The organism is Gluconobacter sp. ESL1110 (assembly GCF_058107395.1).
This window is the reverse complement of the sequence record NZ_JBYLUK010000010.1, coordinates 52,501-108,377: the sequence shown is the minus strand read 5'-3', so window position 1 is coordinate 108,377 and position 55,877 is coordinate 52,501. Positions and strand designations below refer to the sequence as shown.

General features: G+C 57.8%; 51 protein-coding genes, 2 tRNA genes and 1 other RNA gene (2 of these 54 only partly in view). 30 read left to right on the top strand and 24 right to left on the bottom strand.

Translation table 11 applies throughout. The annotated features are described in order from the left end of the window. On the top strand, positions 1–710 hold the final stretch of the coding sequence (locus AC3B6F_RS12810; RefSeq protein ID WP_489824646.1) for a carbohydrate porin. The gene continues 838 nt to the left of window position 1, outside the view; only the last 710 of its 1,548 coding nucleotides appear in the window; the start codon falls outside the window, past its left edge; it ends in the stop codon at positions 708–710. 80 nt (positions 711–790) lie between these two features. Here AC3B6F_RS12810 and AC3B6F_RS12805 read toward each other — a convergent pair whose 3' ends face one another. Both AC3B6F_RS12805 and AC3B6F_RS12800 read right to left on the bottom strand, forming a co-directional pair. Further along, positions 791–3,025, bottom strand: coding sequence for a TonB-dependent receptor (locus AC3B6F_RS12805; protein WP_489824645.1), 2,235 nt, complete (start codon positions 3,023–3,025; stop codon positions 791–793). A 173-nt stretch (positions 3,026–3,198) separates the two neighbouring features. Next, positions 3,199–4,767 carry a carbohydrate porin gene (locus AC3B6F_RS12800; protein WP_489824644.1) on the bottom strand — a complete coding sequence of 523 codons (1,569 nt, stop codon included), beginning with the start codon at positions 4,765–4,767 and terminating at the stop codon, positions 3,199–3,201. A 300-nt stretch (positions 4,768–5,067) separates the two neighbouring features. On the opposite strand from AC3B6F_RS12800, the gene AC3B6F_RS12795 reads away from it, so the two are divergent. Then, on the top strand, positions 5,068–5,715 hold the full coding sequence (locus AC3B6F_RS12795; RefSeq protein WP_489824643.1) for a POTRA domain-containing protein: 648 nt from the start codon (positions 5,068–5,070) through the stop codon (positions 5,713–5,715). Between the two features lie 12 nt (positions 5,716–5,727). Here AC3B6F_RS12795 and AC3B6F_RS12790 read toward each other — a convergent pair whose 3' ends face one another. The 3 genes from AC3B6F_RS12790 to AC3B6F_RS12780 are packed head-to-tail and all read right to left on the bottom strand — an operon-like array spanning position 5,728 to position 8,319. Further along, a complete protein-coding gene (locus tag AC3B6F_RS12790; protein ID WP_489824642.1) occupies positions 5,728–6,336 on the bottom strand; it encodes a DUF1643 domain-containing protein in 609 nt (202 codons plus the stop codon). Between the two features lie 32 nt (positions 6,337–6,368). Then, entirely contained in the window at positions 6,369–6,914 is a 546-nt protein-coding gene (locus AC3B6F_RS12785) for a peroxiredoxin (protein ID WP_489824641.1), read from the bottom strand. Between the two features lie 28 nt (positions 6,915–6,942). Next, positions 6,943–8,319, bottom strand: coding sequence for a transglycosylase SLT domain-containing protein (locus AC3B6F_RS12780; protein ID WP_489824640.1), 1,377 nt, complete (start codon positions 8,317–8,319; stop codon positions 6,943–6,945). 211 nt (positions 8,320–8,530) lie between these two features. Here AC3B6F_RS12780 and AC3B6F_RS12775 point away from each other — a divergent pair, with 211 nt between their 5' ends. The 3 genes from AC3B6F_RS12775 to AC3B6F_RS12765 all read left to right on the top strand — a co-directional run bounded on the left by AC3B6F_RS12775 (position 8,531) and on the right by AC3B6F_RS12765 (position 10,488). Then, complete coding sequence (locus AC3B6F_RS12775) at positions 8,531–9,412, top strand: ABC transporter permease (RefSeq protein WP_010504605.1); 882 nt, start codon at positions 8,531–8,533, stop codon at positions 9,410–9,412. A gap of 2 nt (positions 9,413–9,414) precedes the next feature. After that, the gene (locus AC3B6F_RS12770) at positions 9,415–10,197 is read left to right on the top strand and encodes an ABC transporter ATP-binding protein (protein ID WP_489824639.1); all 783 of its coding nucleotides are present in this window, start codon (positions 9,415–9,417) and stop codon (positions 10,195–10,197) included. Positions 10,198–10,269: 72 nt separating this feature from the next. Next, positions 10,270–10,488, top strand: coding sequence for a hypothetical protein (locus AC3B6F_RS12765; RefSeq protein WP_062015769.1), 219 nt, complete (start codon positions 10,270–10,272; stop codon positions 10,486–10,488). 30 nt (positions 10,489–10,518) lie between these two features. On the opposite strand, the gene AC3B6F_RS12760 is transcribed toward AC3B6F_RS12765, so the two are convergent. The 3 genes from AC3B6F_RS12760 to ssrA form a co-directional block, all read right to left on the bottom strand. After that, a complete protein-coding gene (locus tag AC3B6F_RS12760; protein WP_010504611.1) occupies positions 10,519–10,911 on the bottom strand; it encodes a VOC family protein in 393 nt (130 codons plus the stop codon). A gap of 62 nt (positions 10,912–10,973) precedes the next feature. Continuing rightward, positions 10,974–11,546, bottom strand: coding sequence for an SspB family protein (locus AC3B6F_RS12755; protein ID WP_489824638.1), 573 nt, complete (start codon positions 11,544–11,546; stop codon positions 10,974–10,976). A 91-nt stretch (positions 11,547–11,637) separates the two neighbouring features. Continuing rightward, positions 11,638–11,962, bottom strand: a transfer-messenger RNA (tmRNA) gene (ssrA, locus tag AC3B6F_RS12750). 83 nt (positions 11,963–12,045) lie between these two features. On the opposite strand from ssrA, the gene thyX reads away from it, so the two are divergent. Then, positions 12,046–12,957: an FAD-dependent thymidylate synthase gene (gene thyX, locus AC3B6F_RS12745; protein ID WP_062015775.1), complete on the top strand. Its 912-nt coding sequence runs from the start codon at positions 12,046–12,048 to the stop codon at positions 12,955–12,957. 17 nt (positions 12,958–12,974) lie between these two features. Continuing rightward, positions 12,975–13,211 (top strand): hypothetical protein, encoded by a 237-nt coding sequence (locus AC3B6F_RS12740; protein WP_010504617.1) that lies wholly within the window; start codon positions 12,975–12,977, stop codon positions 13,209–13,211. 229 nt (positions 13,212–13,440) lie between these two features. Here AC3B6F_RS12740 and AC3B6F_RS12735 read toward each other — a convergent pair. Continuing rightward, positions 13,441–13,515: transfer RNA gene (locus tag AC3B6F_RS12735), tRNA-Thr, on the bottom strand. Positions 13,516–13,739: 224 nt separating this feature from the next. After that, entirely contained in the window at positions 13,740–14,924 is a 1,185-nt protein-coding gene (locus tag AC3B6F_RS12730) for an Mrp/NBP35 family ATP-binding protein (protein ID WP_489824637.1), read from the bottom strand. Between the two features lie 139 nt (positions 14,925–15,063). Between AC3B6F_RS12730 and AC3B6F_RS12725 the strand changes: the two genes are divergently transcribed. The 3 genes from AC3B6F_RS12725 to AC3B6F_RS12715 all read left to right on the top strand — a co-directional run bounded on the left by AC3B6F_RS12725 (position 15,064) and on the right by AC3B6F_RS12715 (position 19,276). Next, entirely contained in the window at positions 15,064–16,599 is a 1,536-nt protein-coding gene (locus AC3B6F_RS12725) for a Do family serine endopeptidase (protein WP_489824636.1), read from the top strand. 27 nt (positions 16,600–16,626) lie between these two features. Then, positions 16,627–17,694: an FUSC family protein gene (locus AC3B6F_RS12720; protein WP_062015785.1), complete on the top strand. Its 1,068-nt coding sequence runs from the start codon at positions 16,627–16,629 to the stop codon at positions 17,692–17,694. A 124-nt stretch (positions 17,695–17,818) separates the two neighbouring features. Next, a complete protein-coding gene (locus AC3B6F_RS12715; RefSeq protein WP_211568247.1) occupies positions 17,819–19,276 on the top strand; it encodes a mannitol dehydrogenase family protein in 1,458 nt (485 codons plus the stop codon). 74 nt (positions 19,277–19,350) lie between these two features. Here the strand turns inward: AC3B6F_RS12715 and AC3B6F_RS12710 are convergent, their stop codons facing one another. Beyond that, positions 19,351–20,247, bottom strand: coding sequence for a LysR family transcriptional regulator (locus AC3B6F_RS12710; RefSeq protein ID WP_426066904.1), 897 nt, complete (start codon positions 20,245–20,247; stop codon positions 19,351–19,353). A 109-nt stretch (positions 20,248–20,356) separates the two neighbouring features. Here AC3B6F_RS12710 and AC3B6F_RS12705 point away from each other — a divergent pair, with 109 nt between their 5' ends. Next, on the top strand, positions 20,357–21,415 hold the full coding sequence (locus tag AC3B6F_RS12705; RefSeq protein ID WP_489824634.1) for a YeiH family protein: 1,059 nt from the start codon (positions 20,357–20,359) through the stop codon (positions 21,413–21,415). A 9-nt stretch (positions 21,416–21,424) separates the two neighbouring features. Here AC3B6F_RS12705 and AC3B6F_RS12700 read toward each other — a convergent pair whose 3' ends face one another. Beyond that, positions 21,425–22,255, bottom strand: a complete 831-nt coding sequence (locus AC3B6F_RS12700) for a TerB family tellurite resistance protein (protein WP_211568249.1) — start codon at positions 22,253–22,255, stop codon at positions 21,425–21,427. 128 nt (positions 22,256–22,383) lie between these two features. On the opposite strand from AC3B6F_RS12700, the gene AC3B6F_RS12695 reads away from it, so the two are divergent. Further along, positions 22,384–22,731: a hypothetical protein gene (locus tag AC3B6F_RS12695; protein WP_489824632.1), complete on the top strand. Its 348-nt coding sequence runs from the start codon at positions 22,384–22,386 to the stop codon at positions 22,729–22,731. A 4-nt stretch (positions 22,732–22,735) separates the two neighbouring features. Here AC3B6F_RS12695 and AC3B6F_RS12690 read toward each other — a convergent pair whose 3' ends face one another. Both AC3B6F_RS12690 and queG read right to left on the bottom strand, forming a co-directional pair. Beyond that, positions 22,736–22,960, bottom strand: a complete 225-nt coding sequence (locus AC3B6F_RS12690; protein WP_211568251.1) for a ribbon-helix-helix domain-containing protein — start codon at positions 22,958–22,960, stop codon at positions 22,736–22,738. Continuing rightward, a complete protein-coding gene (queG, locus tag AC3B6F_RS12685; protein ID WP_489824631.1) occupies positions 22,957–24,021 on the bottom strand; it encodes a tRNA epoxyqueuosine(34) reductase QueG in 1,065 nt (354 codons plus the stop codon). The genes AC3B6F_RS12690 and queG overlap by 4 nt, the downstream gene beginning before the upstream one ends. Before the next feature lie 109 nt (positions 24,022–24,130). On the opposite strand from queG, the gene AC3B6F_RS12680 reads away from it, so the two are divergent. The 4 genes from AC3B6F_RS12680 to AC3B6F_RS12665 all read left to right on the top strand — a co-directional run bounded on the left by AC3B6F_RS12680 (position 24,131) and on the right by AC3B6F_RS12665 (position 28,483). Further along, positions 24,131–25,039, top strand: a complete 909-nt coding sequence (locus AC3B6F_RS12680; protein WP_489824630.1) for a PhzF family phenazine biosynthesis protein — start codon at positions 24,131–24,133, stop codon at positions 25,037–25,039. Between the two features lie 75 nt (positions 25,040–25,114). Continuing rightward, positions 25,115–26,659, top strand: a complete 1,545-nt coding sequence (locus tag AC3B6F_RS12675) for an adenosine deaminase family protein (protein WP_489824629.1) — start codon at positions 25,115–25,117, stop codon at positions 26,657–26,659. Beyond that, the gene (locus tag AC3B6F_RS12670; RefSeq protein WP_489824628.1) at positions 26,656–27,747 is read left to right on the top strand and encodes a purine nucleoside permease; all 1,092 of its coding nucleotides are present in this window, start codon (positions 26,656–26,658) and stop codon (positions 27,745–27,747) included. The genes AC3B6F_RS12675 and AC3B6F_RS12670 overlap by 4 nt, the downstream gene beginning before the upstream one ends. 127 nt (positions 27,748–27,874) lie before the next feature. Next, positions 27,875–28,483: a nitroreductase family protein gene (locus tag AC3B6F_RS12665; RefSeq protein ID WP_489824627.1), complete on the top strand. Its 609-nt coding sequence runs from the start codon at positions 27,875–27,877 to the stop codon at positions 28,481–28,483. A gap of 48 nt (positions 28,484–28,531) precedes the next feature. On the opposite strand, the gene AC3B6F_RS12660 is transcribed toward AC3B6F_RS12665, so the two are convergent. The 4 genes from AC3B6F_RS12660 to mazG form a co-directional block, all read right to left on the bottom strand. Further along, positions 28,532–29,590, bottom strand: coding sequence for a purine nucleoside permease (locus AC3B6F_RS12660; RefSeq protein ID WP_489824626.1), 1,059 nt, complete (start codon positions 29,588–29,590; stop codon positions 28,532–28,534). 67 nt (positions 29,591–29,657) lie between these two features. Continuing rightward, positions 29,658–30,824, bottom strand: a complete 1,167-nt coding sequence (tgt, locus tag AC3B6F_RS12655; RefSeq protein WP_010504643.1) for a tRNA guanosine(34) transglycosylase Tgt — start codon at positions 30,822–30,824, stop codon at positions 29,658–29,660. Beyond that, positions 30,821–31,864 (bottom strand): tRNA preQ1(34) S-adenosylmethionine ribosyltransferase-isomerase QueA, encoded by a 1,044-nt coding sequence (queA, locus tag AC3B6F_RS12650; protein WP_062021918.1) that lies wholly within the window; start codon positions 31,862–31,864, stop codon positions 30,821–30,823. Before queA ends, tgt begins: the two co-directional genes overlap by 4 nt. A 115-nt stretch (positions 31,865–31,979) precedes the next feature. Next, a complete protein-coding gene (gene mazG / locus AC3B6F_RS12645) occupies positions 31,980–32,759 on the bottom strand; it encodes a nucleoside triphosphate pyrophosphohydrolase (protein ID WP_489824625.1) in 780 nt (259 codons plus the stop codon). Positions 32,760–32,953: 194 nt separating this feature from the next. On the opposite strand from mazG, the gene argC reads away from it, so the two are divergent. From argC to AC3B6F_RS12610, 7 genes are all read left to right on the top strand, one after another. Further along, positions 32,954–33,859 carry an N-acetyl-gamma-glutamyl-phosphate reductase gene (gene argC / locus AC3B6F_RS12640; protein ID WP_062015999.1) on the top strand — a complete coding sequence of 302 codons (906 nt, stop codon included), beginning with the start codon at positions 32,954–32,956 and terminating at the stop codon, positions 33,857–33,859. Positions 33,860–33,917: 58 nt separating this feature from the next. Beyond that, positions 33,918–34,001, top strand: a tRNA-Leu gene (locus AC3B6F_RS12635). Between the two features lie 54 nt (positions 34,002–34,055). Beyond that, positions 34,056–35,216, top strand: a complete 1,161-nt coding sequence (locus AC3B6F_RS12630; RefSeq protein ID WP_489824624.1) for a phosphoserine transaminase — start codon at positions 34,056–34,058, stop codon at positions 35,214–35,216. Then, positions 35,213–36,352, top strand: a complete 1,140-nt coding sequence (locus AC3B6F_RS12625; protein WP_489824623.1) for an ATP phosphoribosyltransferase regulatory subunit — start codon at positions 35,213–35,215, stop codon at positions 36,350–36,352. The genes AC3B6F_RS12630 and AC3B6F_RS12625 overlap by 4 nt, the downstream gene beginning before the upstream one ends. A 54-nt stretch (positions 36,353–36,406) precedes the next feature. Continuing rightward, positions 36,407–37,696 (top strand): adenylosuccinate synthase, encoded by a 1,290-nt coding sequence (locus AC3B6F_RS12620; protein ID WP_061929601.1) that lies wholly within the window; start codon positions 36,407–36,409, stop codon positions 37,694–37,696. An 85-nt stretch (positions 37,697–37,781) separates the two neighbouring features. Next, positions 37,782–39,752, top strand: coding sequence for a serine/threonine-protein kinase (locus tag AC3B6F_RS12615; protein ID WP_489824622.1), 1,971 nt, complete (start codon positions 37,782–37,784; stop codon positions 39,750–39,752). Next, a complete protein-coding gene (locus tag AC3B6F_RS12610; protein ID WP_489824621.1) occupies positions 39,749–40,210 on the top strand; it encodes a hypothetical protein in 462 nt (153 codons plus the stop codon). The genes AC3B6F_RS12615 and AC3B6F_RS12610 overlap by 4 nt, the downstream gene beginning before the upstream one ends. A 16-nt stretch (positions 40,211–40,226) precedes the next feature. Here the strand turns inward: AC3B6F_RS12610 and ftsY are convergent, their stop codons facing one another. The 3 genes from ftsY to dapF all read right to left on the bottom strand — a co-directional run bounded on the left by ftsY (position 40,227) and on the right by dapF (position 43,326). Then, entirely contained in the window at positions 40,227–41,189 is a 963-nt protein-coding gene (gene ftsY / locus AC3B6F_RS12605) for a signal recognition particle-docking protein FtsY (RefSeq protein WP_426066917.1), read from the bottom strand. A 149-nt stretch (positions 41,190–41,338) separates the two neighbouring features. Beyond that, positions 41,339–42,556 carry a MiaB/RimO family radical SAM methylthiotransferase gene (locus AC3B6F_RS12600; protein ID WP_489824620.1) on the bottom strand — a complete coding sequence of 406 codons (1,218 nt, stop codon included), beginning with the start codon at positions 42,554–42,556 and terminating at the stop codon, positions 41,339–41,341. After that, positions 42,553–43,326, bottom strand: a complete 774-nt coding sequence (gene dapF / locus AC3B6F_RS12595; RefSeq protein ID WP_489824619.1) for a diaminopimelate epimerase — start codon at positions 43,324–43,326, stop codon at positions 42,553–42,555. The genes AC3B6F_RS12600 and dapF overlap by 4 nt, the downstream gene beginning before the upstream one ends. An 86-nt stretch (positions 43,327–43,412) precedes the next feature. On the opposite strand from dapF, the gene AC3B6F_RS12590 reads away from it, so the two are divergent. Continuing rightward, positions 43,413–44,063, top strand: coding sequence for a class I SAM-dependent methyltransferase (locus AC3B6F_RS12590; protein WP_415515533.1), 651 nt, complete (start codon positions 43,413–43,415; stop codon positions 44,061–44,063). A 124-nt stretch (positions 44,064–44,187) separates the two neighbouring features. Beyond that, positions 44,188–46,002 (top strand): DEAD/DEAH box helicase, encoded by a 1,815-nt coding sequence (locus AC3B6F_RS12585; protein WP_489824700.1) that lies wholly within the window; start codon positions 44,188–44,190, stop codon positions 46,000–46,002. 62 nt (positions 46,003–46,064) lie between these two features. Here AC3B6F_RS12585 and AC3B6F_RS12580 read toward each other — a convergent pair whose 3' ends face one another. Together AC3B6F_RS12580 and AC3B6F_RS12575 are read right to left on the bottom strand one after the other, a co-directional pair. Further along, a complete protein-coding gene (locus AC3B6F_RS12580; RefSeq protein ID WP_062021861.1) occupies positions 46,065–46,943 on the bottom strand; it encodes a PPK2 family polyphosphate kinase in 879 nt (292 codons plus the stop codon). Beyond that, positions 46,933–47,688: an SDR family NAD(P)-dependent oxidoreductase gene (locus tag AC3B6F_RS12575; protein ID WP_034880601.1), complete on the bottom strand. Its 756-nt coding sequence runs from the start codon at positions 47,686–47,688 to the stop codon at positions 46,933–46,935. The genes AC3B6F_RS12580 and AC3B6F_RS12575 overlap by 11 nt, the downstream gene beginning before the upstream one ends. A 70-nt stretch (positions 47,689–47,758) precedes the next feature. Between AC3B6F_RS12575 and AC3B6F_RS12570 the strand changes: the two genes are divergently transcribed. From AC3B6F_RS12570 to AC3B6F_RS12560, 3 genes are all read left to right on the top strand, one after another. Beyond that, a complete protein-coding gene (locus AC3B6F_RS12570) occupies positions 47,759–48,343 on the top strand; it encodes a YqgE/AlgH family protein (protein WP_010504671.1) in 585 nt (194 codons plus the stop codon). Between the two features lie 24 nt (positions 48,344–48,367). Then, complete coding sequence (gene grxB / locus AC3B6F_RS12565; protein WP_062015988.1) at positions 48,368–49,024, top strand: glutaredoxin 2; 657 nt, start codon at positions 48,368–48,370, stop codon at positions 49,022–49,024. A 132-nt stretch (positions 49,025–49,156) separates the two neighbouring features. Then, positions 49,157–50,548, top strand: coding sequence for a M20/M25/M40 family metallo-hydrolase (locus AC3B6F_RS12560; RefSeq protein ID WP_489824618.1), 1,392 nt, complete (start codon positions 49,157–49,159; stop codon positions 50,546–50,548). A 52-nt stretch (positions 50,549–50,600) separates the two neighbouring features. Here AC3B6F_RS12560 and AC3B6F_RS12555 read toward each other — a convergent pair whose 3' ends face one another. Next, positions 50,601–52,838, bottom strand: coding sequence for a S9 family peptidase (locus AC3B6F_RS12555; protein ID WP_489824617.1), 2,238 nt, complete (start codon positions 52,836–52,838; stop codon positions 50,601–50,603). A 148-nt stretch (positions 52,839–52,986) separates the two neighbouring features. Here AC3B6F_RS12555 and AC3B6F_RS12550 point away from each other — a divergent pair, with 148 nt between their 5' ends. Both AC3B6F_RS12550 and clpB read left to right on the top strand, forming a co-directional pair. Beyond that, positions 52,987–54,066, top strand: a complete 1,080-nt coding sequence (locus tag AC3B6F_RS12550; protein WP_426066933.1) for an aldo/keto reductase — start codon at positions 52,987–52,989, stop codon at positions 54,064–54,066. 89 nt (positions 54,067–54,155) lie between these two features. Continuing rightward, positions 54,156–55,877, top strand: partial view of an ATP-dependent chaperone ClpB gene (clpB, locus tag AC3B6F_RS12545; protein ID WP_489824616.1) — the 5' portion only. Its footprint extends 879 nt past the window's final position; 1,722 of the gene's 2,601 nt are visible here — the first part of the coding sequence; it begins with the start codon at positions 54,156–54,158; its stop codon lies beyond the right edge, outside the window.

The window sequence follows — 55,877 nt, the reverse complement described above, 5'->3', positions numbered from 1 at the left end:
ATTATCTGATCCAGTTTGGTGCGTATTCGGTCGATCCGACGATTGCCAATACGCATAACGGCTGGAAGATGAACCTTCATGGCGCAACGGGCACATACGTTCCGTTCCAGCTTGGCTGGCATCAGGGCGGCAAGGATGATTACAGCGGCCCGCTTCAGACCAATATCAAGATTGGCGGCTACTGGGATTCTTCACAGGTCAAGAATGTCTATGGCCAGCTTGGAACATTCGGCGTTCCGACGGAATATCTGATTTCGGCACCGGTTCAGCAGGTTCGCGGTCGCTTCGGTGGCTGGTTCCAGTTTGACCGTATGCTGGAGCGTGACAAGGCGGATCCGAACCGTGGAACATCGTTCTTCGGCTCTTTTACCTGGGGTGATCCGCGTACGGCGATTGCGCCTTACTTCATCACATGGGGCATCACGCGCAAGGGCACCTTTAAGGATCGCCCGAACGACACGATCAGCCTTGGCATGAAAATGCTGTGGGTGAACCCGAAGCTGACCATCTGGGCGCGCCAGATGCAGGCGGCGGGGGCAACAGGGCTGTACAAGCCTTCTGAAGAACATGCCATCGAACTGAATTACGGCTGGCGCCCGACGCCGTGGCTCGTGATCCGGCCTGGTGCGCAGTACATCATGCATCCGGGTGGTACCAACCGGTACAAGAATGCGCTGCTGATGGATTTCGAGACAGGTATTACCTTCTAAGTTCCGGCTCGGAGCAGAGATGAAAAACGCGCCCCTCCTCATGGGGGCGCGTTTTTTTGTGCCTGATGTCTGATGGGAAATCAGAGATCGGTTGTGAAAGAGAACTTGAACGTCCGGGGCAGGCCCTGAAGCAGATAGCCGTTGAACGCTGAAGACCAGTAACGGGTATTGGCGATGTTATCGATGCCGAAGCGTAGTGTGACGGGCTTGTGATAGGTTGTGAACGTGTAGCGTGCGCCCAGATCAAAGCGTGTCCAGACCGGGATATGAAGAGTGTTGGCCTGATTGACCCATTGCTTGCCCGTGTTGACGACGCGTCCGACCACCGTTGCACCTTTCAGGAAGGGCAGGTCATATTCCAGATTGCCGTTGATCGTGTAGTTGGGCACGCCGATCGCCGTGTTGCCATTATAAGTCCCGCCGGCTGTGCGGCGCAGGGCGGCCTGAATGAGAGTTCCGCCACCATTGAAGCGTAGTCCGGGCAGGATCTGGCCGTTGACGGTCAGTTCCATACCGCGGTTTCGCTGGAGCCCGTTGACACGATAGATGTAGTTTCCGGTTGTTCCCAGTGCTTCAGAATACGCATTGGGCTGTGCGATTTGATAGAAGGCCAGACCTGCACTGAACCGTCCGATGTCGTATTTCGCACCGATTTCGTACTGAGTGGATTTGTAGGGCGGGAAGACTTCCCCAAGATTGATGACATTTCCTGAGGCCACCGCGCCTTTAGCCAAACCTTCGATCCGGTTGAAATATATGGATGTCTGGCGCGTTGGGTGAATGACCAGCCCCACAACCGGTGTGATGGCGTCCTGGTCGTAATGACTGGACTGCGCGCCGCGACCGGTCTTGCTGTAGGCGTATCCGTTGATCAGCATGTTCTGGTAGCGGAAGCCACCAGTCAGCGCGATGCGACCGTTCAGAAACGTCATCGTGTCTGAAAAGAACAGGCTGTAAAGCCGTGTCCAGCTTGTTGTCTGTGGGTTATCCAGTACGCCGCCAACAAATGTCTCAGCCGGGGCGGCTTTCTGCGTCGTGTTGTAAAGATTGGTGGTGAGAGGGGTCAGGGACATCGCATAAGCTGCACCGGTATCTTCCCAAAGGGCCGATCCACCGGCGTTGACTTCATGTTTGATGAAGCCTGTGCGGAAATGTGCGCGGACGCCTGCGCGCGTGCTTTCGTTTGTCTGCGAATACGGCACATACATGGCTCCGGCTGTTCCGTCGCCTGTCGTGGGATTTGTGATGGTCGGGGTGGAGTAGTTGCCTTTTTCATCGCCGTGCAGCGCGCCAAAGGCACCATACAGGGTCACGTTCTTCGAAAGATCATGCTCGATATTGAGCATCCCAAAAATGTAATTCAGATCGTTATAAGCCCATTTTTGCCCATAATTATGAGATGGCGAAACGGCACGCGGTACGGATGTGACTGCGCTACCCAGGAAGATTGCGGGTCTGCCGCCATCGACGCCCTGGTTCTGATAATTCATGTCCATTGAGATACGGGTGCTGTTATCCCGGCTGTGCCAGTCAAAATCTGCACCCAGAGCCGTCGAATGGCGATATTCGTTATTAATAGAATCTTCGCCCGATTGTCCTGCGACATTCAGCCGGACACCGAACTGTTTTTCCGTTCCGAAGCGCCGCCCGACGTCGATGCTGCCGTCTCCCATGGCGCTGCTGGTATACCCTGCGCTCAGGCGTGTAATCGGTGCATCCGTGGCGTGTTTGAACATGAGGTTGATGTTGCCGCCGATGGCTGACCCGCCCGGTGCAGCCCCGTTCAGAAATGCGCTGGCTCCATTGAGAACCTGCACGCTGTCATAAAGCTGTGGAGAGACGAGCTGGCGGGGGGTGATGCCGTACAGGCCGTTGATGGCGACGTCGTCTCCGTTCACGGCGAAGCCACGAATGACGAACATCTCTGAGAAATTGCCGTATCCATACGTGGTGCGGACAGAGGGATCATTTTCCAAAACCTGTCCGAGCGTCTGGGACTGTTGGTTCAGGATCATGCTGGAAGAATAGCTGCGGATGTTGAAAGGCACGTCCAGGCCTTTCTTGTTTCCTAGAACACCAAGCTGACCACCGCTTGTGACTTCCATCTGGTTCCGGCGCTTCGCCTTGACGACGATTTCTTCGTCATTCGGAGTCGACGTTTTTGAAACGGGGGCTGTGTTCTGGGTAGCCTGCTGCGATGCAACGGAAGAGCTGGTCGCGGCTGTCGCAAGGATAGGGAAGGTTGTGCCGGCGAGGAGGATGCAGGCCAGGCGGCTACGGGATCGTCTGGTGTGGAAGATCGGATGTACGCGCACGATGGAAGCCTCGATTGGAGGAGAAGGTGAGCGCTACATACGGGAATGAGAATTAATCTCAAATAGATTGATGTAACGTAATATGATTTCGGGCTCAGCGTGGCTTTTGCGCCATAAAACAAGCGGAGCCCAAAAGAGGCTCCACTATATCGTCAGATGCAAAGTGGACTGCGTCAGAGCACGACTGTGAACTGGACTCCCAGTACCGCCGCATCATGGAATGTCGTCGTGGCACTTGGGCGCTGGATGTACTGAAAGTCTGGCTGGATCGCCATCGCACGGGCGACATGGGCGCTGTAGAACAGTTCGTACACGTTCTCATGGCTCTGCGGACCATAGACCGCGCCCCATTGTGTATCCTGATAGGGAAGATTGAGGTTTTTGGAAGATTCCTGCTGGAGGGCGGCAGTCGTACTCATGTCGAAGTGCTGCCACATGGCGCCGACGGTATCGAGCGGCCGCCCCCACGCTTTGCCTGTATCCAGCATTCCAACCCATGTGTGATCGCGCATGGAAACCGTCTGGCCGTCACTATACATGGCGCCTGCCATGAGGATCAGACCATTGGTATCGCCTGGGCCATTGCGCATGAGCATCTGGTCCATGATGAGCCATGCACTGTTTCGACCTGCTTCATAGCGGCGAGGCAGGCCCGTCTGCTGCCAGGAATTGCCGTGAATGTCTTCATACAGGTTGGGGTAGCGTGAGTTGTCGTAGGAATAACCAAGTTCGTAGTGGCCAACGAGGCGGTTCTTCCCGAAATGTGGCACCCATCCAATCTCAATTGGTGTTGAGAACTTGCCCAATCCGGACTGGGCCCACGACCAACCGGAGATGCCGCCGTTATAGGCATGAGGGCTGACTGCAAACAGACCGCCCATGATGTAGGTATCGACGGTTGGCATGACACGAACGATGGCTGCCAGGTTACCGGATGGCCAGTCACGGTTGCCTTCTGTATATTTGTTTGGTGCCGGGTTGCCGCATACCGCCACGTTCATGAAGTCGCAGAACAGGGGAGACGCTGCAAAGAAGGAGCCTACAGGAATCCAGCCGGCGCTGATGTCGATGCGGTTATGGTAAAAGGACGTCTCGCCATACATCGAGACCAGATGGGCAACCACGTTCCCGCGGGCGCCATAAATCTCCTGAACAGGTGCGATGGAATCTCCGAACATGCGCGACACGTTCTGACCGTGACCGTTGACGATCAGGGTGTGGGTCCAGAAATTCGGAATACCGGCCAGCTTGTCCCAGTCGACGTCCAGTTCAACGCCGACCTGACCTGTATCTGAATAAGCGCGCTGCTTTCCGCCAGTGATGTTTCCGGCGAATTCTTCGTTGATGGAAGCGAGAAGGTGAATGCCGTGGTCCACCAGCCAAGGCTGGATGCCACCCCAGTCTCCAAAGAAATGCTGTGATCCCATGGGTGCTGCAAAGAAGGACCCAGGGTCTGCGATGTCGTCGGAGGCTCCTGCGCTGCGAACGCCACGCATGTTTTTCTGCAAAAGAGGAACGCGGCGGCCTGTGTCCATGGGGTGAGGTGTGAGTTCGGATTTGCTGTTGCCGGCAGACGGTTCCGCAGAAGGACCTGCTGTGGGCGTAGATCCGGAAGGAGAGGCCGCCTGTCCGAGGGCGTGTCCGGGCAGGAAGGCCAGTGTCGTGGCGGACAGGACGCCGAGCAGGGCCGAACGAAAAAATCCGGAACGAGGAACGCGAGCGGAAATAGGCAGCACGACCATGAGGCAGCAGGTCTCTCTTCTGTCTGATGATGGTGGGGTGGAAAACATGTTTTCTTCGTTGTTGTTCCCGTGATGGGACGAAGAAAATGAATTCCAATTTAGGGAGGGAGACATGGTGTGTCGCAGAACGGTCCCCCCAGTGTCAATGCGTCGAAGGGATTAAGCTGGGTTGGGAGGGTAGGATCTGTTGGATTGTGACGTTGTGTGGATGGAGACTTGTCGGGTCTGAATAATTGGCAACCTCGGGGTTTCTATAGCGTAAAGGAGGGTCTCTTATTTTTTCAAGACACAGGAGGCAGCATGATGTTTTCTCGTTCCATGCTGAAACAGGCAGCTTCAGGGCTTGGCCTGGGAGCGATATTATTGGTGGGATCGGCTGCGGCCGATACGGCTACACCACCGGCTCCGCCTCCTGTTCCCGCAATGGACGCTCCTTTGCAGCTTGGAACGGTTTCTGTGCAGGGCAATAAGAGTGTTCCATCAGAGGATATTCTGAAGACGTTCGGTTACCAGTCTGGTCAGAGTGTGACCCGTGCTCAGCTTTCTGCGGCGCAAAAGCGTGTGGCAGATCTGTATCAGTCCCGGGGCATAGGGACGGATCTTGGCGAACAGATGCACATTTCCGCTGACAAGGTGGACGTAAAGCTTGTTCTTCGGGAGGAAGTTCCACGTAATCACGAGGCGCGGAAACTCATTCTCGACAAGGTCGCCTTTGACGGAAACAGCAGCGTTCCAACACCGGCTTTGGCGGCCGCAACGCATCTGCAGGAAGGTGCGACTATTTCAGACGAGACGCTGGCTGCTGACGAAGCGGCGATCCAGAAGGTTTATCAGGAGAAGAAGCTGGGTGCTGAAATCCAGCCTCAGGTTGTCTACCCCAATCATGACAACCATTTGGTTCTGGTCTGGCAGATCAAGGAACGTGAGGGAGAGAGGACCCCGTACTGACCAGGCTTCGTGTCAGGACAGGGTTTCTGGGTCGAGTGGCTGTGGGGTTAGAACAGAAGGCAGGTAGAGCGGATGCTCCGGTCTGCCGCTCTTGCTAAGCCGTAGCGCAGTGACTTTGATGCCATGATGGCCCAGCATTCGGGCCACTTCGGTTCCACGGGGCCTGAGGGCTTTGGCCTGTGGGGCCCCGTAGGCTAGAACGACCAGATCTGCTTTTTTCGCCATGGTCAGAAGATGGGCGTCATTGTCTGGCCCGATCGGATCGTCAACTTCCAGAAGGCGTTTCTGATCCGTACAGCGATAGGCAAAGCTGTTTCCAACAAAAATGCCGCCATATCCCCATGCACGAGCATAGCGCTGGCATTTGGCGACTGTTCGGTCATCCCCGATTTCCGTGGCGACAGACGGGTTCATCATCAGCCACATCATCATCGGTTTGCTGTCGTCCCACACGCGCTCAAGTGTGTAACGGTAGCAGTCGCCCGGACCTGCATAGAGGGCTGTGCTGCGCACGTCTTCTGACAGGCGAAGGGGGCGTGCATGCCCAACATGATGTTGACCAAACAGGTCGGCAGAACCAGCCAGCTCCTTTTCAGAAGCGGGGTGGGAAGAACGGGACATGGCAGGAAAATCCGGAGGATGGTGTGACGGCGTTAGTGACCGGCTTTAAGGGCTTTCACGGCAGCCAGTGCCCGCTCGACATGTTCATCCGGTGACATGGAGGCATAGGACAGAACGATATGCCCGTCCGGAGCAATCACATAGGACGTACGGCTGGCCAGATGTTTTGCGGGCATCTTGGCCTTATAAGAGTTCGTTACGATACCGTTTGGGTCTGCTGCAACAGGAAAGGCGCTGCGGCATTCGCTGACAGAAAACTTTGTCAACTTGTCGATCGGATCCATGGAGATGCCAATAACGGTTGCGCCCATTTCCTTGAACTGCGGAATGGCCTCTGCAAAATCATGAGCTTCGATCGTGCATCCCTTGGTGAAGGCTGCAGGATAGAAATACAGGACAACCGGGCCTGTCTTCAGGGCATCGGCAAGATGATAGCTGAACTGGTGTCCGCCCATGCTGGCCTGAGCCGTGAAATCAGGAGCGTGGGCTCCGGTTTCCAGTGCGGCATGGGCCGGGGAGGCAAGAGTGCCAATCGAAGCGAGGGCGCAGAAAGCGGAGATTGGCAGCAGAAGGCGCATAGGGTCAGTTCTGTTTCCTGAATGAGTGTCAGAATGTGCCGGGGGGGACCACGACACAGGGTGAACCGTGCGGCAGATGCTGGCAGGCTGCAAGAGCACTTTCATGCGTCAGACCGGTCAAACGTGCGCGATACAGATGGCCCTTGCCCGTTTTGACGCTGGCAACTTGTGTTCGTGCAGAAGCAACGGCGACACCGGCGCGGCTGTGTGCCTGAGAGGCGGCTGTATTGGCCTGACTGGCATTGGCGAATGCGCCGACCTGGATCGCCCATGTGCGCGGCCCCGATGTATCCTGCTGAACGGGTGCCGCACGACGGGCAATGGGCGCGGGACCTGGCGACAGGCGATATTGCTGCTGGTTGGCGGCAGGCATGATGGCCATGATCGGCTGTGGCTTCAGGCGATGCCCGATGGGGATTTCCTGCGCGGTTACCTGACTGTCAGCCAGTTCGGTATCCATGCTGTTTGCAACGGCTGGTCGATAGGCTGCTGCCTGAACCGTTGGTGTGGGGGAGGTGATGCCGCGTGCTGCCCATGCGGCGCTGACGCTGCTCGGTCCTGCGGCAGGTGTCGCTGCGGAAGCCACGGCAACAGGCGTCTCTGGAACTTCGGCAACTTCTACTGGAGCGGCAGAAGACGCGCTCGTATCAGCAGTATCTTTGTGCGACCAGGCGGCACTGACAGCCTGACTGGTCGGAGAGGCTGGAGCACTGTTTTCTGCAATCTGGATTTGGGCGTTCGGATCATGCTGGGCGACCAGAAGATCTGCTGCCGAACGGTTATGAGGCGTTATGCCCGCAATCCGTGGTCCGATGGAGGCAACATACCGGCGTGTTTCACGCGGCAACGGACGTCCCCGGCGGAGGTAGCTGTCCAGACTTCCCGGGCCATCGTTATAGGCGGCCAGAAATCCGGGAGAGCCATAAATATCGTACATCTGCCGGAGATAGGCTGTCCCGGCGAGGATATTGTCGTGTGGATCGAAAGGGTCGTCCCCGAGGCCGTATTGCTGACGCATGTCGTCATAAGTTGGTGGCATCAACTGGAGGAGACCCATGGCGCCGGGCGTCGAGGTTATGAAGTTGCCGTTGTGATCAAAAAGATGACCACCAGATTCCTGCTGCATGACGGCCCGAATCCACTGTCCCGGCACGTCGAAACGTGCGGATGCCTCTTCAATATAGGGACCCCACGGATCATCCGGCGGCCCTGGAGGCGCGTAATATGACTTGGCGTGAGCCCGGTATTTTGCAGCTTCCTGCGTTACGGGCAGGCGCGAGGTCGAGCTCATGTCGGCTGTGTCAGCGCACGCCGCGAGCAGGCCAATCAGACCAAGTGCCAGACCGGAACGGAGGACGGTCTTGAAACGTGGAGTAGTCTGGGGCGGCACGGCGGAGCTGGGCATCGGGGCAGGGTACCTGACAAGGGAAGAACTGTCGCAACCTACAAAGCATACACAGGGATTACGGCAAAACTAGGAAAAATGACGAAAACCGGACGTTTTCCGGGAACCCTCTCTACCTTGAGGGCATACGCACCGTTACATGGGGAAAACACAGGGAGCCATCAAGGGCTGCCTGCTTGCGGGATAAGGGTCTATGGGTTAGGCGGACCATATGAGCGCATTGTCTCCGGCCCCGACCGAACCTCACGTTGACAGTCTGTCGACGCCTGCTTCCGGCCTGATGAAGTTCGATCAGCGCCGTGGCAGCCCTGCCGCGCGTGCGTGGAATGATTTCTGCGAAACGCGGCAGCTCTGGCGGCTGGGTGTCATGCTGGGCTGGCTGGATATCAAACTGCGCTATCGCGGGTCAGCGCTCGGTCCCTTCTGGCTGACCATTACGTCCGTCCTCATGGTGGCGTCCATGGGTGTTCTGTACGGGCGGCTGTTTCATCAGGATCTCAAGGTTTATCTGCCGTTCCTGGCACTGTCCCTGACGCTCTGGCAAACCGGTCTGGCCAGTCTTGTACAGGAATCCTGTACGAGCTTTCTTGATGCGGACAGCATGATCCGATCCAGCCGTTTGCCTCTCCTGCTTCAGGCTGTTCGGGTTGTGGTCCGCAATGCCATCGTGTTCGGGCATAACATCATCGTGCCGATTGGTGTTTTTGCCCTCTACCATGTCTGGCCGGGTGCTTCGGCCTTGCTCGCTATTCCCTCGCTGCTGTTGTGGGGAATCGACGGTTTCGCGGCCTCAATGCTGCTTGGTGCGCTCTGTGCACGTTTCAGGGATATTCCGCCGATCGTCGGTGCCCTGATGCAGATCGTATTTTACGTCACCCCGGTCATCTGGCAGCCGGAACAACTCGCGGGCAAGGCCAGGTTCCTGCTTTACAATCCGTTCTATGCCTTGCTGGAAATCGTTCGTGCACCCTTGTTGGGGCACGTTCCGTCAGCGGGTGTATGGGGTGTGGCCGTTGGAACGAGTGCGGTGTTCTGCGCTCTGGCAGTTTGGGTTTTTGTGCGTGTCCGGGCGCGTCTGGTGTTCTGGATCTGAGCATGACCCATATCCGTCTTGAAAATCTGTCCCTGTCATTTCCCGTTCTGCATGGCGCCTCGCGGTCGCTGAAAAAGACGCTATTGGCGCGTGCAAAAGCGACCGTTACGAAGCCTGCCAGTGTGGGCGGCCGGATGCGCCTTGGTGCTGCTGCTTCTGATGCTGTTCTGGTTCAGGCACTTTCGGGTCTGACATTTCAGATTGAGGGTGGTGAGCGTGTTGGCCTGATCGGTCATAACGGGGCCGGGAAGTCCACGCTGCTTCGCGTTCTGGCCGGGATTTATGAAACGACAGACGGTGTGCTGGACATTGAAGGGGACAGTCATGCTCTGATTGATCCGCAGTCCGGCATGAACCCTGAACTGACAGGCCGTGAAAACCTTCATCTGTTTGCATGTCGGATGGGAGTAGCCAAGGAGCATATTGCCCGGCTTGAAGCGGATGTTGAAGCTTTTGCCGAACTGGGACCGTTTTTCGATCTGCCTGTTCGGCTTTACTCGTCTGGCATGGGAATCCGATTAGGTTTTGCACTGGCGACGGTGCCACGTCCAAGCATTCTTCTGATGGACGAATGGTTTATGGCTGGTGATCAGCGCTTTCAGGACAAGGCAAAGAACCGGATGGAAGGCATGGTGGATGCTGCCGAAATCCTTATCGTCACGTCGCATTCCCTTCCGGTTCTGCGGAAATGGTGCACACGTATTCTGTGGATGGAGGGGGGGCAGGTTCGTATGGATGGGCCGACCCAGACGGTTCTGGATGCGTATGAAGCGTCTCTGGCCTGAGTTCTGCGATTTGGTCTGACCCGAAGGGTGCGGTAGTCTTGGGCGAGTTTATCACCCTCATGGAGACAGACCATGTCTTATGCCGCAATTGATGCAGCCCGCGTTGCCAAGGCCGCCAAGTCTGCCCTGCAGACGCTCTCCACGGTCAAGGAGCAGTCCGAAGCGCATCAGCGCAAGACGATCATGATCGAGCGCATTGAAGCCCTCGCTACGGCCGCTGCTGACACGAAAGACTGCAACCAGATCACGCTGACGTCTGAAGAGTTCTGGCTGATTTCCAAGAACTGGTAACAGCCTTTCGGGCAGGGGAGACCCTGCCTGTTACCGCTGGTAGGACGCGATTTCTACCAGATTGCCGTCAGGGTCCCGACAATAAACGGACGTGATGGGGCCGAGAGCTCCCAAGCGCGCCACAGGACCTTCCGTCACCACAACACCGCATTTTTCCAGATGGCGGATAACGTCTTCGCTGGCGATGGCTGAGGTGAAGCAAAGATCGGACGTGCCCGGCTGCGCGCCTTCTGCCGTTTCCCAGCCCTCGGAATTTTCCGGCCGAAGATTAATCTTCTGCCCCCCGAAGCACAGGGCAACACGGTTGTTCCGCCCGTACTCCTCGATATCCATACCGAGAACCCGCTGATACCAGGACGCCGAGATGGTCCTGTCACGGACGGTCAGAACGATGTGATCGAGGCGATCGACGGTAAAGCGCATGATGATCCCTTACGAGAACGGCGTCAGAGGCCCCGGAGCAAACCTTCCGGGGCGGAAGGTTTTCAGGTCGGCGGGCGCTTGCGGAAGGCTGCCAGACTGACGACTTCAGCCTCTTTCTTTTCTTCATCGGCAGGAGGCTCTTCGATCCGGACTTCCGGATGATGAGCCGGATCAATGTCGTCAGGCTCGACGGCGTCTTCCGGGATCTCGATGTCCTCATCATCCTGCATGGAACTGACAAAGCGCAGAGCCATACGGATATGCGGATCGGCAAAGGCCGTGATGGCGGAGACGGGAATCACCAGAATGCTGCCAACGCCCCCGAAGGACAGACCAACGGAAATGGTGTTCTTGTCGCGATCCAGTGCCAGATCCCAGAACTGGTGCTGAAGAACGATGGTCATTTCTTCCGGGTACTGCGCGCGCAGGCGAGCCGGAATGATCACGTCCGGGCGGTTGGTGCGGAATGTCAGATAGAAATGGTGGGCACCGGGCAGGCCTTCTGCGGCGACGTGCTCAATGGCACGCAGCATGACTTCACGGTAGGCGTCTTCCACCCAGTCGTCATAGGGGAGAAGGCTTTCCGGCAGTTCGTGTTCGAAGCCGTCCTGGCCGTTGTGATCGTCGTCGCTCATGGTCGTAAGCCTGATGTTTCAGTCAATCCTCTCAGGGATGCGACAGACAGGCCTGAATGGCAAGACGTTTTGCAGAAAAGGAAATTTGAGGTGGGAGGGCTTCTGTTGCCCGGTGCCCTCCCGAACCGCGCTTATCGCTTATGCAGCGACAGCGAGCACCTCAGAGTTATCGTTGGCACTTGTAAGTTTAGCCCGATGACGGTGGTACAATGCCGGGCAAAAGATAAGTCTTTACCATGCGCGTCGAGCCTGTTTCGTCCCCACAGATCCCTTTTGCGAGGAATTTTTTCTGGTGGAGACGCCGGGCACTGCCCCCGGGTCCACAACACTTATTTCACTTACCGTTTATCGCCATAGCCGGGGACGAACCCCTTGCACCGCTGAACATAGGAGTGCTGTTGCCGTCCTGCAAGGGGAAAAGACGAAGCGTGTGATGACAGTGGCCGGACTCGTCTCGAACGGTGGCGGGAGATGTTTCGTCATGCTAGAGCCGCGCCCTATGGCACTGACATCCGAACAGCGCGCTGAGATCGAAGCTCAGCGCAACGAGCCCCAGCTGACCTCCCGCCCGACCGTTCCGGCGATGGAGAAACTCCTTTTCGCGCCTATCGAAGTGCTGGACCATGGGTTCCTGCGCGTTGTCGATTACATGGGCGATGATGGGGCCGTCGTTCAGGCTGCCCGCGTGTCCTATGGTCGCGGAACGAAGAAGGTTTCCGAGGATGCGGGCCTGATCCGTTATCTGATGCGGCATCGTCATTCCACGCCGTTTGAAATGTGCGAGATCAAGTTTCATGTGAAGCTGCCGGTGTTTGTGGCGCGGCAATGGATTCGCCACCGCATGGCGAGCGTGAACGAGTATTCTGCGCGCTATTCCATTCTGGATCGTGAGTTTTACCTGCCCGCGCTGGACCAGGTTGCCTCCCAGAGCGCCTCTAATCGACAGGGACGGAGCGAGGCTCTTGATCCGGAGACGGCGGAGCGTGTTCTGGAGATTCTGCGTCGCGATGCGAGTCAGTGCTACGATGATTATGAGAGCCTGCTGAATCCGGATGAGACCGGTCTGGCCCGCGAATTGGCGCGGATGAACCTGACGCTCAACACCTATACGCAGTGGTACTGGAAGATTGATCTGCACAATCTGATGCACTTCCTGGCCCTGCGCGCCGATCCGCATGCGCAGTACGAAATCCGCGTTTATGCAGAAAAAATGATCGAACTGCTCCATGCCTGGGTTCCAGCAACGGCTGCTGCCTTTGAAGAATACCGTCGTGGCGCATTCACGTTCTCGGCAGGAATGCTCAAGGTGTTGCGTCGTCGTCTGGCAGGCGAGGCTGTCACGCAGGAGACGTCGGGTCTGACGAAACGCGAATGGATCGAGATGAACGCCATCATCGATTCTGAAGCATAAGGACGGTTGCGTCCTGCATGAGCGATCTTGATAAAATTCTGAATAATCCTGCGTCTGTGCAGGAAGATTCTGCTCCCGGATTCGACCCCCGGCCACCGCGGATGTGGCCATGGGCGATTCTGGCAGGATTGCTCATGCTCGCTTCGGTTTTTATTCATGTTTTCTGGCCTGTTCCGCCACATAAACACATGGCTCTGTGCAAACATGGTCTGACGGAACACTGCTATAAAGTAGATCCGACAGCGGAAGACTGAAGGCCCGTTTTTGTACGTCTTGCAGTCGGTGGACGATCTGTTTTTCCAGAATCGCTGTTTCTGAACGGATTCCCCTGAGAACGAATGTAGAAACCTGCCGGACTCACATTCCAGGACTCTTAATCAACAAACTTATCCACAGGGTTCTACCCCGGAAAAGTGGATAACAAATTGCGCGTAGTTCTCTGAAGAGAATCGCGTCAAAGTCTTGATTTTCTGGGAAAAATCGTGGTGCCGGGTGAGGGATTTGAACCCCCGGCCTTCGGTTTACAAAACCGCTGCACTACCACTGTGCTAACCCGGCATCCACAGCCCGGCTTTTTCCATGCCGAGGCCCCTTTGGTCAAGCGTCAGAGAGACGATTTCTGTAATTTTCTCACTTTGATGGTGCCATGAGGCTTGGTGGAGGGGGGAGATGGGACGAGTTGTTTGTGAATCCATAGCCGTCAGATGAGAGCCCGTGATGGACTACAGGGGGGCGGGCGCAGGCTGAGAGGAGCAGCGCTGTTCCCAGAAGCAGAATACGGGTCATGAGGAAGCCTTTTCTTCGGATGCGGCAAGTGCGGCGGCAATGGTGGAAGCGAGAGCCGTATAGGCGCGTGCCGCTTCGCTGGCAGGGGCGGAGAGGATAATCGGAGTGCCATCGTCTCCGCTTGCCCGGATATCGGCCAGAAGGGGAATTTCCCCAAGGAAAGGAACACCAAGGCGTTTTGCTTCTTCCTGCGCGCCACCGTGACCGAACAATTCAGTCCGATGATTGCAGTTCGGGCAGCAGAAATAGGACATGTTCTCAACGACACCGAGAATGGGTGTTTCCATCCGTTCGAACATGGAGACACCGCGGCGGGCATCCAGCAGGGCAATATCCTGCGGTGTGGAGACAATAACGGCTCCACCCTTGGCCATCTTGGCCCCAAGCTTCTGGGCCAGCGTCAGTTGAGCGTCTCCGGTTCCCGGCGGCATGTCGATGACGAGGACATCCAGTTCGCCCCAGTCTACTTCTCCCAGAAACTGTGTCAGAGCCCCCATGACCATTGGTCCACGCCAGATCATGGCCTGATGCTCATCCACCAGATACCCGATGGACATGCTTTTCAGGCCCCAGGCCTCGATAGGGAGGATACGCCCGTCCACAACTTCCGGACGTGCATTCTTGCCCAGCATCCGGGGAAGGGAAGGGCCATAAATGTCGGCATCCAGAAGGCCGGTGCGGACGCCCTGCTTTGCCAGACCGGCTGCGAGATTGACGGCTGTGGTGGATTTTCCGACGCCCCCCTTTCCGGAAGCCACGGCAACAACGGCTTTTACACCTGGCAGAAGCGTTTCGGGGGCATGACGGCTTGATGCGTTGCGGCTTTGTCCGCCCAGATTGAAAGGACGGTGCCCACCACCTGCCGGAGCATTGGCTGGTGGCGGCGTCGTGGCGCGATGGGCCGTCAGGGAGATTGTCGCTCCTGTCAGACCGGGAATGCGGGCGATTTCCGCTTCCACATGATGGCGGATTGGTTCCATGCGGGAGACATTGTCACGCGACGTTGCAAGAGACACATGCGCGTGCCCGTCCCGCACTGAAACTCCTTCTAGAGAGGCAAAGGCCAGAACATTGGAACCCAGACCGGCCTGCTCGCTTCCAAGAATTTCGGAAATGCGTTTCTCGGCACTGACAGACGGCGTGTCGGAAGGGGTAGTCGGGGGGGGGGTACGATCGGTCATGCCAAGACTCTTTTCTGGAAAACGGCCTGTCTGGGAAAGCAGACGAGCCTAGCACACGCATCTCCTGACCGCATCCTGAACTGCTACTCTGAACTTCGGCATAGTGACGAGGAAGGGTCTTCTGCGTTAGCGTATCACCATGAGCAGATTGACCGCCCGCCTTGCCCTTTCCTGCGCCATTTCTCTGGTGCTGTCCGCCCCGTTAGCGCAGGCGCAGACGACATCACAGCCCTCTCCGGTTCCCGTTCCGGCACCACGTTCGGTTCCATCGAGCTTTGCGGATCTGGCGAACCGGCTCCTTCCGTCGGTTGTGAATGTTTCCACATCCGCCGTGCTCAAGCCGGGGAAGGATGAGGACAAGGGACCAGACTCCAGCAGCCCGGATGGGCCACAGGTACCGCAGTTTCCGCCGGGCTCTCCGCTGGAAAAGTTCTTCCACGACTACATGACGCACAAGCCGGCCCCGAACCGTCCTCCGCGCCGGATGCAGGCGCTGGGATCGGGCTTCATTCTCGACCCGGCTGGTATCATCGTGACGAACAACCACGTCATTGAAGGCGCGGATCAGGTATCCGTGACGCTTCAGGATGGGACGGAGCTTCCGGCGCGGATTGTCGGGCGTGACAGTCAGGTCGATCTGGCTGTGTTGGAAGTGAAGCCAAAACACCCGTTGCCTGCGGTTCCGCTGGGGCATAGCGATGCGGCACGGATTGGTGACTGGGTCGTGGCCATCGGCAATCCGTTTGGCCTGAACGGCACCGTGACGGCCGGTATCATTTCTTCCCGTGGACGAAATGTCGAACATGGTTTGTATGATGACTACATCCAGACTGATGCCGCCATTAACCGCGGAAATTCAGGTGGTCCGCTCTTTAACCTTTCCGGCGAAGTCATTGGCATCAATACGCTGATTTATGGTGGCGCTGGTGGCGATTCCATCGGCATCGGTTTCGCCATTCCTGCTGACGATGCACGTGGCATCATCGACCAGTTGCGGAAGACCGGGCATGTGTCCCGCGGCTGGATGGGGCTGAAATTCCAGAACGTATCCTACGAGATTGCCGAGGATCTGGATTTTCATAAGCCGGACGGGACTGTGGGCAAGGGGGCGCTTGTCTCTGAAGTTGGGCCGAAAAGCCCGGCGGCGCAGGCAGGACTTCAGGTTGGTGACATCATCACCCGCGTAGGAGATCAGGATGTAACGGGTCAGACCATGCCCCGCATCATTGCGTCCATTCTGCCGGGCACGAAGACGGAACTGACGGTTTGGCGCAAGGGCAGCACCAAGACGCTGCCGATCACGCTGGCTCAGTCTCCCAATGCGCCGGATATGCCACCGTCTGATACGCATCAGCCAACGCACACCAAGGCAGCCTTCGGCGAGCTGGGCCTGACGGTTCGGTCCATTGATGCCGAAATGCGCACGCAATACGCCCTGACCGACGATCAGCGTGGTGTTCTGGTGGATCGGGTAGAACCCTCCAGCCCGGCAACTTCGCGCGGCATTGCGGTTGGGAATGTGATTACGCAGGTTGGTCAGGATCAGATCGACACGCCCGATGCCTTCGCCAAGGCCATTCATCAGGCGCAGGAACAGAAGAAAACAGAAGTGCTGCTTCTGGTTCAGGATGATGATGGTCTGCGCTGGGTGCCTGTGCCTTTTCTCGGGAACTGATCGCGGGAACGGGCGCTGGAACGTCCCATGACAATTTTGAATGGCCTGATGCGGAAGTGGCTGCTTGTTCCGCCGCGGGGAACAAGCTGGCGCGAAGTCATGCGGCCTGCGACACGGCAGACGATCCGGGTTCTGGTCTCCATCGCTGCGGCATGGCTGGTCGGGTTTGTTCTGCATTTGCAGGAAACAATCTGGGCTTTGGTGACGGCGTTGATCGTCACTCAGTCGAGCATTACCCAGACGATGGCCACCGCGCGTGACCAGATTACCGGGACGTTACTGGGCGCTGTGGCAGGAACGATCGCTGTTTTGCTGGAACTCTGGACGGGTCAGCAATGGCTGTCCTTCTGGATTGTACTGACGCCTCTCGCTTTTCTGGCTGCGGTGCAGACGAATCTTCGGTTTGCCTGCATCACGCTCATGATCGTGTACCTGTTTCCCAGTCAGGGCAGTCCGTTCCTGCCTATGGTGACGCGTCTGACGGCCATTCTGATTGGTGTCATGGTTTCGCTGGTGGTGTCTTTTGTCGTCCTGCACAGCAGTGCCAGAAAGCAGGCTTTCCACACGTCGGGTCGCCTGCTGAGGCGGCTTGATGGATTGCTGGATGGCGCGCTGGATCAGGAAACAAGCTGGCGGGAAATTGAGAAGCGCAATGAAGCCTGCGTGACCCTGCTGATTGAACTGGAAGGCGCGGTTGAAGAGGCGCGGCGCGAGCGTTTCAGCGATCTGGAAAAGCGTGACCCGGTACTGGCTGCCCTCCCAAGGTTGATGCGAAGGCTCCTGAACGATACAATGCTGGTGGCTCGTGCAATCGCAACGGGCCGCGCAGCAGGCAATACGGGTCTTGTTCCGCTCTATAAAAGTCTCAGCCATGCACTTCGTGCTCTGGCTCACAGCTGTGAACAACGTCTCGTTCGGCAGCAGAACCGTCATCCGCATCAGCCGGAAGACAAAGACATCCTTGATCTTCTTCCCCGTCTGGAAGAGCAGACGCGCCCTGAAATGCGCTTTGTCATGTCCCTGTTCAAGGAAGATCTGCAACGCGCCGTTGGTGTCATCATGCGTGATGATGCTGGTGCAGCCAAAGGTCTCTGAGCGGCTCCTGTCCGCATTGTGACGAAACCCTGGCACGATTACCCGCGTTTTTCGTGGGTCTCGTGGCACTATGCTCGGAAAGCCGATCCCCGTCAGTGGTCGGCCATCAGGAACGGAGAAATCCATGATTACGCACGAAATCCTCAAGTCTCTTCCCGCCGGTGTGCAGGCTCCGCCCTATGACATCAACGGGATCAAACCGGGGATCGTGCATTTTGGCGTTGGGAACTTTTTTCGAGCCCATGAAGCGTTTTATGTTGAGCAGATCCTCAAGGATGATCCGAACTGGGGTATCATCGGTGTTGGTCTGACCGGCAGTGATCGCTCCAAAAAAAAGGCTGAGGAATTCAAGAAGCAGGATTGCCTCTTTTCCCTGACCGAAACCGCTCCATCTGGCAAAAGTACGGTCCGCGTCATGGGGGCATTGCGGGACTATCTTCTGGCACCAGCAGACCCGGAAGCTGTTCTGAAGCATCTTGCCGACCCGGCGATCCGTATTGTGTCCATGACCATCACGGAAGGCGGCTACAATATCAATGAGACGACTGGTGAGTTCGATCTTCAGAACAAAGCCGTTCAGCAGGATCTGAAGACGCCGGAAACTCCGTCTACGATTTTCGGATATGTCGTGGAGGGGCTGCGTCGCCGTCGTGATGCAGGGGGCAAAGCCTTCACGATCATGTCCTGCGATAACCTGCGCCATAACGGCAATGTCGCTCGCAAGGCATTTCTGGGATATGCGAAGGCCCGCGATCCGGAGCTGGCCAAGTGGATTGAAGAGAACGCGACGTTCCCGAATGGCATGGTTGATCGCATCACGCCGACCGTCTCGGCTGCTATTGCAAAGAAGCTGAACGACGCCAGTGGTCTGAACGATGATCTACCGCTCGTGGCGGAAGACTTTCATCAGTGGGTGCTGGAAGACAACTTCGCTGATGGCCGCCCTGCGCTGGAAAAGGCTGGTGTGCAGTTCGTTGAGGATGTGACGGATTATGAGCATGTAAAAATCCGGATGCTCAATGCCGGGCATATTATGCTCTGCTTCCCGGGCGTTCTGGCAGGCTACGAGAATGTCGATCAGGCTTTGGCAGATACGGATCTGCGCCGTAACCTTGAGAACTTCCTGAACAAGGACGTCATCCCGACCCTAGAGGCTCCGCCGGGCATGACACTGGAAGGCTACCGTGACAGTGTCATTAGCCGTTTCTCCAACCCGGCCATGGCAGATCAGACGTTGCGTATTTCCGGGGATGGCAGTTCGAAGATTCAGGTCTTCTGGACGGAAACGGTGCGTCAGGCTCTTGAAGGCAAACGCGATCTGTCCCGGATTGCTTTCGGTATGGCGTCCTATCTGGAAATGCTGCGCGGCAAGGACGAAAAGGGTGACACCTACGAGCCGTTCGAGCCGACTTTTGATGAGAGCCAGAAGATTCTGGCCAAGGCCGACGATTTTGAGAGCGCGCTTAAACTCCCCGCTTTCGATGCTTGGAGCGATCTGGACACATCCGAGCTGAATAGCAAGGTCGTGGCGTTGCGGAAAATTATTCGTGAGAAGGGCGTCAAGGCTGCTCTTCCAGCCTGAATAAATCTGCTCTGTCATGGAAAAGGCCGCCGTCTCATCAGAAAGGCGGCTTTTTTGTCGGCGATGATGCGCAGTTACGTCTTCGGGGCTGGGTTTTTCTTGTGCGTCTCAAGGATGTGCAGGAAGGCGTCTGCGGCCTTGCTGCGGTATCGTTCCTTATGCCGTAATCCGAAGAATATGCGCGGACCTAAATCGACTGGTGCTGCATATAGCGTTTGAGAGGCCAGAGAAGGTGCGACCACCAGGGAAGACAGGGCTGCCACGCCGGCACCAGCTTCCACTGCCGTTCGGACGCTTTCATTCGATGGAAGCGCAAGAACCTCTTTCAGCGTGTCCGGGTTAATGCTTCGCGCCTGGAGAGCCTGATTCAGTGAGGATCGCGTGCCTGACCCTTTTTCGCGCATGATCCACGGCGCATTCTGAAGCCATACAGCATCGACCGTCGTGTTCTGGAAGGGCGTGGAGCGCACAATTTGCAGGCGGTCTTCCCCGACTGGCCAGTGAGCAAGCGCGGGATCATCCACGATACCCTCGACGATGCCCAGATCTGAACGCCCTTCCCGGACGTGCTCTGCTGCCTGCCGGGTGTTCCCGACTTCCAGAACAATACTGATATCGGGAAAAGTCTGCCGAAAAGCGACAAGTGCGGACGGCAACCAGTAAGCCGCAATCGTCTGGCTCGCAACAACGCGCAGACTGCCGCGGCTGAGCCCGCTCAGATCATCCAGCGTGGCTTCTGCCACGGCTGCGCTGGCCAAAACATTACGAGCCTCAACGAGGAAAACTCTCCCTGCTTCGGTTAGAGAAATCCCACGTCCGACACGATGGAACAGCTTGATGCCGTGACGGTCTTCGAGAGCTGCAATAGCGGCGGAGGCCGTGGATTGTGTGATGTTCAGGGCTTTGGCAGCAGCGGTGACATGCTCCCGCATCGCTACTTCGATGAAGATCCGCAGTTGTTCGAGGGTCACAACGTCTTCCAGTTTCAATTAATCGAAATTTACGAACGGAATAACATAATCAATTTGTTTTATTGATTATTTTTGAGCGGGTATTTCGAAGGACATGAGACATTCGAATATGCCCCGGGGTGCCGGTCACATCCTCACTGTGCGTGCACGACGCATCTGGAAAGGTCTGTCGCTGTGTCTGTTCGTCACGATGTTGGCTTACTTTTTGGAAGCTGCGGAATGGCTGATTTTCAGGAAAATTTGGCTTGAAGCGCTTGTGCTCGCTATCCTCAGCGGGATAGTGATCCGGACTTTTCGTGTTCCGAGCAACGCGTTTCAACCCGGCATTGTTTTCAGCGCCCGATATCTTCTGGAAATGTCTGTTGTTTTGCTGGGTGCTACGGTGAGTGCTGCAAGTCTGCTGTCGGTTGGGCCAGCACTGGTGGCGGGAATTGTGGTTCTGGTTGGGGTGAGCCTCATCTCAAGTTTCGGGATCGGGCGGTTGCTTGGGCTTCCCTGTCGCATGGCGCTTCTGGTGGCTTGCGGAAACTCAATCTGTGGCAACTCCGCTATCGCGGCCGTCGCGCCCATTATACGGGCGGATGGGGAAGAGGTGGCGTCTTCCATTGCCTTTACTGCTGTTCTCGGCGTGTTCGTTGTGCTGGGGTTACCATTCTTTGGTGTCGCCACAGGCATGAGTGGCGGCACGTTCGGTGCTTTTGCAGGGCTTACGGTCTATGCCGTGCCTCAGGTCGTGGCGGCAACGGCCCCTCTGGGTTTGCTGGCTGTGCAGACTGGAACTGTTGTGAAGCTGGTGCGCGTTCTGATGTTGGGACCCGTCTGTTTCGGATTGTCTCTGCTTGCGCCCCTACTTCCTCAGCAGGAGACGACTGTTCCAGAAACCGGAAATGGAGCCTCAGGTGTTTTTCGGTTCGTGCCGTGGTTTATTGTTGGGTTTCTAGGAATGGTCTGTTGCCGCTCTATCGGCTTGTTTCCGGCTAGCCTTATTGTCCCAGCCAGTCAGGTCGCGACATTTCTGACAGTGGTTTCGATGGGCGCATTGGGGCTGGGAGTAGATATGCGGAGTGTGGTCAACGCTGGTCCGCGCGTAACGTGTACGGTGGTGCTTTCCCTGCTGATGCTGGGAAGTGCGAGCTATGGTTTACTGGTATTTCTAAGTTTTGGTTGATGAACCGGATCAGAGCTGCCTGTCGCGCTTGATCCGGTCCCAGGCTGCATTAATCCGGGCCATGCGTTCCTGAGCGCGTTTGCGTTCCAAATCCGTCATGGGCTTCTGAGCGATGACATCTGGATGATATTCACGGATCAGCATGCGCCAGCGGACACGGACTTCCTTGTCCGATGCTGTGCGGGCGATGCCGAGAACGCGATAGGCATCCGGCTCGCCGGTGCTTGCTGCACGTGAGCCGCCACTTTCTGCACGGTCCCACGCACCGGGAGGGAGGCCGAAAGCGCGATGGACGCGTTGAAGAAAATCCACTTCCTTTGGATGCAACTCACGTGATGCACCTGCATCCGCACGGGCAATGCGGAACAGGGCTGTCATCAGGTTCTCAAGAGGAGCTTTGTCGTCTCCGTAGGCGTTGCCCATTTCGCGGGCATACATCTCGAAATCGTCCGTCCGCTCGCGGGCGCGATCGAACAGCATCCCGACTTCTTTGACGTTATCAGGCGGAAACTGAAAGCAGGTCTTGAAAGCGTTGATCTCGGAGCGATTGACCGGCCCGTCGATCTTGGCGAGCTTCGCACAGAGCGCCACAAGGCCGATCGCGTAAAGCTGGTCTTTCTTGCCGAGAGCCGCTGCAACTTTCGCGGCTCCAAAGAAGGCCGCATTATTGGGATCAGGTCGTCCCCGCGCTGGAAAGCGCTCGCTCCAGCCGCCGGTGGACGGGTTGAGCAGGGAGCCACTGTCAGCGGCGTGCCCGAGAGCTGCCCCCATCAGTGCTCCAAACGGGCCGCCGACCGCGAAGCCAGCAACACCACCGAACATTTTGCCCCAGATAGCCATATCCGTAATCTAGCATGGTCCCGGAAAGCGGCAAATGACAGATCGGACAGATATGGATCAGAGAAAAAACTGGATCTCCGCTGCCTGCCGGGTGTTGTAGAGGCATGACAAAAGAAGCCGATTCTCTCATGACCAGCAACACGAGTCCGCATTTGCCTGTGACCCGGTCACAGAGCTCTAATGATTACGAAGAGCAGATGCAGGCGCTAATTAGAAAACTGCCGGAATGGATGCAGAAGACTCTGACATGGCTTCGAAAGCCAGAGCGGAAATGGGTGCGTATCCCGGCGGGTATTCTGTTCATGCTGGGGGGATGCATGGCGTTTTTACCGGTTCTGGGTGTCTGGATGATTCCGGTCGGTGTTCTGTTGCTGTCTGAGGACATCCCGTTCTTCCGGCGGCTTATGGAAAAGGCGCTGAACTGGATTCAGCGTAAGCATCCTGAATGGATGGATGCGTCTTCCAGCGCAAAATAGTTTCTCACGGCGTGTCCAGGCGTCTGCTCTCCGTCAGAGCTGCAACACGCAACGCAGACGCTAATGGGCGTTCTGGCGTCCGCTTTGCATCGATGGACGCCACAAGGGCCGCAAAACTGAGAGACCGCTGTTCAGCCATCTGATCCAGTACGGCCCAGAACTCAGGTTCAAGGGCCACGGATGTCCGGTGTCCGGAAAGTGACAGGCTGCGTTTGACGAGGTCACTCATGTCAGGCGCTCCAGAGCCCAACGGGCCGTTTCGGCAATGTCGGGGTCAGGGTCGGATTGCAGGGCTTGGGCGGAAGGTACGAGTTCCGGGTCGTTTGAATTGCCGATCGCGATCAGAACATTGCGGACAAAGCGATTGCGGCCGATGCGCTTGACGGGAGAGCCCGAAAAAAGCGCGCGGAAAGCTGCATCATCCAGAGCTGCCAACTCTGCCAGTTTCGGCTCGATCAGTTCAGGTCGGGCCTGAAGCTTGATGTGGCGGGAGGCTTCGGCGAAGCGGTTCCAAGGGCAGGCGGCGATGCAGTCGTCACAGCCATAGATGTGGTTGCCCATCTTCTCCCGCAGGTCATGCGGGATCGGTCCCTTGTGCTCGATGGTCAGGTACGAAATGCACCGCCGCGCATCCATGCGATAGGGGCCAAGGAAGGCATCTGTGGGGCAGGCTGTCAGGCAACTCGTGCAGGTGCCGCAGCTTCCCCCCCTGGGCTCGGATGGGCGCAAATCCAGCGTCGTGTAGATTTCCCCCAGAAGAAGCCATGAACCATGGGTGCGGGACACCAGACAGGTATGTTTGCCCTGCCAGCCCAGATGCGCTTTTTCAGCCAGAGCGCGTTCTGAAACGGGAGCTGTATCGACGAAAACCTTCACCTGTGTGGTTTCGTCGCCCAGTTTGACGACGAACTGCGCCAGATGCTTCAGCATCCCCTTGATGACGTCATGATAGTCGCGATTGCGGGCATAGACGGAGATATTGCCCCGATCCGGCTGACGCAGCGTTGCATCCGGGTCTTCGGCGGGGGCGTAACAGACAGCGAGGGAAATGACACTGCGGGCTTCGGGCCAGAGGGCCTGCGGGTGACTCCGTTGCTCGATGCGCGTCTCCATCCATTCCATCGTTCCGTGATGGCCCTGTGCAACAAAAGCGCGCAGTCCGGCCTCCACATCCGGGCCAAGCTCCGCCGCGCAGAAGCCCACGGCATCGAATCCCAGATGTCGGGCATGGTCCTCGATCCGTTCCTCAAGGGAGCGTCCGGGGCGGGAGGGGGACGGGCGTAATGTCATGCGCTCAGCAGATGGAGGAAAAGCAGAATCAGCAGTTTACGCCATCTTTCCCCCAACGGGCCAATCAGACATGATGGGATGTCTTCATTCTCCGATGAGAGAACCGGTTATGCGTCGTTCCTATGTCACCCTGGATGTTTTCACGGACCAGCTTTTCGGGGGCAATCCTCTGGCTGTCGTGCTGGATGCGGCGGGGCTGTCCACCGAACAGATGCAGAAACTTGCCATTGAGTTTGGTTATTCCGAGACAACTTTCGTGCTCCCTGCTGTAGAGGCGGATCATACGGCGCATGTCCGTATCTTTACGCCAGCCGGAGAACTGCCCTTCGCCGGTCATCCGAATATCGGCACGGCTTTCGCCTTGGCTCGACAGGCCGAAGCGCAGGGGGGCGATCTGCCGGAAACGCTTTTGTTTGAAGAAAAAGCCGGTCTTGTTCCTGTGCGGCTGGAGCGTGAGAACGGACGTGTCGTTCGGGCGGAGCTCATGGCACCGGAAGCCATGACACGCCGGAGCCGGATGATCCCTGAAAATGCGGCGGCGTGTCTGGGACTTGAACCGGAAGATATTCGTACGGATCACCATGCGCCCCAGGTTGTGTCGGTCGGGCTGCCGTTCCTGATTGTCGAGCTTGCGTCCCGTGATGCGTTGCGTCGCGCTTATGGAGAGCTTGCTGCGCATCGCAGGCTCCTCGCCTCCAACGGAATTAGCTCCGTGTATGCTTATACGCGCAATGCGGGGGAAAGCGCGTTTGAAAAAGGCAGCGACATTCAGGGGCGCATGTTCTCACCACTGGATGGGATTGCCGAAGATCCCGCGACGGGGAGTGCCACAGTTGCGGCCGTCGCGTTCTTGTCTGCACTGGAGAATGGCGCCGATCTGTCCCTGACCTTCACGCAGGGGGTGGATATGGGACGGCCGAGCCTTCTGGAAGCCAGAACAGAAGCGGGTCGGGCTTATGTGGCCGGGTCCTGCGTCCCGGTCATGGAAGGGGCTTTCTCTTTGGAAAGCGCAGTTTAAGAACGGGTTGTTGCAGAGTTTATAACGTTCTGAAAATGTCTTGTCAGAGACGTGGGCAGGCGGCATCGTACTGTGATGCGATGCACCCTTCCGTCCGTTCTTGTAGCGGCTGCCCTGTCCCTGACGGCTCTGTCTCCTTTGGCTAGGGCTGAAACTCCGTCTTCCATTGAACAGACTTATAACGCCGTCCGGGCTGATCCGGTCCGGCTCGGCCTGTTCCTGCGGGCTTTTCCGAAAGGAGCGGATCTGCATATCCACCTCTCGGGTGCGATCTATGCAGAAAATATGCTGGACTGGGCGGCAAAGGATGGTCTGTGCGTTTCTTTGAAGACGCTCGATATTCTGGATCACGCCTGCCCGCACGGGAAGGGTGATGAAATGCCCGCTTCGGCGCTGGTGGGGAATGAAAAAGCCACGAACCAGATGATCGATGCGATGTCGATGCGGGATTTCGTTCCAGTAGCCTCCGATCGTTCAGGGCATGACCATTTCTTTACGTCTTTCCGGCATTTCGATGCGATTGAGAAAGACCATCAGGGCGATATGCTCGCTGAAGCGATGGACCGTGCGGCTGCCGATCACATCACCTATATCGAGCCCATGATTTCCCCCGCCCTTGGCAGCATGATCGGCGCAGGTTTCCGTCATCCTTTCAAGGACGAGGATTTCGCGGCTGCCCATCAGGCTCTCAAGGGGGAAATTCCAGCACTCGTTGCGCAGGCCCGTCGCGAAACCGACGCAATGGAACATAAGGCGCAGACCATTCTTCAATGCGGCACGGCCAAGGCGCATCCCGGCTGTGGCGTACGCGTCCATTATCTGTTCCAGACGCTTCGTATCCTGCCGCCTCAGGCCGTTTATGCGCAGCTTGATGCCGGGTATGCCGTTGTGAAGGCCGACCCACGGTTCGTCGGTGTCAATATTGTTGCCCCTGAGGATGATACAGTCGCGATGCGGGATTACAGCCTGCATATGCGGATGTTTCAGTTCCTCTCGCAGGTCTATCCGGGTGTGAATCTCAGCCTTCATGCTGGTGAATTGACAGGCAAGCTGGTTCCGCCGGAAGGCCTGAAGCATCACATTCGGGAAGCCATCGAAATTGCTGGCGCCAAGCGCATTGGCCATGGTGTCGATATTGCCTCGGAAGACGACGTCGCCGGGCTGCTTGCCGAGATGGCCAAAAAGCACGTCATGGTGGAAATCAACCTGACGAGCAATGACGAGATCCTGAACGTGAAGGGGGCTGAGCATCCGCTACCGCTGTATCGTCGGGCCGGGGTTCCCGTTGCGCTCTCAACGGATGATGAAGGTGTCTCCCGCGGTGATCTGACGCAGGAATATCTTCGCGCTGCTCAAACCTACAACCTGAGCTATGCTGACCTGAAACAGATGTCCCGGACCGGTCTGGAATATGCGTTTATTCCGGGTGAGAGCCTTTGGGACGCTCATCAGGTGGGTAAACCTGTTGCAGCCTGTCAGACCATTTCCTCCGCACAGCCTGAAAGCGGCCCTTGTGCCGAGCTGCTGAAAGCCAGCGAAAAAGCCCGCCTCCAGTGGCAGCTTGAAACGCGGTTTGCTGCTTTTGAAAATTCCGCTCCTCACGAAAGCCTCTATCAATGACCCGCCTGAAAACCCTTCTTGGGGCAACTGCCCTGTCCGTCCTCGCTATTTCAAGCAGCGTCTCCAACGCCTCTGCCAAGAGCCATTCCATTCCCGTGCGTGTGGTGGTGGTTACGACATTTGAGCTTGGCAAGGACACGGGCGACACGCCGGGCGAGTATCAGAACTGGGTTGAAAAGCTCCCGCTCGCACAGGAAATTCCTGCCCCGGGCACAGACCATGACGTCATGCACTACAATCCGGAACTGCATGTTCTGGGTATCGCGTCCGGGGAAGGCCCGGAGCATATGGCATCGGCCATCACGGCCCTTGTTCTTGATCCGCGCTTTGATCTGAAGCACGCTTATTTCGTGCTGGCCGGAATTGGTGGTGTTGATCCGAAGTTCGGCACGGTCGGGTCTGCCATCTGGGCACCGCGTGTGATCAATGGTGGCCTGTCGCATCTGATTGATCCGCGGGAAATTCCGAAATCCTGGCCTGATGGATTTACGCCGGTTCAGGGCAGTGTGCCGGACGAAAAACCCCGCCCTCCTTTGCACTCTGTCAGTGGGGACATGGTTTACACCTTCAATCCGCAGCTTGTGCAGTGGGCCTATGGCCTGACGAAAAACATGACCCTGCCGGACACGCCCGGTCTTCAGGCGTCCCGCGCCCGTTACAAGGGATATCCTGAAGCCCTGAAGGCTCCATCTGTCATGATGGGCGATACCATTTCCGGTGAGACCTTCTGGGTTGGCGAGAAAATGAATGCCTGGGCCGAGCGCTGGGTGCGCTACTGGACGGACAATCAGGGCACGCTGGCCACGACGGCGGAAGAGGATGTTGCGTTCTGTCAGGCGTTGGCGGCTCAGGCGAAGGCAGGACGTGTTGATCCGCAGCGCGCGCTGATCCTGCGGACGACCAGCAATTTTGACATGCAGTATCCCGGCCAGACAGCGGCGGAACTTCTGGCGGAAGAGGCGCATGAGGGCAGTTACTCTGCGTTTATTCCGTCCGTTGAAGCGGCTTATACAGTTGGCAGTGTCGTTGTTCGGGAACTCGCCACGCATTGGGACAAGTACGAGAAAAGCATTCCTGGCGCGGAATAACAGCTCTGCTGTGACGTTGTAATGAAAATGCCCGCCGGGTTGAACCGGCGGGCATTTTTTGCGTGTATCGTCACAAGACATAGTTCGTCTCGAACAGAACACCCTCGTCTCATTTGATTGGATTCCCATGACCCTCGATGTTTCTTCCGCCATTCTTCAGCGCCGTGCGACCAAACATTTCGATGCTGCGCACGTCATGCCAGAGAAGGATCTCGAAACCATCCTCGGTCTGGCGCGCCGGATGCCAACGGCGTTCAACATCCAGAACTGGCGCTTCGTGGCTCTCAAGGACCCGGAGTTGCGCAAGCAGGTGCGTGCTGTTTCGTGGGACCAGTCGCAGGTAACGGATGCCTCTGCGCTGATCGTTCTGTGTGCGGACATCAAGGCTTGGGAAAAGTCGCCTGAGCGCTACTGGGAAAATGCCCCTGACGCCGTGCGGGAGTACATGGTTGGCGCCATTGACCAATATTACCGGGGCCGCGAGCAGGTGCAGCGAGATGAGGGGATGCGGTCCTGTGGCATGGCGGCGGCTGCCATCATGCTGGTGGCCGAGAGCATGGGATATGGAACCTGCCCGATGGATGGTTTTGACTTCGATGCCGTCGGCAAGCTTATCAATCTGCCGGAAGACCATGAGATCATCATGTTTGTGGCGATCGGAAAGGCGGCCTCAGCTCCGAAGCCCTCGGGCGGTGCGCTGCCGGTTTCCGAAATCATGATCGAAAACCGGTTCTGATAAACTGGCTCTGGAGGCCGCTCTCGCACCTTCCAGAGCCAGACGGTCTTAGTTCTGGCCGGGAATATGTGTCCGGTATGTTGTCCAATGTGCGATAAGTTCATGGACAACCGGCTCACCTGCACGCTCGTTGTTGTCGAACGCGAGTTTCTGGCCAGGAGCTTCGTCGCCGATGCTTTCGGTGATCGGCACGCCTGGGGGCGGCATATCAAAATTGCTCGCTGAGCGCAGAACCATGACGCGGTTCAGATCAACATACCCAAGACGGGCCAATGTCCGCATATCAAGCTGATAGGTCTGGCTTTCCTCATTGGTCATGACGAATTGGCCCTGATCCTTCGTCCAGAGCTTGACCCATTTTTCCGCCCACTCGTTGCGGGAAGGGCCATGCCAGTAACGAAGCGCCCCAAGCGTCTCACCCATGATGAGCATGGGCGGCTTCTGGGCATTGGGGAAGCCTTTCCAGGCCTTCCGGCGCTCGGCGATGGCGGGATCGTCTGCCATCGGGGTGTTCTTGCTCAGGTTGAAGGCCCAGTTCGCCAGACCCTGATTGAGAGGATAGGCCTTGCTGAGTTCCGCAACATCCGTGACAGAACCATAATGGTTTGCGTTGGCTGGCAGCGTGTCCGGCTTGTCCGCCCCGATGGCGTACAACCCATATGGCCAGCCTTTCGGAACCGTGCGGTCATCGATTTCACGCAACGCATCGCCGTCCACAACCCAGCGCGCCCAGGCCACACTACCTACGGACGCAACATTCGGGTTCACGCCAGAAATGCCGGTGAAAATCCAGTAAGTGTGCGTCAGATCATAATGCGGATCGAGCGCAAGCGCGTGCAGGTCAATGCTGCCGCTTTTCAGGGCGATGCCGTACACGCCATCCGCATTGCGGCGGAGCTTTTCCCGTACGCCGCGAATGGGGCGTTCTTCATCAAGATGGAGACGCTCCACCCAGTCCTGATATTCGCCAGGCTCATCGCCCTTGTCCGCGCCGACTTCCCAGTTGGCAACAACAAGAACCTTGATTTCTTCCTTGTGTGGGGCAGCCAGAGCGCTGCCCGCACAGAGAAGCCCGGCAAGAGCCAAGCCTGCATTGAAGCGTTTCAAATCCGTATTCCCCAAAACTGAACGTCGTTGGGGAAACACATTATTGGAACAGGATCAGAATGAAAACTTACAAAGCGAGAGAGGGCATGGGCCATTCATCTTCGGTCCAGTCTCCCTTGGACCAGTCCTCACGCAGCTTGATCGCCAGTTCGTTCAGCGTGCCATCCACGATAGCGGCCCGGATCTGCCGCATCAGGCGTTGGTAATACGCCAGATTGTGCCATGTCAGCAGCATTGGGCCGAGCATCTCTCCAGCCCGGAACAGGTGATGCAGATAGGCGCGGGTGTAACGGCCAGCCATCGGGCTGTCGTCATGTGGCGTGATGGGGCGCGTGTCTTCGGCAAAGCGTGCGTTGCGCAGGTTGATGTAGCCGCGCTCCGTATAGGCGCGCGCCGTGCGACCGGCACGGGACGGCATTACGCAGTCGAACATGTCCACACCACGCATGACTGACCCTAGCAGGTCGTCCGGCGTGCCGACGCCCATGAGATAGCGAGCCTTGTCCTGCGGAAGCAGGGGCGTTGTGAAATCAAGGGTCGAGAACATGAGTTCCTGACCTTCGCCCACCGCCAGACCGCCGATCGCATAGCCTTCGAAGCCGATCTCCGTCAGCGCTTTGACCGAATATTCGCGCAGGTCCCGTTCTGTGCCGCCCTGTACGATACCGAACTGCCCGTAGCCTTCACGCGCGGTGAAAGCCTCACGGGAGCGGGCCGCCCAGCGCATGGAGAGTTCCATGGACTTGCGAAGTGTCTCCGGCGTAGCGGGCAGCGCAGGGCACTCATCGAACGCCATGGTGATCGTGGCATCCAGCTTGTACTGGATGTCCGTCGAGATCTCTGGAGACAGGCGATGCTTGCTGCCATCAATATGGGACTGGAACGTCACACCGTCCTGATCGAGCTTGCGGAGCGCACCGAGGGACATGACCTGAAACCCCCCGGAATCCGTCAGGATCGGGCCGGACCAGTCCATCATTTTGTGCAGGCCGCCCAGCTTCTGCACGCGGTCCGCCGTCGGGCGCAGCATCAGATGATAGGTGTTGCCCAGAACAATGCCTGCGCCCGTGGACCGGACGGCATCCATGGTCATGCCCTTCACGGTGCCGACCGTGCCAACGGGCATGAAGGTCGGGGTCGGGACAGTGCCGTGACGGGTGTGCAGATGGCCAGCGCGGGCCTGTCCGCAGGTTGCTTCCGGAACCCACGTCATTTTTGTGGCCTGTTCGGTCATGGTGCTCGCTCCAGAAGGCAGGCATCGCCGTAGGAATAGAACCTCAGCCCGTTGGCGATGGCGTAGGCATAGGCCTCACGCATGGTGTCGGTGCCGCTGAACGCGCAGACCAGCATGAAGAGCGTCGAGCGCGGCAGGTGGAAATTGGTCATGAGCAGGTCTACGGCCTTGAAGCGATAGCCCGGCTTGATGAAAATGGACGTCTCGCCCCGCCAGGGCTGAACCGTACCGTCTTCCTGCGCCGCACTTTCCAGCAGGCGGAGAGACGTGGTTCCGACAGCAACAACACGGCCACCCCGGGCGCGTGTTTCATTGATGGCCTGCGCCGTCTCCGCGTCGATCTCGCCCCATTCCGCATGCATACGATGTTCGGCAATGGAGGATCGGACGGGCAGGAACGTGCCAGCACCGACATGCAGCGTCAGTGTCCGGCGCTGGATGCCTTTTGCGTCGAGCGCGGCCAGAAGGTCTGGCGTGAAATGCAGACCCGCAGTGGGAGCCGCCACAGCCCCGCGATGTTCGGAAAAGATCGTCCGGTAATCGCTGTCATCCTGCACGGTCGGCCCGAAAGGACGGTCGATATAGGGCGGAAGGGCCAACGCCCCCACGCGTTCGAGGAAGGCATCGAACGCGTCGCCTTCGACGGAAAAGCGGATGCTGACGGCGCCATCGCCTTCATTTTCCACAACGGAGGCCGTGACCGGATCATCGCCAAAATTCAGCGTATCGTTCGGCTTCAGCTTGCGGGAGTTGCGGGCGAGCGCATGCCAGCTTCCATCCGCCAGAATCCGGTCCAGCGTGATGCCGATTTTTGCTTCGCCGCGTGTGGCGGAAAGCTGGGCGCGGATGACGGCCGTATTATTGGCAATCAGGAGATCGCCTTCCCGCAGCAGGCTGGGAAGATCGCGAATGATCCGCTGGTCAGGGGCATGGCCGGGGCGGACATGCAGTAGCGTTGCGCTGTCACGCGGTCTGGCGGGTTCGGTCGCAATATGGTCGCGGGGGAGTTCGAAATCGAACTGGGCGAGTTCATCCGTCATGGGATGCTCTGTAGCAGGTTCAGCCCACATGAAAACGCCGGACCGACTGGTCCGGCGTATCTTTTTGGTCAAAGCGTCTGTTTTTTTGCGTGAAATCTGTGGCGGGAGATATTTTTCAGCGCATGCCCGGCTGTTTCTTGACGGTCTGCCAGAGTGCTTCCAGCGTTTCCAGATCCTGCTCACCGATCGTCTTGCCTTCTGTCGCAAGACTGGCTTCCATGGCTTCGAAGCGACGCGTGAACTTCCGGTTACTGCGACGCAAAGCGGCTTCCGGGTCTATCCCGAGCTTACGGGCAAGACTGGCCATCGTGAACAGGACATCCCCAAGTTCATCCTCGATCCGGTCCCGGTCTCCGTCCAGTTCGGCTTTCAACTCACCGATCTCTTCCTGCACTTTCTCCAGCACACCTGACGGGTCATCCCAGTCAAACCCCACCCGTGCTGCACGACGACAGAGCTTTGCAGCACGGACCAGTGCTGGAAGATTCGGGGCAATCCCCGCCAAAGCGCCATATTCGGCTTTGTCGTGCCGTTCGGATTCCTTGGTTCGCTCCCAGAGGTCTTCGTCATGCTCGACATCGCTGAAAATATTGGGATGACGACGCACCATCTTGTCTGCGATTTTCCCGGCTACGGCGTCAAAGTCGAACAGTCCTTTTTCCTGCGCCATCTGCGCCTGAAACACGACCTGAAGCAGCAGATCTCCCAGTTCATCCGGCAGGGAGTCACTGTCATCGCGGGCAATGGCGTCCATCACCTCATAGGCTTCTTCGATAGCGAAAGGCGCGATCGTCTCTGGCGTCTGTGCCACATCCCACGGGCAGCCGTTTTCCGGATCCCGCAGGCGCTTCATAATGTCCAGAAGGCGGTCAATCTGACGGACGGGCTGGGTCATAACGGCTCCTGACGCTTGATCCGGGGGAATATCCAGCCAAGCAGTATATCCTATGTGGCGGGGTCACAGAAAGGATGGAGCGTTCGTTGCTCCAGTGCCGGGATGACATGCCATAGAATAAAAGAGTAAGAAGGGCGGCCCGGCTGGCGGAATTTCTCTGTGCCGGACATTTTTGCAGACCGGATACGATGGACATGGCCAGGATTTTTATTGACGGCGAAGCTGGAACCACGGGGCTGGGAATTCGTCAGCGCATTGAGGCGCTTCCCGAGACTTATGGGATCGAACTGCTGTCAATCGAGCCAGGCCTGCGAAAAGATGCGGATGCGCGCCGCGCGATGCTGTCTCAGGCGGATGTTGCCATTCTCTGCCTTCCCGATGATGCCGCGCGCGAAACGGTCGCGCTGGCAGAGGGGCTGAATGTCCGTATTCTGGATGCGAGTACGGCTCATCGGATTGCGGATGGCTGGGTCTATGGTCTGCCAGAACTGGATGAGGAACAGGGCGCGCTCATCCGTGGGGCGACACATGTTGCGAATCCGGGATGTTATCCAACTGGGGCGATCGCGCTTCTGCGGCCACTCGTTCGGGCAGGGCTGATCCCGGCGGATCATTCCATCTCCATTAACGCGGTTTCGGGTTACAGTGGGGCAGGACGCTCTGCGATTGAAGCCCATGAGCGCGATGGTGGCCCAGCGTTTTTCCTGTATGGCCTAACGCTCGAACACAAGCACCTGCCGGAAATCCAGCATTACTCAGGTCTGACCCGTCAGCCGGTCTTTGTCCCGTCCGTCGGGCATTTTCCACAGGGCATGATCGTGTCCATCCCGCTGCATCTTGCCGATCTGCCGGGGCATCCTACGCCGCGCGATCTGGAGGCCACGCTGGAAAAAGCTTACCGCGGCTGTGAGCATGTGCGTGTCCTGCCATCCGAGCCCAAACTGCTTGCCGACACGCTCGCAAACACGGACAATATGGAGCTTCGGGTCCACAGCAGCCCCTCTGGTGAGAAGGTTTTGTTGACGGCGCGGCTTGATAATCTGGGCAAGGGCGCCTCAGGTGCCGCCATCCAGAACCTTCTTTTGATGCTGGGTCTCTGATTTTTTCTTTACGGTCTGGTCCTTTGCTCAGGAATGCACTAGGGTCTGGGCCGTTCGAGCGAGAGTGGCGGAACGGTAGACGCAGTCGGCTCAAAATCGACCGCCGAAAGGCATGGGGGTTCGAATCCCCCCTCTCGCACCAAAACCGGGCGCACCAGTCTGGCTGCACCCGAGGACCGTTTAGCCCGGAACGAGCATGTCCAAGCCGAGTGTCAAACCCTCCCGCCCGTTCTTTTCCTCCGGTCCCTGCGCAAAACGCCCCGGATGGTCTCTCTCAGCACTCGATCAGGCTCTTCTAGGCCGTTCGCATCGCGCCCCTGAAGGCCGTGCGCGTCTTAAAGAGGTCATTACACGCTCCAAGAATGTGCTCGGCATCCCGGCTGACTGGCGAGTCGCAGTCGTCCCGGCATCTGATACCGGCGCTGTGGAAATGGTTCTGTGGGCGCTGGCCGGTAGCGAACGTGGCATGGACGTTCTGTCTTTCGAGAGTTTTTCCGGAACATGGGCGCAGGATCTGCGGGACGTTCTAAAAATCGAAGACCTCCGTGTTCACGAAGCGCCTTATGGACAGCTTCCTGATCTTTCGGCTGTGGACTGGTCCCACGATGTCGTCCTGACATGGAATGGCACGACATCCGGTGTCCGTATTCCGAATGCAGATGCTATTCCGGCAGAGCATGAAGGTCTTGTGATCTGCGATGCCACGTCTGCGGCTTTCGCGATGGATCTGCCGTGGGATCGTCTCGATGTCGTTACGTGGTCCTGGCAGAAGGCGCTGGGCGGAGAGGCTGCTCATGGCATGCTTGCCATCAGCCCGCGCGCTGCTGCCCGTTTGGCTGAGGCGTCTCCGCGTCCGCTGCCGAAAATTTTCCGTCTGGCGAACAAGAAGGGCCTGATGGAAGCCGTTTTTGAAGGCGATACCATCAACACCCCATCCATGCTCTGCGTCGAAGATGCTTTGGACGGATTGTGCTGGGCAGAAAGCGTCGGGGGTCTTAAAGCCCTGAAAGCTCGTTCTCTGGCCAGTCTGGCAGTCGTTGCCGAGTGGGTGGAAAAGACCGACTGGGTATCCTTCCTTGCTGAACTGCCTGAGACACGGTCCTGCACATCCATCTGTCTGAAAATTTCTGCGCCATGGTTCGAAGCGCTTTCTCCAGAAGCGCAGGGTAAGGTCGTGAAGCGCCTGACTGGGCTGGTCGCGCAGGAAGGGGCAGGCTATGACCTCGCGTCCTATCGAGATGCCCCGGCCGGGCTGCGGATCTGGGGAGGGGCGACAGTGAATGCGGAAGACATTCAGGCTCTCCTGCCGTGGCTGGACTGGGCTTATGAGTGCACGCGCGAGGAGTTTTCTGCATGAGCCTGTATTCCGAGACCCCGAGCGCTGCCCTTTTACCGTCCGGCTTTTCTGATCTTTTGCCGGGAGAAGCCGAGGCGGAAGCCCGTGGCATTGCCTGTGTCATGGAAGCGTTCTCCCGTCATGGGTACGAGCGCGTCCGTCCGCCCATGCTGGAATTCGAAACGTCTCTTCTGAACGGTTCCGGCTCGGCACTTTCCACCCAGACCTTCCGCCTGATGGACCCGAGTTCCCATCGCATGATGGCGCTGCGCCCGGACATGACGACGCAGATTGCGCGTATTGCCAGTGTGCGCCTGCAGGATGCTCCGCGTCCGCTGCGTCTGTCCTATTCCGGAAGCTGCATCGTTATCGGGACGCCGGGCCGCGAGGCTGATCGTCAGGTGTCGCAGGCCGGGATTGAACTGATTGGCCCGGATTCCGCTCAGGCTGATGCCGAGGTGGTGGCGCTTGGTGCGACGGCTCTCGAAGAACTCGGTATCAAGGGTGTGTCTTTTGATCTGTCCATGCCAGCTCTGGCTCTTGGCCTCATCGAGAGTGCCATTCCAGCAGCTGATCAGGATGAACTGATTCAGGCATTGAATCGCAAGGACGCTGCTTCTGTTGCTGAACTGGGCGGTCCGATTGCAGAGATGCTGGCCGTGATGCTTCAGGCCGCTGGTCCTGCTGATCGTGCGCTGGATATGCTGGCATCGCTAGACTTCCCCGCAGGCGTGCAGCCGCATTTCGAACGTCTGGTGGCGTCCGTGGCTGCCATTCGTGAGCGGGCTCCTTCTCTGCGTCTGACGGTCGATCCTGTCGATTTTCGGGGCTGGCAGTATCACACTGGCCTTTGCATCACGGTGTTTTCCACGACGTCCCGTGAGGAGCTTGGCCGGGGTGGCCGCTACGTTGCCGGTCAGGAGCCCGCCTGTGGCTTGACGCTCCGTCCGCAGGCGCTTCTGCGTGCGGCGCCGGTGCCTCCGACCCGCCCGCGCTGCTATGTCCCCGTGCGTCTGAGCGGCGAAGACATGGCGGCTTTGCATGCGCAGGGTTTCGCGACCGTGTCCGCTCTTGAGGCCGATGCAGACCCTGCCGCCGAAGCGCGTCACCTGCGTTGCACCCATTTCTGGCGGGATGGCGCGGCTCACGCGCTCTGACCTTCAGTTTTCCTGAATTTTCACTCCTGTATCCCAAGTCGAGGAAGCCAGCTCATGTCCAACGTCACCGTGATCGGAACCCAGTGGGGGGACGAGGGTAAAGGCAAGATTGTAGACTGGCTTGCCAGTCGCGCTGATATCGTTGTCCGTTTCCAGGGTGGTCACAACGCTGGTCATACGCTGGTTGTCGGCGATCAGGTCTACAAGCTGTCGCTGTTGCCATCGGGTCTCGTGCGTGGTCAGATCGGCGTCATCGGCAACGGCGTCGTTATCGACCCGAAGGCCCTGATGTCCGAGATTGACCGCGTGACGGCACAGGGCCTGAAGGTCACGCCGGAAACGCTGTGGATTGCCGAGAATGCTCCGCTGATCCTGCCAGTACATGGTGCGCTGGATCGCGCGCGTGAAGCTGCGCGTGGTGATCGGAAGATCGGTACAACGGGTCGCGGCATTGGTCCGGCTTATGAAGACAAGGTTGCTCGCCGCGCCATTCGCGTCTGTGATCTGGCTGAGCCGGAGACGCTGGACTGGAAGCTGGACGAAGTTCTGCTGCACCACAACACGCTGCTGGCGGGCTTGGGTGCTGAGACCTTCACGAAGGAAGAGCTCAAGGACTTCCTGACGGAAATCACGCCGCGCCTCATGTCCTTTGCCTGCCCGGTCTGGGATCGTCTGGATGAAGCCCGTCGTGCTGGTCGTCGTATCCTGTTTGAAGGTGCGCAGGCCGTCATGCTGGACGTCGATCACGGCACCTATCCGTTCGTGACCAGCTCCAATACGGTCGCGGCTGTTGCCGCATCCGGCAGTGGTGTCAGCCCGTCTTCCATTGGGTTCGTTCTGGGTATTGCCAAGGCGTACACAACCCGCGTGGGCGAAGGCCCGTTCCCGAGCGAACTGTTCGATGATGTTGGCCGCACGATTGGTGAGCGTGGTCATGAGTTCGGCACCGTCACTGGCCGTCCTCGTCGTTGTGGCTGGTTCGATGCCGTCATGCTGCGTCGTGCAGCGCGCGTTGGCGGCGTGACGGGCATTGCGCTCACGAAGTTGGACGTGCTCGACGGCCTGGAAGAAATTTCGATCTGCGTTGGCTATGAGCTGGACGGCAAGAAGATCGACACCTTCCCATCTGCACCCGGTGCGCAGGCCCGCGTGAAGCCGATCTACGAGACGATGCCGGGCTGGCAGGAAACCACGGCTGGTGCCCGGTCGTGGGGAGAGCTGCCAGCACAGGCCATCAAGTATGTGCGCCGGATCGAAGAACTGATCGAAGCACCGGTGACGCTGCTATCCACAAGCCCGGAACGTGACGATACGATCCTGATGCGCGATCCGTTCGAAGACTGATCTCTTTCGCGAATCTCCAATCTGTTAACGAAGCCTCAATTCCTGTCCGGCATAGAGTGTCAGACAGGATTTTGACGGAACGGACATGGATTACATTCAGGGAGACGACAGCCCGGAACTGCTGATCGCAGACCGCTATCTGGTCAATACGACTCAGAAGCAATCAATGATCGGGGGCTGTCCCACCTGGGTTGCACAGGACATTACTGCCACCGGTTCAACCTGGCTGGCGCTGGCACCGTCCATGCCATCCCCCAGATTTTCAGAGCTGATGTTCTTCCGGCATGAGAGCGTTATTGGCCTCCATGCTCATGAATATCATAACGGTGCTCTTTGGGTGCTGTGTGCTCACCCGCCAGGACCCTCTCTTGCCGAGGGATTGGGTCTGTGGTCGGAAAGTCAGATCATCGACGGTGTTATCCGCCCTATGGCGGATGCCCTCGAAAAGCTGGATACGGCGGGATTGACCTGCCGTGGTATTCGTCCGGAAAATCTGTTTGTCGGGCAGGGACTGCACAAGGTTGTTCTTGGTCCTCTTGGTGTGGCGGCTGGTGCCACGCTTCAACCTGTCCTGTTTGAGCCTTTATGCTCCGCGGCCTGCCACCCGACGGCGCGCGGTGTGGGAACCATCGCCTGTGATGTGTTTTCCCTGGGTGTTCTGGTTCTGTCGCTCTGTATCGGTGAACTGCCGCTCAAAGGGTTATCGGATGCAGAAATCCTCAGGCGTCGCTTTGAGCTTGGGTCTGCAACGGCTTATATGCAGGGTCATAACGTGCCTGCAGGTCTGGTGTCTCTGCTGGAAGCAATGCTGTCCGACACACCGGAAAACAGGCCTGGCCCCAGCGATCTGATCACGATTGCGCCCAGTAAACTCTTCTCTCTCCGAGCCGAGATTCCTGCGCGTACGCCTTTGATGATTGGCGGGGTGGAAGTCAGAGCGCCGCGTGCTCTGGCGTGGTACGGTGGGAAATACCAAAACGAGTTTCTGTCTCTGCTTCAGCGTAAAATCATCAGCCAGTGGCTTCACCGGGAGCTTGAACTCTCTGTCATGTCCAGCCTGATTGAGCAGGCGGGGGTAGCCTTTCTTCCGTCGGGAGCAAACAAGGCTGTTGATCCGACAACGATGGTCGTCACGCGTGCTATCGCCATTCTGGATCCTGCTGCACCGATGTTCTGGGCGGGACGCTGGTTTTGGCCTGAGGCTATTCCCCAGATGCTGGCCCATGCGGAGGCAGGAGCGTTTCCGCCTGATGAGCAGCGGAATATCCGTGGCATTGCCAGCTTTCTGATGACCAGTCCGGAGGTTTTTGACGCGCCGACGCTTCCGGCATTACAGGCTACACAGATTGGAGCTCTTGCCGTTGCAGCCCGCCGAACGGGTGCGAAAGGCATGGAGCAACTCCGGCGTCTGCCCTACGATATGAACGTTTATCAGCCGTGTCTTTCTTCGCGGTGTCTGAAAGAACGTATTTCTCTTTCAGCGGGTCTGCTCCAATGGCTTAACGGTCATCTCTCGGAAGAAGAAGTTTCTGCCGAAGATATCGGTCGCTCCGGTTTTATGGACGATCAGATGCGGACATTTCTGGAAAGCCATTGTGCCAGACAGGGGATTGTCCCTCTGGCTCAGTCCCAGAAAGCTGGGTTGCCATCATGGCTGGCAGATCTGACACTTCTGGCCGCAGCGCAGCGTCGTTTTGACAAGGAGGCGCTGAGCTCTATTGCCAGACGTGCGCTTCCGCTGCTCGAAACAGAGCTTAAACAATGGCGGAGTAGAACGGCCCGTGCAAAGCGAAGGGCCAAACTGTCCCAGTTGGCTGAGGCGGGAAACCTTACGAGATTTCTTGATAACGTCAACGATCCAGCCGGACTGCAAAAAGATCGCAAGCTGGCACGGCAGGCTGAGGTCGAAATCGCTCATCTTGAGCAGATTCTTGAAGATGAGCCTAACCGTAAGGCCGTTCACGAAAAGCAGGCGAGAAACGCAGGGGAATTCTTTTCTCTGCTGGTCGGGATCGTCGTGTCCATGGCCAGTATCTGGCTGGAGTTCTGTCAATGAAAGAGGCGGCAGTGCGCGGCCGGGAAGGAAGGATGGCCTTCAAGTGGTGGCACGGTCTGATTCTTGGCCTGTTGCTGGCCTATGTGCCCGGTAGTCTTCTGGTCGGTGGTGTTTTGCTGCTTCCGCTGGTGGTGCTGCATTTCGTTGATCCCGACGCTGACCGTCAGCGCATGATGATCGTTCTGTTCTATCTGGGGGCTGTAATGGTTCATCCGCTGAGGACGGCGTGGTTGGCGCATGGCGACTGGCAAACCTGTATTCAGCAGATTACCCAGCCGATCACTTTGATTTTGGACTGGATGGCCGTCGGGGTTGCATGGCTGGTTGCTGAAGCTTCAGCGATCGGGGCAAGGCTGTGGTATGCTGATTACGCACGAAGAGAGCGCAGGGCGATCGAAAAAAGGATCGCCGCCCTGCGGGACGAATGGCTTGATACAGGGGCTAAGGACAAAACCTGAAACGCCTTTCGGGGCCTTAGGTGGGGTCGCCACTCTCCGGCTGACTCTCGACAAGTCGCGACGCCAGATCGCCTGCAGCCCCGCCAACCAGGCCACGGGCATAATCCTGCGCCGAGAAGGGGCGTAGATCTTCAACCTGCTCACCGACCCCGACCATGTGGACAGGCAGTTTGAACTGTTCTGCAAGAGCCACAACAATGCCGCCGCGCGCTGAGCCGTCCAGCTTCGTTACGATCAGTCCGGTGACATTCACCAGTTCCCGGAATACCCGAACCTGTTCGATGGCATTCTGGCCTGTCGTGGCATCCAGAACCAGCAGAACGGAGTGGGGCGCCGTTTCGTCGAACTTCCGCATGACACGGATAATCTTGGCCAGTTCCTCCATCAGGGCACCCTTGTTATGGAGGCGGCCAGCCGTGTCGATCAGGAGAAGGTCTTTGCCTTCTTCAGTCGCACGTTTGATGCCGTCATAGGCCAGACCAGCGGCGTCGGCGCCATGCTTGCCTGCGATGACGGGCACGTTGGAACGCTGTCCCCAGACCTGAAGCTGCTCGACGGCTGCCGCACGGAAGGTGTCTCCCGCCACCAGCATAACGGATTTGCCTTCGTCGCTGTAATGGCGCGCCATTTTCCCGATGGTTGTGGTTTTCCCCACACCGTTGACGCCAACGACGAGGACGACGTGTGGCTTTTTCTTCGGATCGGGCTCAAACGGAACAGCTACAGGCTCCAGAACACGAGCGATCTCTTCCGCCAGCGCATCGCGGATTTCATCGCTCGTGACGTCCTTGCCAAAGCGTGAGCTGCGGAAGCTTTCGATGACGCGTTCTGCCACAACTGGGCCGAGATCCGCCGCGATCAGTTCGTCTTCGAGTTCTTCAAGAGCAGCATCATCCAGCTTGCGATGCGTGAACACGGCACCGAGACGTGAGCTCGAGCGCGAAAGACCCTGTTTGAGTCGTGAGAAAAATCCAGCCATGAACGGGAGTTCGGACAGCTCAGGCCGGACGTCAAGTGTTGAACCGCGTTTTCGTGCGGTTATTGAGGGGTGTTCGGCTTTTTAGCGATGTGCTGCCAAGGTTGTTTGCAGGATTTGCGTGTTGCCCATCCCGGCAAGGCCGTTGCTCATCACCGATCTTCAGAAATCTTCCAATGTCCAAGAAGTTGCCCGTCTGACAGGGTATGGATTTCGATTGGAAGGATGCTTCCACGAAGGAAAGTCGGGAGATCATCCGCCAGACGGACAGGCGCAAATTCAGCCGAATGTCCACGGTTCGGGGTTTCGATCAGAACATCCAGGGTCCGACCGATAAACCGGGCGAGGAAGGCATCCCGATTGGTGTCTCCGGCTTCCCGAAGACGGGCCGCACGGGCCTGACGCTCTCCATTCGGGACGGCTGGCATGCGTGCGGCAGGTGTGCCCGGACGCTCGCTGTAGGGGAAGACATGCAGGAAAGGGATAGCTTGCTCTTCGATGAAGGAGAGCGTTTCCTCAAAGAGAATATCTGTCTCTGTCGGGAACCCGGCGATCAGATCTGCTCCGATGCCGATATCCGGACGGAGGGCGCGTGCATGGCGAAGCATGGCGGCGACGCGCGCCGTATCATGGCGACGCTTCATTCGCTTGAGAATCAGGTCGGAACCAGCCTGCAAGGACAGATGCAGGTGTGGCATGAGACGCGGTTCGTTTTCCAGCAGCCACCAGAGATCTTGGTCACCCGTCTCAGGGTCAAGAATGACCGGATCGATCGAGGACAAGCGCAGGCGCTCGATTTCGGGTACGGCTTTCAGGAGTGTCCGGCACATTTGCCCCAGACCTTCGCCGCTATCGCCTTGCCATGAAGCGATGTCCACGCCTGTCAGGACAATTTCACGGTGTCCATTCTCTGTCAGGGCGCGTGCACGGGCGATGGCGTCCGCGGTTGGCGTGGAGCGGGAATCCCCGCGCCCATAGGGGATGATGCAGAACGTACAGCGATGATCGCAGCCCTGCTGGACCTGAAGAAGCGCGCGGGCATGACGGGACGGAGGCAGATCAGAACGCTCATCCCCCCATGTCGCGGGTTTGAGTTTGTCGGCATTGGGCACAACGCGGATGACGCCGGGTAAGTCCATCCATCGTTTTGCATCAATTTCAGAGGCACACCCCGTGACCACGATTTTTGCCTCGGGGCGTTCGCGATGTGCCCGGCGGATGGCCTGTCTGGCCTGACGCTCGGCCGTTGTCGTCACGGCGCAGGTATTCACGATGATCGTGTCTTCCTGTCCACGGGCATGGTGGGCCATGCCGTCGCTTTCATGCGCGTTGAGACGGCAGCCGAACGTCAGGACAGACGGCGTGCTCACGGGAGTTCGCCGTGGAAAACTGTTGTGGCGGGGCCGGTCATGAGAATGTCGCCGTTGTCCTGCCATGTGATGCGCAGGTCCCCGCCATCCATGGTGACGACACAGGTGCGCTCCGCCAGACCGCGTCGAACAGCATTGACGACCGCCGCGCAGGCTCCCGAGCCGCAGGCCAGCGTCAGGCCCGCGCCGCGCTCCCAGACGCGCAGACGCATATGGGTTGGTGTGATGATGTCTGCAAAGCCAATATTGGCGCGCTGCGGGAAGAGGGGGGAGTTTTCAAGCGAAGGTCCGAGGTCTTTCGCACGGGAGACGTCTCCAAAGACGGTCGCATGCGGGTTCCCCATGGAGCAGGCGGCGGCATCATGAAGTGGGAGATGCAGGGTGTCGCACTCGCGGGCGAGAGGAATATCCTGCCAGTCAAAGCGAGGCTGGCCCATGTTTACCGTAATCAGATTGCCGTCCTGGGACGTTGGCAGAAGACCGGCGCTCGTCTGAAGCGTTGGATTTCCGCCTACGAAGACAGACACACACCGTGATGCATTGCCACACGCACCGGATTCCGAGCCGTCAGCGTTGAAGAAGCGCACCAGAACGTCTGCGCCCTCTGCCGTCGGAGGGGAGAGGACGACAAGCTGGTCGCAGCCCACGCCGAACCGTCGGTCGCAGAGCTTCTGGATGGTCTCAGTATTGAGGGCCGGGGCAGTTTCGCGGCCGTCAATGATGATGAAATCATTGCCCAGGCCGTGCATCTTGGTGAAGGAAAGGGTCATGGTGGGGCCTCTCATAGAGCATCCTGCGGGTTGACGCACGAGGAACATACCCTCATCTCCACAGGCCAGTCAGGAGGAGATGGATCATGAGCAGCACAGAAAAAGTTGATGGGTTTCATGAAGCGGCGTTCACGCGCGTCAATAATGAGCCTGATACGATCTTCTATGCGCAGCGTCTCCCGGATTCGCTGATGGATATGGGGGCACGCACGGCTGTGACGGCCCTTTATCAGACGTCTCTTCCTGTTGGTGGGACAGTTCTGGATCTGATGGCGGGCTCTCTCAGCCATTACCCTGAGGAGGCCCATTTTCAGGATGTGATCGGGCTTGGCGCTTCAAAAGCGGCTCTGGATACGAATCCTGTTCTGAAAACGCGTATCGTGCAGGATCTGAATGCGGATCCTATTTTGCCGTTTGAGGATGACAGTCTGGATGTCATTACGCTGTGTGATGGTATCGCCTACCTGACCCAGCCTTTGACAGTATTAACGGAAGCGCTGCGTGTTCTGAAGGAGGGGGGCCCCCTGATCGTCACATTCTCGGACCAGTTCCATCAGCAGAAAGCTGTGGCGATGTGGCAGGCGCTGGAGCCGGAAGATCGCGCACGTCTTGTCAGCATCCTGCTTTCCCGCGCCGGTTTTGCCGAGCTGGACACGGGCGAAGTGGTTCCGCCGGAGGATCTGACTGCGTGGCGGGATACGGTCCGGGCCGTTGTTGGACGCAAGCCGAGAGCCTGAATCTGACTGATTCGCAGGTTGACATGCGTTACTTCTGGCATTTGTGGACAGAAGTCTTTATGCAGCGGCATCCCAGCCGCCGCTTTTTGCCGTCGGCGTGACGTTTGCCGAGTGTTCATCAAATATGCCTTTCCCCGATACTCATCCTGCCCTTGGGCGCGCCCTGGCGGCGCGCGGCTACGAACAGCCAACTCCCGTTCAGGAAGCCGTTCTGCAGCCAGGGCTGGAGGATCGTGATCTTCTGGTTTCCGCCCAAACGGGCTCAGGCAAGACCGTAGCCTTTGGTCTGGCCATCGCGCCGACGCTGCTGGGTGAGGCTGATCGCCTCCCGCCGTCGCCGCAGCCAATGGCTCTGGTTATTGCCCCGACGCGTGAACTGGCCCTTCAGGTCCAGTCTGAACTTGAATGGCTCTATGCCGAGACCGGTGCCCGCATTGCGAGTTGCATTGGTGGCACGGATGCCCGCCGTGAAGCCCGCGATCTCAACCGTGGCGCCCATATCGTCGTTGGGACGCCGGGCCGCCTGTGTGATCATCAGTCCCGTGGTTCCCTTGACCTGTCCGGTCTGCGTTGCGTTGTGCTCGATGAAGCTGACGAAATGCTGGACATGGGCTTCCGTGATGAGCTGGAACAGCTTCTGGATGCGTCTCCGGCCGAGCGCCGTACGCTGCTGTTCTCCGCTACGATTGCCCGCGAAATTGCCTCTCTGGCCAAGCGTTTCCAGAAAGATGCCAAGCGCATCGATACGGTTTCCGGCGCCAAGCAGCATTCTGACATTACCTATCGTTGCGTCGTCACGGCCCCGCAGGAAATCGAGCGTTCCCTCGTGAACGTTCTGCGTTTCTACGAGAGCCCGACGGCCATGGTGTTCTGCAACACCCGTATGATGGTTGGTCAGGTGCAGGCCGCTCTTCTGGAACGTGGGTTCGCCTCTGTCGCCATTTCCGGTGAGATGGGTCAGAACGAGCGTAGCCGCGCGATCGAGAGTCTGCGTTCCGGTCAGGCCCGTGTCTGTGTTGCGACTGACGTTGCAGCCCGTGGCATTGACGTTCCGGCGCTGAACCTCGTCATTCATGCCAGCATCCCAACGGCTTCTGAAACGCTGCTGCATCGTTCCGGTCGTACGGGCCGTGCGGGCCGCAAGGGCACCAGCGTTCTTATGGTGCCGATGAACCAGCGCCGTCGCGCTGAGCGTTTGCTGGCCATGGCGCGCGTCAATGCTGAGTGGGAAGCTGTTCCGACGGCTGCGGCCATTGCCGCTCAGGACACACAGCGTCTGCTCGAAGATCCAATTCTTGCCAACGCCTCGGAAGAGACGACGGATGAACTGGTGCTGAAGCTGGCCGAAACCTATGACGCCAAGAAGCTCGCAGCGGCTCTGGTGGAAATGTATCGTGCCCGCCTTCCGCAGGTCGAGCAGATCCGTCCGATGTCCGTTGAAGCGCCGAGCAGCCGTGGTGAACGCGGCGAGCGTGGGGAACGTGCTCCGCGTGAAGAGCGCGTTGTGTCCGGTCAGTGGTTCAAGATGGGCGTTGGCCGTACCGAGCGTGCCGATCCGAAGTGGCTGATCCCGCTGATCTGCCGTCTTGGCAATGTCCAAAAGCGCGACATTGGCAGCATCCGCATCGAGCAGGATCAGACCTACTTCCAGATTACGGATGAGAGCGTCGAACGCTTCAAGTCCTGTGTTGCTGGTGCTGAGCCTGATGAAGTGACGATCGAGCCATCTGCCGAGCCTGCTGGCGGCGGTTATGGTGCCCGTGGCCGTAATCCAGGTGAAGGCAAGCGCTTTGGTCGTCCCGGTGGCGGCGGTGGCTTCAAGGGTGGTCCGCGTTCCGGTGGCAGTGGTGGATACAAGGGCCGTGGCGGCTCTGGTTTCAGCCGTTCCAAGTCCAGTGGTCCAACCGGTGAAGGAACGAGCCGCAAGCGTCGTTCCTGATTCTGACGACCAGATTGAACTGAAAAAGCCCCGCCGGATGATTCCGGCGGGGCTTTTTCTTTTCAGGGCTTCTTGGAGCCTTCTGCAAGGAGTGTGTCGCGTGCAGTTCGTAACGCCTCGGAGAGTTTTTCTTCCGGGACTTTGAGATGCAGTCCTTCAAGAACCTCTAGCAAAGCCTCTGCGACCATAAGTCTTGCAGCCCATTTATGATCGGCAGGAATGATATGCCATGGGGCTTCGGGCGTTGCCGTAGCTTGAATGGCGGCTTCGTAGGCCTGTGTGTAGTCCGGCCATTTCTCGCGTTCAGCAAGATCGGAAGGCGAAAATTTCCAACGCTTTTCGGGGTGTGTCAGACGTTTGAGAATACGTTTCTTCTGTTCGTCTGCGGAGATGTGGAGAAACAGCTTCAGAACGACGATATTCTGGTGCGTCAGGTAACTCTCGAAATGTCGGATATCGGACAGCCTTTTATCCCAGAAGCCGGGAGTATCCGGGTCAAGCCCACGGGCTCTGACGAAATCGGGATGAACGCGGGCAATCAGAACGTCTTCGTAGTGGCTGCGATTGAAGACGGCAATTTCACCGCGCGCGGGGGCCATCAAGTGGACCCGCCAAAGATCGTCCCGTTTTTCCGCTGGACCGGCTGGTGTCTTGAAGGACGTGACATGAAAGCCCTGAGGGTTCAGGCCTGAAAAGGCATGGCGAATTGCGCCGTCCTTACCAGCCGTATCCATGCCTTGTAGCACAACCAGAATGCCGTGAGAGCCATGGGCAGCAAGCCGCCCCTGCAGAATGGCCATTCGATCCACACAGTCCCGGATGCGGGTATGCGCGCTCTTCTTGTCATGCCCGACCCGGTCATCGGTTTTGAAGTCGGAGAGGCGGAATTTGCTACCGTCCGTGACTTTCAGACGGGATGGAACACCAGTTTCAGCCGACATGTCGGTTCACCGCCAGTCCACCCGAAGCCTGACAGACAGGCATAATTTCCATTGTGTTGACGTTCATGTGCCAGGGCAGACCGATGAGCCAAGAGACGGTTTCGGCAATATTTTCCGGCGTCAGGGGGGTCGTGTCTTTATATACGTCTGCGGCTTTTCCGTCGTCCTTCAAGCGGACATTACTGAATTCGCTGCCACCGCACAGGCCGGGTTCAATATCCGTGACACGAATACGCTTGCCGAGAAGATCCGTGCGGAGATTCTGGCTGAACTGGCGGACGAAGGCTTTTGTGGCACCATAGACGTTGCCGCCTGTGTAAGGATAGGTTCCTGCCGTGCTGCCCAGTGTCAGGACATAGCCTGAATTGCGTTCCACCATGCCGGGAAGAAGCGCATGGGTAATTTCGATAAGCCCGGAAATATTGGTGGCGATCATGGTTTCCCAGTTTTCCACCTTGGCTTCCTGAGCTGGCTCCATGCCGAGGGCGAGACCAGCATTGTTCACGAGAACATCTACGATCTGCCAACCTTCAGGTAGGCTTTCTGGTAATGCGCGCAGCGCTTCCTTGTCAGTCATGTCGAGCGGAAAAGGCAGCAGAGCGTCTCCCAGTTCCTTGTGAAGCGTTTCAAGTCGCTCGGCGCGTCGTCCTGTGGCAATGACACGGTGGCCGTCCCGTACCAGGCGGGTGGCGATGGCGTGTCCGAAGCCTGCGGTGGCACCGGTGACGAGAACAGTCAGGGACATGGGGACCTCCATAAAACTCTCAAGAGGGGAACGCTTGCAAAGAGACAAGAGATGCACCCATCTTTAAGGAATGAAGAAAACACTCGCCGGACAGAATGACAACCTGACAGGCATGCTTCTGGTCGCTGCTCCGCAACTGGCGGAAACGGTTTTTGCCCAGAGCGTGATCTATCTGTGTGCACACTCCCCTGAAGACGGGGCAATGGGACTCATCATCAACCGTCGTCTGGCTCAACCGGGCCTTGATGATCTTTTCGCGCAGTTGGGGATTGAACCCAGTCCGCCGGAACGCCGTATTGCCGTGTGTATGGGGGGGCCGGTCGATCACTCCCATGGTTTCGTTCTGCACTCGACTGACTGGACCGGTGAGGGCAGTCTGGGCGTCAACGATCATGCAACGCTGACAGCCAGTCTGGATGTGTTGCGGGATCTGGCGGCAGGGCGTGGTCCGAAGCAGGCTCTCATGGCTTTGGGACATGCCGCCTGGGGGCCGGGGCAGTTGGAGGAAGAGATTCTGCGCGACAGTTCCTGGTTTGTGGCGCCTGCCAGTGACGAGATTGTTTTCGGACTGGATCATGCGAAGAAATGGCGCAAGGCTCTGGCTGCCATCGATATTGATCCTCTGCTGCTCTCTGGAGCGGTCGGGGAAGCCTGATTTTTGAGAAGGACGCTGAAAACCGTGAACCAGACAACACGCATCCTGCATATCTACGAGCACTGCCCGTTCTGCGTGAAGGCTCTCATGATTTTCGGATTAAAGAATGTTCCTTTCGAGCGGCGCGTCTTCCTGAATGATGATGAAGCCGGTCCGATCAGCATGGTTGGCCGGAAAGTCGTACCAATTCTGGAAGAAAACGGGCGTTACATGCCCGAGAGCATGGATATTGTGTCCCATATCGACGGAATTGGTGAACCGCTTCTGACAGGGTCGATCAGACCGGAAATCGCGAGCTGGCTGAAGGAGGGAAGTCGTGCAACGTACCGCCTTTTCCTGCCTCGTGCTGTCTGCACGCCGCTGCCTGAATTTGCGACCACGTCCGCGCGCGCCGGTTTTATTCGACGCAAAGAAGAGTCAACTGGTCCGTTCTGGGAAATTCTTGCAGACGGGTCCAAGGAAATTGCTGAACTGAATGCCTTGCTGGAAAAACTGGCACCGTTGATCCAGTCGCCGGAGGCCGTGAACGGCACTCTTTCCACAGATGATATTCATCTGTTTGCGCAGTTGCACAGCATGTCCTTGATCAAAGGGCTGCGTTACCCGCTGGAAGTGGAAGCCTACCGTCAGGTCATGTCTGAAAAGTCGGGTGTTGATCTTCTGGATTTGTTTTCTGTTTAGGCTCGTTAAGTGTGCGTCTGCTTGACGCATGGGCATTGAACGGTTCTCCGTAAAGAGTGGAAACTGCGGCCTGACTAGGCATAAAGGGCAAGCACGGTTACGCTTCCGTATCTGATTCAGGAGATACGGCGGATGCGGAAAAATATCGGAGTGGTGCTGTCACTGGCCCTGGTGTCGGGGAGCGCGATGGCGGCAGCACCAGACCATCAGGATGCAGCGCATCAGGCTCTTGATCTTGCGGAAAAGTCCATCGCTCTTCGTTCTGTCGCGGGAGATGCTAACCAGACGCCCAAGGTGGCCTCTCTTTTCCGAAACGCCTTGGTTAAGGGAGGTTTTGCTTCCGCAGACGTCGTTATCACCCCTTATAAAGACACGGCGTATCTCATTGCGCGTTGGCCAGGCAGTGATCCCGCTCTGAAGCCTCTGGTCATTTCCGGTCATATGGATGTGGTGGAAGCCAAGGCATCTGACTGGACGCATGACCCATTCAAGCCTCAGATCGAAAACGGATATCTGCTCGGGCGCGGTTCAACCGACATGAAGCTCGATGATACACTGGCGATTGCCGCGCTTCTGGAGCTGAAAAAGGAAGGCTACAAACCGCGTCGTGACATCATTCTCGAGTTCTCGGGCGATGAGGAAACGACGATGGCGACTGGCGCTATCATTGCAAGCAAGCTGACCAATGCGGAACTTGTCCTGAATATGGATGGCGCGAATGGCACGCTGGATGAAAAGACCGGCAAGCCCGATTACTTTACATGGGAAGGTGCGGAGAAGACCTACGCTGATTTCCGCCTGATTGTGACCAATCCGGGTGGCCATTCTTCTGAACCACGGGCGGCTAATGCGATTGATGAGCTTGCGGCTGACCTGCTTCACATTCAGCAGCACCGCTTCAAGCCGGAACTGAATGATCTGAGCCGGAGCTATTTCGTTAATGCAGCCCGGTGGCAGAAGCCGGATATTGCGTCGGCCATGAAAGCGTTTGCGGCCAATCCGTCTGATGAAAGAGCCATCCGCACGCTTTCTGCGGACCCGGCCTTCATTGGACGCATTGGCACGACCTGCGTCGTGACCATGATTGATGGTGGGCATGCTTTGAATGCGCTTCCCCAGCGGGCAACGGCGAATATCAACTGCCGTATTTTCCCCGGTCACTCTCGGGCAGCCATCATGGAGGAGCTGCGTCAGGCCGCTCATGATCCGGGTCTGACGATTGAAGATGCAACGGAAGGGTCTGTGGAAACCGCAGCCTCTCCGATGCGACCGGATGTCGTGCAAGCCATTGAACATGGCATGCACGTTGCTTATCCAGGGGTTCCGGTTTTTGCGGCCATGTCTTCAGGGGCGAGTGACAGTATGTGGTTTCGCTCTCATGGCGTGCCGAGCTACGGGATCAGCCCGATTTTTATCAAAAACTCTGACTCGTTCATGCATGGTTTGAATGAACGCACGCCTGTATCGGCCATTGCTCCGGCGATGGAAGATCTTTTGGTGTTGATTCCGGACCTGTCTCACTGACAAGAGAACAGCGTCTTCGAAAATGTCAAAGACGCTGTTTTTTTCAGAAGGCTCAGGGTTTCAGAACGTCACCCAGAAACTCTGCCCGCCTCTGCGTGACGCGAGCCCGGAGGATCGGGTCTGGCAGCATATGTGTGCCGGGCAAAAGCAGAAGATCGTAGGGCTTTCCGGCTTTCAGGAGGGCCTGCGTCAGCTTCATCGTGTTTTCGAAATAGACATTATCGTCCGTCAGGCCGTGCATGAGCAGGAGCGGACGTTTCAGGTTGTCGGCATATGTCAGGACGTTGCTTTTACGATATCCGTCCGCGTCGTTCTGAGGCGTGTCGAGATAGCGTTCGGTATAGGCGGTGTCATAATCCGCAAAATCGACCGGCGGGGCGCCTGCAACGCCGACTTTGAACACATCTGGGCGGCGGATTGTCGCCATGGCGGTGAAATAGCCGCCGAAAGACCATCCGTAGACCCCAACGCGTGTCAGATCGAGTTCAGGGTAGGTTTTGCCGAGCGCCTGAAGGCCGTCGATCTGATCCTGAAGAGGTGCGTCAATCAGGTTGCCTTTGATGGCGCGCTCGAAATCATGATCCCGGCCGGGTGTGCCGCGCCCGTCCAGTGTGACGACGACATAACCCTGATTGGCGAGGCACTGCTCTTCCATGAAGCTTGATGGCGTGTCGTGCACAAGTTTGACGCCCGGACCGCCATAGACGGACAGCACGACGGGATAGCGATGTCCTTTCTGGAAATGCTCTGGCCGGATGACGGCTGCATCAAGCTGGCGCTCACCTGCCGTTGTGAACTGAACATGGACGGGAAGGTGAGGGGGCTGTGCGACGCCGGGCAGCGTGGCGAGGATCTTGCCTTTTGCATCGCGGAGCAGGGTGCGTCGGGTGCCATCAGCGGAAGCAAAACTATCGATCATCAGACGATGAACGCCTGGAGTGAAATGGATGGTGTGGGTGCCGGGTTCTGTTGCAATCGGTGTTGTTTTGCCGTCTGCCAGTGAAATACGGACAACCTGAGTGTCGATCCGGTTCGGTCGTACCGTAACGACGATACTGTTGCTGTCAGCGTCATAATCATTGAACGCGACGTGAGGTGTCGTGTCTGGAGTAAGAACCCGCTTCAGGGAGCCATCGGCAGCATGATGTTCAAGCTGCCAGGTTTTTCCGCGCTCGGAAGCCCACAGGAAGCCCTGTCCGCCATTCAGAACCACCGGGAGAGCCCGCGCACCGGCTGCTTCCCGTGGGTTCAGGTTCAGCCATGTCTTGTCTGCCTCTGCAAGCAGGACTGAGGTTTTTCCGGTTGCAAGATCGACGGAAAGAACCTGTTCCTGCGTTTGCTGTCGGTTCAAGACAACAAGAAACAGGCCACCGTTCTTCCGCCAGACAGTACGGGCCATGTAAGGCCATGCATCATGGTCCCAACTGATCCAGCGTGTCTTGCCGCCCTTGGCACTGATGAGGCCGAACCGTGTCCGGGCATTGGGGGTCCCGGCACGGGGATAGCGAAACTCGACAGGAGCAGCCTGCGGCGTTTCCGGGTTGGTGATGTAGTGTTTTTCAACCGGGCTGGAATCCGCTTCTTCGAACAGGATCGTCTGGCTGTCCGGGGACCACCAGGCGCCGTCTGGCCGTTCCAGTTCCTCTGCGGCTGCAAATTCGGCAAGGCCATTTGTCAGGGTTGGCGTGCCTGTTGTGGTCAGGCGCGTTTGGGCACCGCTGACGAGATCGACGGCGTAGAGATCATTATCGCGAACGACAGCGATGGTCTGCCCGTTTGGGGACAGGCGCGGGGCAATCCAGTTTCCATCAATGGAAGAGACGCGCCCGTCATCGGTGGCGATCCGGATGAGGCGACCTCCCTGAGAGGCCAGAATTGTGCCGCCGTCTTCGCTCATCTGATAGTCCGTAATGCCGGACATGGACTGGCGAGCACGCTCGCGCCGAGCTTTTTCTTCTACGGACAGGTGCTCCGGGCCGGCTTCGGGAGCGGCCAGTTCGTGAAGGGTATGATCCGGGAGGTCGTAGCGAAACAGATGCAGGCGTGTATCGAACGGGCCGGAGCGCAGGAACAGAACGGAATGTCCATCCGGGGTGACTTCGGCGTGGTTCGGCAGTCCAAGCGTGCCGTTTCGTGTTTTGGCAAGATCGACCATGCAGGCGGCCGGTTCGGCGGCTTTGACAGGCATGGCAGCCAGCAGGGACGGGAGAAACACGCAGGACAACAGGGCTCTGCGGAGACGGAATGACGGCATGGCGGCTCCGGATGGAAGGATTTTGACATCAATCATGGACCGGCCTGCCGATCCTGAACAGAGTGTCTTCCAGCGAGATGCCGGGTTGCTCACGATTACGGGAGCAGGACGGAATTTACCGGGACCGATGCGCCGTTAAGGTGTTGTCTGTCATGGTGTGTCTCAGAAGAGGAACCTGATGGATATGCAGTATCGTCAGTTAGGCCGTTCTGGCCTCAAGATTTCCGCCCTCAATTTTGGTTCTGTCACATTTGGTGGGCAGGGTGATTTCGCCGCGACAGGTAATATTGATGTCTCGGAGGCCACTCGCATGGTGGATCTCTGCGTCGAGCATGGGGTGAACATGTTCGATACCGCTGATGCTTATTCTGGCGGTGAAGCTGAAGAAATTCTGGGGCGTGTTCTGAAAGGGCGCAGCAGGGAGCTGCTTGTGACCAGCAAGGTTCGGTTCCCAACGGGGAAGGGGCCTAATGAACAAGGGTTATCCCGACATCACATTCTCAATGCCTGCGAAGACAGCCTGCGTCGGCTGGGTCGCGATCATATTGACCTCTATTATCTGCATGAGTGGGACGGCCTGACGCCGGTTGAGGAAACGCTGGAAGCGCTTCAGACCCTCCGGGATCAGGGCAAGATCCGTTATGCGGGCATTTCCAACTTTGCAGGCTGGCAGGCCATGAAGCTTCTGTCTGCGGCAGAGCGGGATCGGTTGATTACACCTGTGTCCGAGCAGATCTATTATTCTCTGGAAGCGCGAGACGCCGAGTATGAACTGCTGCCGTTAGCCGTGGATCAGGGCTTGGGTGTTCAGATCTGGAGCCCGCTGGCCTGTGGATTGCTAACGGGCAAGTATCGTCGCGGAAAGACCGCTCCAGCCGATAGTCGCCGCATCTCGGGATGGCCGGAGCCGGAAGTCCGGAATATCGAAAAGCTCTACGATACCGTCGAGGTTCTGGTTGAGATTGCGGAGGAGCATGATGTTTCAGTGGCTCGGGTGGCGCTGGCCTGGCTGCTGCATAAACCGGGGGTGACGTCTCTGGTCATCGGCGCGCGCAAAGAAAGCCAGCTTCTGGATAATCTGGCAGCGGCTTCGCTCCGTCTGACCAAGGCGCAGGTTGCGCGTCTGGATGAAGTCAGTGCGCCGGATCTGGTTTACCCTTACTGGCATCAGCAACGGAATGCCTTTGACCGGCTTTCTGAGGCTGACATGGTCCTGCACGGGCCCGCGAAACGTCATCGGGAGGCTCTTGAAACAAAAAAATGAGTGCCTAAATATTCATCACCGGTCGTCGCCTTCGGGGGCGACCGAGACATCATATGCCGCCGATACGGGGCATGAGAGGACATATCAGAATGGACATTCAGAAGTTTACGGAACGCAGCCAGGGTTTCCTTCAGGCTGCACAAACCATTGCCCTTCGGGATTATCACCAGCAGTTGACGCCGGAGCATTTGCTCAAGGCCCTGCTGGATGACGAACAGGGCGCCGCTTCTGGCCTGATCCGGGCAGCAGGTGGCGATCCGAAAGTTGTTCAGGCCGCCAATGATGCGGCGCTTGCCAAACTGCCGAAAGTTCAGGGCGGTGGCGCTGGCCAGCCACAGGCCACACCTGATTTCGTGCGTCTGCTGGACTCCGCCGAATCCGCAGCAAAGAATGCAGGCGACAGCCATGTTGCGCAGGATCGACTGCTGGTGGCGATTGCTGCCAGCAATTCTGCGGCAGGTAAGGCGCTTGTTGAAGGCAAGGCTGATGCCAGTGCGCTGGAACGTGCTGTCGCCCAGATTCGCAAGGGCCGCACTGTGACCAGCGCATCTGCTGAAAACACGTTTGACGCATTGAAAAAATATGCTCGCGATGTGACGGCAGTAGCGCAGGCTGGCAAGCTTGACCCGGTTATTGGCCGTGATGAAGAAATCCGTCGGGCCATTCAGGTTCTGGCGCGCCGGAGCAAGAACAATCCGGTTCTGATCGGTGAGCCGGGTGTGGGTAAAACCGCGATCGTCGAAGGTCTGGCGCTGCGTATCGTCAATGGCGATGTGCCCGAGGCTCTCCGCAACAAGAAGCTGATGTCACTCGACATGGGCGCTTTGATTGCTGGTGCGAAATTCCGTGGTGAGTTCGAGGAACGTCTGAAGGCTGTTCTCAAGGAAGTTGAGACAGCAGAAGGCGAAATCATTCTCTTCATTGATGAAATGCATACGCTGGTCGGCGCTGGCCGCTCCGATGGTGCGATGGATGCATCCAACCTCATTAAGCCGGAACTGGCCCGTGGTACGCTTCACTGCATCGGTGCGACCACACTTGATGAATACCGGAAGTATATTGAGAAGGACGCAGCTCTTGCCCGTCGCTTCCAGCCGGTGTTCGTAGGCGAACCATCCGTCGCGGATACGATTTCGATCCTGCGTGGCATCAAGGAAAAGTACGAGCTTCATCATGGTGTTCGCATCACGGATAACGCCATCGTTTCCGCCGCAACGCTTTCCAACCGTTACATCACGGATCGCTTCCTGCCGGACAAGGCTATTGATCTGATCGACGAGGCTGCCAGCCGTCTGCGCATGCAGATCGACAGCAAGCCGGAAGCTCTGGATGAGCTTGATCGGCGCATCATCCAGCTGAAGATCGAGCGTGAGGCTATCCGTAAGGAAGACGATACGGCGTCGAAGGATCGTCTGCAGGCTCTGGAAGCCGAACTGGCTGATCTGGAAGAGCAGTCCGATGCGATGGGTGCCGAGTGGCACGCTGAGAAGGATCGCGTCAACGCCATCCAGAAGCTGAAGGAACAGCTGGATACAGCGCGTTCTGACGTCGATGTGGCGCAGCGTCAGGGCAATCTCGCCAAGGCATCCGAGCTGATGTACGGCCTGATCCCGAACCTTGAAGCCCAGATTGCCAAGGCTCAGGAAGAGGAAGACGCAGCCTCCAAGTCAGGCCTGTTCGCTGATAGCGTGACGGAGCAGGGCATTGCTTCGGTTGTGTCCCGCTGGACGGGAATTCCGGTAGACCGCATGCTGGAAGGCGAGCGCGCCAAGCTCATGCGGATGGAAGACACCCTGCGTGATCGTGTCGTA

What these genes read in the sequence shown, in the direction of transcription:
- AC3B6F_RS12570 (WP_010504671.1), top strand. Translation starts at nt 47,759, where the DNA reads ATGAAGAAAACACTCGCCGGACAGAATGACAACCTGACAGGCATGCTT.
- AC3B6F_RS12695 (WP_489824632.1), top strand. Translation starts at nt 22,384, where the DNA reads ATGACCAGCAACACGAGTCCGCATTTGCCTGTGACCCGGTCACAGAGC.
- AC3B6F_RS12580 (WP_062021861.1), bottom strand. Translation starts at nt 46,943, where the DNA reads ATGTCGGCTGAAACTGGTGTTCCATCCCGTCTGAAAGTCACGGACGGT.
- mazG (WP_489824625.1), bottom strand. Translation starts at nt 32,759, where the DNA reads ATGACCCAGCCCGTCCGTCAGATTGACCGCCTTCTGGACATTATGAAG.
- AC3B6F_RS12585 (WP_489824700.1), top strand. Translation starts at nt 44,188, where the DNA reads ATGCCTTTCCCCGATACTCATCCTGCCCTTGGGCGCGCCCTGGCGGCG.
- AC3B6F_RS12615 (WP_489824622.1), top strand. Translation starts at nt 37,782, where the DNA reads ATGGATTACATTCAGGGAGACGACAGCCCGGAACTGCTGATCGCAGAC.
- ftsY (WP_426066917.1), bottom strand. Translation starts at nt 41,189, where the DNA reads ATGGCTGGATTTTTCTCACGACTCAAACAGGGTCTTTCGCGCTCGAGC.
- thyX (WP_062015775.1), top strand. Translation starts at nt 12,046, where the DNA reads ATGGCACTGACATCCGAACAGCGCGCTGAGATCGAAGCTCAGCGCAAC.
- AC3B6F_RS12785 (WP_489824641.1), bottom strand. Translation starts at nt 6,914, where the DNA reads ATGCGCCTTCTGCTGCCAATCTCCGCTTTCTGCGCCCTCGCTTCGATT.
- AC3B6F_RS12675 (WP_489824629.1), top strand. Translation starts at nt 25,115, where the DNA reads ATGCGATGCACCCTTCCGTCCGTTCTTGTAGCGGCTGCCCTGTCCCTG.
- AC3B6F_RS12665 (WP_489824627.1), top strand. Translation starts at nt 27,875, where the DNA reads ATGACCCTCGATGTTTCTTCCGCCATTCTTCAGCGCCGTGCGACCAAA.
- AC3B6F_RS12775 (WP_010504605.1), top strand. Translation starts at nt 8,531, where the DNA reads ATGAGCGCATTGTCTCCGGCCCCGACCGAACCTCACGTTGACAGTCTG.
- AC3B6F_RS12755 (WP_489824638.1), bottom strand. Translation starts at nt 11,546, where the DNA reads ATGAGCGACGACGATCACAACGGCCAGGACGGCTTCGAACACGAACTG.
- AC3B6F_RS12770 (WP_489824639.1), top strand. Translation starts at nt 9,415, where the DNA reads ATGACCCATATCCGTCTTGAAAATCTGTCCCTGTCATTTCCCGTTCTG.
- AC3B6F_RS12630 (WP_489824624.1), top strand. Translation starts at nt 34,056, where the DNA reads ATGTCCAAGCCGAGTGTCAAACCCTCCCGCCCGTTCTTTTCCTCCGGT.
- argC (WP_062015999.1), top strand. Translation starts at nt 32,954, where the DNA reads ATGGCCAGGATTTTTATTGACGGCGAAGCTGGAACCACGGGGCTGGGA.
- AC3B6F_RS12625 (WP_489824623.1), top strand. Translation starts at nt 35,213, where the DNA reads ATGAGCCTGTATTCCGAGACCCCGAGCGCTGCCCTTTTACCGTCCGGC.
- AC3B6F_RS12800 (WP_489824644.1), bottom strand. Translation starts at nt 4,767, where the DNA reads ATGGTCGTGCTGCCTATTTCCGCTCGCGTTCCTCGTTCCGGATTTTTT.
- AC3B6F_RS12550 (WP_426066933.1), top strand. Translation starts at nt 52,987, where the DNA reads ATGCAGTATCGTCAGTTAGGCCGTTCTGGCCTCAAGATTTCCGCCCTC.
- AC3B6F_RS12690 (WP_211568251.1), bottom strand. Translation starts at nt 22,960, where the DNA reads ATGAGTGACCTCGTCAAACGCAGCCTGTCACTTTCCGGACACCGGACA.
- AC3B6F_RS12765 (WP_062015769.1), top strand. Translation starts at nt 10,270, where the DNA reads ATGTCTTATGCCGCAATTGATGCAGCCCGCGTTGCCAAGGCCGCCAAG.
- AC3B6F_RS12720 (WP_062015785.1), top strand. Translation starts at nt 16,627, where the DNA reads ATGACAATTTTGAATGGCCTGATGCGGAAGTGGCTGCTTGTTCCGCCG.
- AC3B6F_RS12590 (WP_415515533.1), top strand. Translation starts at nt 43,413, where the DNA reads ATGAGCAGCACAGAAAAAGTTGATGGGTTTCATGAAGCGGCGTTCACG.
- dapF (WP_489824619.1), bottom strand. Translation starts at nt 43,326, where the DNA reads ATGACCCTTTCCTTCACCAAGATGCACGGCCTGGGCAATGATTTCATC.
- AC3B6F_RS12740 (WP_010504617.1), top strand. Translation starts at nt 12,975, where the DNA reads ATGAGCGATCTTGATAAAATTCTGAATAATCCTGCGTCTGTGCAGGAA.
- AC3B6F_RS12790 (WP_489824642.1), bottom strand. Translation starts at nt 6,336, where the DNA reads ATGTCCCGTTCTTCCCACCCCGCTTCTGAAAAGGAGCTGGCTGGTTCT.
- AC3B6F_RS12575 (WP_034880601.1), bottom strand. Translation starts at nt 47,688, where the DNA reads ATGTCCCTGACTGTTCTCGTCACCGGTGCCACCGCAGGCTTCGGACAC.
- AC3B6F_RS12730 (WP_489824637.1), bottom strand. Translation starts at nt 14,924, where the DNA reads ATGACCGATCGTACCCCCCCCCCGACTACCCCTTCCGACACGCCGTCT.
- AC3B6F_RS12705 (WP_489824634.1), top strand. Translation starts at nt 20,357, where the DNA reads ATGCCCCGGGGTGCCGGTCACATCCTCACTGTGCGTGCACGACGCATC.
- AC3B6F_RS12715 (WP_211568247.1), top strand. Translation starts at nt 17,819, where the DNA reads ATGATTACGCACGAAATCCTCAAGTCTCTTCCCGCCGGTGTGCAGGCT.
- AC3B6F_RS12620 (WP_061929601.1), top strand. Translation starts at nt 36,407, where the DNA reads ATGTCCAACGTCACCGTGATCGGAACCCAGTGGGGGGACGAGGGTAAA.
- AC3B6F_RS12680 (WP_489824630.1), top strand. Translation starts at nt 24,131, where the DNA reads ATGCGTCGTTCCTATGTCACCCTGGATGTTTTCACGGACCAGCTTTTC.
- AC3B6F_RS12780 (WP_489824640.1), bottom strand. Translation starts at nt 8,319, where the DNA reads ATGCCCAGCTCCGCCGTGCCGCCCCAGACTACTCCACGTTTCAAGACC.
- queA (WP_062021918.1), bottom strand. Translation starts at nt 31,864, where the DNA reads ATGACGGATGAACTCGCCCAGTTCGATTTCGAACTCCCCCGCGACCAT.
- AC3B6F_RS12555 (WP_489824617.1), bottom strand. Translation starts at nt 52,838, where the DNA reads ATGATTGATGTCAAAATCCTTCCATCCGGAGCCGCCATGCCGTCATTC.
- AC3B6F_RS12795 (WP_489824643.1), top strand. Translation starts at nt 5,068, where the DNA reads ATGATGTTTTCTCGTTCCATGCTGAAACAGGCAGCTTCAGGGCTTGGC.
- tgt (WP_010504643.1), bottom strand. Translation starts at nt 30,824, where the DNA reads ATGACCGAACAGGCCACAAAAATGACGTGGGTTCCGGAAGCAACCTGC.
- AC3B6F_RS12560 (WP_489824618.1), top strand. Translation starts at nt 49,157, where the DNA reads ATGCGGAAAAATATCGGAGTGGTGCTGTCACTGGCCCTGGTGTCGGGG.
- AC3B6F_RS12760 (WP_010504611.1), bottom strand. Translation starts at nt 10,911, where the DNA reads ATGCGCTTTACCGTCGATCGCCTCGATCACATCGTTCTGACCGTCCGT.
- AC3B6F_RS12670 (WP_489824628.1), top strand. Translation starts at nt 26,656, where the DNA reads ATGACCCGCCTGAAAACCCTTCTTGGGGCAACTGCCCTGTCCGTCCTC.
- AC3B6F_RS12610 (WP_489824621.1), top strand. Translation starts at nt 39,749, where the DNA reads ATGAAAGAGGCGGCAGTGCGCGGCCGGGAAGGAAGGATGGCCTTCAAG.
- queG (WP_489824631.1), bottom strand. Translation starts at nt 24,021, where the DNA reads ATGACATTACGCCCGTCCCCCTCCCGCCCCGGACGCTCCCTTGAGGAA.
- AC3B6F_RS12725 (WP_489824636.1), top strand. Translation starts at nt 15,064, where the DNA reads ATGAGCAGATTGACCGCCCGCCTTGCCCTTTCCTGCGCCATTTCTCTG.
- AC3B6F_RS12700 (WP_211568249.1), bottom strand. Translation starts at nt 22,255, where the DNA reads ATGGCTATCTGGGGCAAAATGTTCGGTGGTGTTGCTGGCTTCGCGGTC.